This is a genomic window from Afipia sp. DC4300-2b1 (assembly GCF_049895725.1).
Lineage (GTDB): Bacteria > Pseudomonadota > Alphaproteobacteria > Rhizobiales > Xanthobacteraceae > Afipia > Afipia broomeae.
This window is the reverse complement of sequence record NZ_JAFCSX010000003.1, coordinates 734,729-791,518: the sequence shown is the minus strand read 5'-3', so window position 1 is coordinate 791,518 and position 56,790 is coordinate 734,729. Positions and strand designations below refer to the sequence as shown.

Below are 56,790 nucleotides of genomic sequence, written 5' to 3'. Positions count from 1 at the left end.
GATGTACCTTCAGAATAATAAAGCACTGCGATGTCCTTGTCGCCACTGGGGACCTAGATTCTGCCGAAACTGGAACGATTCCAGATCGATCGGGCCTTCAGAATCTCACATTCGTGAACAGCCGCACGCCGAGGCCGGGCTGTAAGACCTCGGCTTTCTTGAACGAAATATGGTTCCGAATCTGCTCGTTAAGCAGGTTGTCGCCGGCCAGGCCGATGGTGAGTTCGCGCGGCCCGCTGTCGGTCCTGTTGAACGTATGCGTGTAGCTCACCTCTGCCTTGAGCAGATTGTAACCGCCGGTGGGCGTCTCGTTGAGGCCCACGTCGTTTTGCGCGAAGGCGTGCAGCAGCCCGACCCGTGTGTACCATTCGGCGTTGCGCCACCACACGCCGCCGCCAGCTCGCATCGGTGCGATACGCGGCACGTTGGTTCCGTCGGCGAAAGTCGCCCGCACGATGTCGGACTGCCCGTCGACTCCGAACATGCCGTCGCCGAGCGGTGTGACGTCAAGCTGGGCAGCGATTTCGGCGCCTCGGAAGGTCGCATCGCGCTGACCGTAGGCGACCTGCGTCAGCGGGCCGGTGGCGCCGCAGGTGGCAAAGGTGTCGGTGCAGAAATTTCCGGTGACCTGCTTGAAGATGAAGTCCTTGTAGAAGGTGTAGTAGACGCTGGTCTCGAACCGCAATTGACCCTTGGCGCGCCTGAGGCCGATCTCGGCGGTCTGCGCGGTCTCGATCTTGAGATTGGGATTGCCGATCACGAACGTGCCCGATGCGCCATCGGATCCGCGCGAGAACAACTCGGGCGCCGCAGGCGCACGCTGAACGTATTGGGCATTCAGCGTCGCCACCATGTCCCATGGCAGGTTCTTCAGCAGGCCGACGCTGGTGCTTTTCGGCGTGAAGGTGCGCCGCGCAGGCTCCTCCGAAAACGTATTGGGCGGCGGCAGAAAGTCCGCCGGGAAGGTCGGCGCCAGCCCCTTGACGATATGGTTCTCGATGCGGCCCGCGCCCTGCATGCGCAGCGTGTCGGTGAGTTGAATCTGTTCGAACGCGAACACCGCCGCGGTGTTGGTATTCGTCTGCGCCAGCAGGCCGCCGAGACTGCCGTCGGTGCCGAGTTCGCGATGGCCGAACTGCGCGCCCCATGTTCCGGTCAATGCACCGATGGCGGTCGCGACCGCCGCATGGTCGAACTCGAAGCGGCCTTCGAGTTCGCGGTTCCTGATGATGTTTTTCAAGGCGTCGACGCCATTGGCGTCGAGGCCGAGTTCGTTGTGCTTGTAGTTGCTGGCGCCGAAGGTGAAACGAAACGCATCGATGCCGTCAGTCGGCGCGCGCCACTCGCCCTTGCTGGTCCATTTGGTCTGTTCCATGTCGATGCGCGAATTCTGCTGTGCATCGGCCACGCCGGGGATGTGGTAGAGACTGGTGATGTGCTGGATCGCGGTGCCGATATAGCCGCCATCGAACATGTAGGAGCCGCCGACCGATTGTCCCTCGGTGTTCAGCCGCGTGTTCGCCTGCACGCCGCCGGGAATCCGGTAATCGCCGGCGCGCCGGCCGTAAGCATCGGCATGGACCGCGACATTGCCGCCGCTGGCATCGAGGCTGACTGCGCCGTCGAGACCATTGTCTACAGATGACGCGCCGCCCTTGAAGCGCGCGCTGAAGCCATTCTCGACCGGCTTCTCCGGAATGCGGTTGTTGGTGGCGCTCACCACGCCGCCGATCGCCTGCGATCCGTAGCGTAGCGTCGCCGGTCCGCGGATCACCTCGACCTTGTCGGCGGCGAGCGGATCGACCGGAACGACGTGATCCTGACTGAAGTCGGATGCGTCCTGGGTGCCGATGCCGTTTTCCTGCACGCGCACGCGATAGTCGTCGAGACCGCGGATGTTCGGGCGGCTGGCGCCCGGCGCAAAGGTCGATGCCGAAACCCCCGGAAGACCGGACAGAAGATCGGCGAGCGAGGCGGCGTTGCTGCGCTGGATTTCGCGGCCGGTGATCGCGGTGGCCGACTGATAGGTGTTGTCGATGACATTGACCGGGCCGCGCTGGAGGCCGTCGGCAGACGTGTTGCCGGTGGGGGCCGGTGCGGAGACTGCGATTTCCGGCAGCACATGCTGGGCCTGACCTTGGCTGATATCGGCGGCTGTGACCGATACGCAGGCCATGCCCGCCGCGGAAACCAATGATTTCAAACGCATTTCACCCCACTCACCGCTGCTCGCAGGAAGTTGATAATGCAAGTGCGAATTATTCGCAACAAGAGATTTGCGATTGATTCTCAACAGCGCGTAACGCGGGATGGAAAGGGCAGACGGACTCCCGCAGCGCCGATGAATCCTCCGGCTCTAGGAAGTCAGTCCGTCCGGGTTAATGGGCTATTCGGCCGGTGCAGCGTCGCCGACGGGCACAGGTTTCGCTCCCGCACCGGCATTGGTGCGCTTCATCAGCGCGCGCTGACGGCGCTGCCGCAGCCAGACCAGAATGCCGGTGATGCCGAGCACAGTCGGCATGATGCCGCTCAGGAACACGACGAAACGCCAGACTTCGCCCGAATGGCTGCCTTCATGCAGCCAGCGAATCCAGGACGCGGTCCGGTCACCGGACAGCGGCTGGACGACACTCACCTCGCCGCTGCGATCGTTGATCATGATCGTCACCGGTTCGGCCTTGCCGTCCTCGTGCAGCCTGACGCGCCACGCGCCGGTTTGCGGATTCGGATAGAAGATCGCGTCGACAGCCGAGTTCGGCCGTGCGGCTGCGGTTGCGAAAATTTCGGCAGGAGAACGCGCGGTGTTGGCCATCACCTGGCCTCCCGGTCCGCCGCCGCGCTGCTGTTGCGGCGTCATTGGCGCCAACGACGACAGGAGTTCGCGTCCCTGTTGCGGCCACGCCAGATAAATTCCGGTCAACGAGATCAGCGCCAGCGGAAAGCAGATCCAGAAGCCGGTCATGTAATGGAGGTTCGAGGATGTCGCCGGGCTGCGCCGCCAGACGAAAGCGCGCGACCACTGGCCGTGCCGCGGCCACCACAGGTAAAGGCCGGTGAGCGCCAGCGTCAGCATCGCGACGCCGGTCCATCCGACAATGCTGCGTCCGTAGTCCGGGATCGTCAGGTTCTCGTGAAACACGTGCAGGAAGCCGAAGAACGTGTCGCGAAAGTTCACAATGCTGAGCACGTGCGCATCGTGACGGTCGATCGTCGCCGTCAGCCGCACCGGACGCTCGCCCTTCGCCGCGGGCCCGCGGAGCGCGATCGTCAGCGGCACCCGGTTGTCTTCGGGAAAGCTGATCGACATCGGCGTGAAGCCGTCGCCGGCAGCCTTGCGCGCATTTGCGATGGCGAGTGTCAGATCAGTCGGCTTCGATGGCGCCACCGCTCCGCTTGGCGTGCTCATGAACTCGCCGATGTCGTCGTGATAGACGAGCAGCGCGCCGGACAGCGCGACAGGCACCAGCAGAACGAACAGGCCAATGCCGAGCCACAGATGAATGTTGCGCCAGAGCCGCTTCAGGGATCCGCGCTGGTGTGTCGAAGTTGCTGTCGGCATTTAGACTGTTTCTAATTCAGTGAGTTTGGAGAGATTCTAAAAATACGTAACTGCAAGTGCGATGGTGCACTTCTGCGCTTGTTCTAGTCCCGCTGCGCGTCATGTTGCAATCGGCGAACGTATCTGAAGCGTCAGTTTGCAGATGTTCTAATTTCAAAGCCTTGCCCTGCAGGCCTGCATTTTTCAAAAGCTGGCTGGAAATCGCCGTTCGGATGAACGCGCGGCAAGTTGAGTGGTGGGGCAAGCGATGCGGAACAGGTTCAACAGGGTCATCAAACCGGTAAAAAAGCAGAAGCAGGACGTAGCGGTCTCCGCCGCGCCGCTCGCCGCCGCCGGATCGTCCGTATCGTCACCCTTCATCCGCGCTTCGGTGCGCAAACCCGGCCCCGCGATGTTTGGCCTCGCATCGGTGATGCTGGCGACCAATGCAATGGCGCAGGAAGCGCTCCCGACCATCGACGTGGAAACCGCTGGCAATGGCGGCGGCGGTGGTTATCAGGCGACCCAGTCGCAACTCTCGCGCATCCCGACCCCGCTGCGCGACACGCCGCAGACCATCAACGTGGTGCCGCAACAGGTCATGCAGGAGCAGCGCCAGACCACGATGGAAGACGCGCTGCGTACCGTTCCTGGCATTACGTTCGCCGCGGGTGAGGGCGGCCAGCAGGGCGACAGTCCGATCATCCGCGGCTTTGCTGCGCGCGGCGATCTTTTCCGTGACGGCATGCGCGATCCGGGCTGGTACACGCGCGATCTGTTCTCGGGCAATGCCGTCGAAGTGTACAAGGGACCGTCGGCGTTCGCGTTCGGCCGCGGCGCGACCGGCGGCGCCATCAACGTCGCGAGCAAGCTGCCGACGTTCGCTCCTGTTCCTTACATCGAAGGAACGGTCACCGGCACAACGGGTCCCGGCGTGCGTGCGGAAGTAGATGCCGCCGGCACCAAGGGCGAAGTCTCCGGCCGTATCGCGGCGCTGTATCAGGATGTGAACACCCCCACGCGCGACGATGTTTACACCCGGCGCTGGGGTGTCGCGCCGTCGATTTCGGCGAATGTCGACGACAAGACCAAGGTGACGCTGAGCTATATCTATCAGGGTGAAGAGGGCAGGCCGGACTACGGCTTCACTTTCTTGCCGACACCGGCCTACAGCGCAGCAACCGGAGTTCTGACGAACCCGGGTTATTACGGCAATGGGCAGGCGACACCGCCGATGCCGACCCCGCGCTCAACATGGTTCGGTGTCAGGGACGGCGCGTTGCGTGATATCACGCAGGTTGAAACCCATATCGCCACGATCAAGGTCGATCGCGAGATCACCGATCAGGTGAAGCTGTCCAACGCGACCCGATACATCGACAACGAGCGCTTTTCGCGCCCCACCGCGCTGCGTAACTTCGGCTTCGGTGCGAACGTTGTCGGCACCGGTGTTTGGGGGCCTCCAAACTTCCCGTTCAATGCCGATCCGAACAACATGACGATCGGGCGCGAACGCCGCGAGCGCCAGACCAATAATACTTATCTGGTCAATCAGACGGATCTCACGGCGAAGTTCGAGACATGGGGCGTCCGGCATACCCTCGCTGCGGGCATGGAGTTCACTAACGAGACCCGGTATCAAGGGCGCGTTGATCTGTGCGATCCGGCCAACGCCGCTTGCCGGGAAAACGTGATGAGCCCTTATCCGATCGGTTCTCCGACCGGCGGTGCGATCAAGACATATTTGCCGATCAATACGTCCGCAAACAATCAGGCTGTCTTCGTCAGCGATCAGGTGAAGTTTAACAAGTACTTTGAGGTGTTAGGCTCCATTCGCTACGACCGCTTCAGCACGACCTATGATGATTACAATCAGGCGCTGATTGCCAACCAGCATCTCGCGCGGGTCGATAATCTGGTGAGCTACCGCGTCGGCGCCGTGGGACATCCGACCCAGAATTCGAGCGTCTACATTGCTTACGGCAATGCCTACAATCCGTCGGCGGAGCTCGGCACGCTGACCAATGCAAGCGTGGCAGGTCTCGCGCCTGAACAGACCAAAACGATCGAGGTCGGTACCAAGATCGACGTGACCAAGGAACTGGGTGTGACCGGCTCGATCTTCCGGATCGAGAAAACCAATCTCCGCATTGTCGATCCGGTCAATACGACTGTCTCGGTTCTGGACGGCATCGCCCGCGTTGACGGTGTCGAACTTGGCGTGGTCGGCAAGCTGTCGGAACAGTGGAGTTTGTTCGCCGGTTACAGTTATCTTCAGTCAAGGATTCTGGACACCCGCGACCTCAGCATCCTCGGTCGCGAACTCCCGAATACGCCGCACCACAACCTGACCGTCTGGTCGACCTATGCGATCACGCCGGACTGGACCGTCGGTGGCGGCACGACTTACCAGTCTATGGCTTACGCAAGTCAGACCAACGTGAGCTATGTTCCGGACTACTGGAAGTTCGATGCGATGGTGGCGTACAAAGTCACGCCGAATTCGACATTGCAGCTCAACGTCTACAACATCACCGACAAGTTGTATTATTCGCAGTATTCCGGCGGCAACGTGGTGCCGGCTTCAGGACGCTCCGCCTCCCTGACCTATCGCTACCGGTTCGAGCCGCCGCCGGCGGCGACGCCGGTCGTCAAGTAAACGGTGAAGCCGTTATGCCCTGCTATGCGGCCGCCCCTTCCGGGCGGCCGTTTGGTTGTGATCGGCAGGTTTCTGCCAAGGGGCTTGGACGAAACGTGTTTCGGCGCTAACGAAGTCGCGTCAATGAAGGAGCCGACGCCATGATGCTGCACATCCCCAATGTGCTGACGCCCGAGCAGGTCGCGCGCTGCAAGGAGGTCATGACCAAAGCCGCGTGGGTCGACGGCAACGTCACCGCCGGACATCAGTCGGGCAAGGTCAAGTTCAACCTGCAACTGCCTGAAGAGTCCGCGGAGGCGCGCGAGCTGGGCGACATGGTGCGCGGTGCACTGTCGCGCAATCCGCTGTTCATGTCGGCGGTGCTGCCGATGCAGATCTTCCCGCCGCTGTTCAACCGCTACGACGCCGGCATGACGTTCGGATCGCACATCGACAACGCGATCCGCACCCATCCGCAGCAGCCGATCCGCATCCGCACCGACGTCTCGACGACATTGTTCATTTCATCGCCCGAGGACTATGACGGCGGCGAGCTGGTGGTCGAAGACACTTACGGCAGCCACAGCGTCAAGCTGCCCGCGGGCGACGCCATCATCTATCCCGCAACCAGCGTCCATCATGTGACGCCCATCACGCGCGGCTCGCGCATTGCATCGTTCTTCTGGACCCAGAGCATGATCCGCGATGTCAGCCATCGCGCGATGCTGTTCGATCTCGACATGGCGATCATCCGGCTGAACCAGGACGTGCCGGATCATCCGTCGATTGTCTCACTGACGGGCTTCTATCACAACATGCTTCGGCAGTGGGCTGAGGTGTAGGGCGTAAGGTAATCCCGTTCGTCCCCGCGGAGGCGGGGACCCAGTTCTCGAAGAACTGGATCCCCGCTTTCGCGGGAATGAGCGGAGAGAGTTTCATAAAAGAAAAATCCCTACGCCGATTTCGCCTGTGCCGCGACGAAAGCGCGCCAGCCGCCGAACGAGGTGATGTCGCGCGCGCCTTCGGTCGCCGCGGCTTCGACCAGAAAGCCCTTTACACCAGAGCCGTCGGCGAGACGCACGGTGCCGATGGACAGCGGCGAAGGAATTGCGGCGACGAATGCGCCGAACGCCTTTGTCGGCAGTGCCCAGACCTCGACGGCAATGGCTGCCCCTGCGCCGGGTTCGACGCGCAGCATGCCGGGTTTCGGCGGCACGGTGCCTTTCAGCGCGTAGAGTTTGTAGTCGGGCGCGGTCGATGTCGCCTCGATCAGCCGCCCGCCGAGCGACAGCAGTTCATGATTGAGCGCCATGCCCGACAGATGCGCGCCGACCGCGACAATCGCCACCTCGTCGGTGCCGGGTTTTTTCGACACAGGCGCGAGCGGCGGTTGAGGGACACCCTTCGCACCAGTTTTGAGTTTTGTGTCGGCGTGGAACACGCGCCCGATGGTGGCGAGCTGCGCATCGTGTCCGGCGGGTGCGAGCAGGGTGATACCGAACGGAATGCCGTCCGCGCGCATCGCGGCAGGCACGGCGAGGCCGCACATGTCGAGCAGGTTGACGAAATTGGTGTAGGTGCCGTTGCGGCTGTTGAGTTCGATCGGATTGGCCAGCACCTGCTCGACCGTATAGGCGGTCGGCGCGGTCGGCAGCACCATCGCGTCGATGCTCTCGAATGTGGTGCGGCTGATCTGCCGCATCGCTTCCAGCCTGTAGAGCGCAGCAAACGTGTCGGCGGCGGTGATCTTCTCGCCCTTCAGCGTAATCTCGCGGGTCACAGGATGCACGGCATCCTGATCTTTCGCGAGCAGGTCGCGGATCACCAGATAGCGCTCCGCCACCCACGGGCCTTCATAGAGCAGTTGCGCGGTCTCATAGAACGGCGCGAGGTCGAATTCGACCGGCACCGCGCCGAGCGCGATCAGCCGCGCCACGGCGGCGTCGTAACTTTTCTCCGAGACAGTGTCGCCGAAGAATTTTAACTGGCCCTTGCGCGGAATGCCGATCCGGATGCCGGGCGGAAAGTCCGTCACCGGCCCGACGAAGCGATCGCGCGAATAGGGATCGGCGGCGTCGTATCCGGCCATGACATTGAGTGCGATCATGGCGTCATCGACATTGAGCGAAAAGATCGAGACGCAGTCCAGCGTGCGGCAGGCCGGCAGCACGCCGGAGGTCGACATCAACCCGAGCGACGGCTTGAGGCCGACAATGTTGTTGAGCATCGCGGGCACACGGCCGGAGCCCGCGGTGTCGGTGCCGAGCGACAGCGGCACAAGGCCCGCCGACACGGCAACCGCAGAGCCTGAACTCGATCCGCCCGGCACGAGATCGCCGTTCACTGGATTCTTCGGAATGCCGTAAGGCGAGCGCACGCCGACAAGGCCTGTCGCGAACTGATCGAGATTGGTCTTGCCGATGACGATGGCGCCGGCCGCGCGCAGTCGCGCCACGGTGTTGGCGTCCTGCGTTGGCGTGTATGAGAACGCCGGACATGCGGCGGTGGTCGGAAGACCCGCGACGTCGATATTGTCCTTCACCGCGACCGGCACGCCGTACAGCGGCAAGGAAGTGTCGCCTTTCGCCGCAAGTGCTTCTGCCTCAGCGATGGCTTCGGCCTCGTTGCGCAGATTGATGAAAACCGCGGGATCACCATGATCGCGAATGCGCTGGAAGCTGCGCGCAACAGTCTTCGCAGGTGATGTTGTCCCCGCGCGATGCGCGGCGACGATCTCGGCAACAGTCTCGGTCACAAATCGCTTCCTGTCGTTATTCGTGGGAATTTCATTCAGCGGGTACGGCGGCAGTTTTCGGCATTGGCGCAGCCGCGCCAGAACGGACGTAAGCGAAAAAGCCCGCAGCCACCAGAGCATAGGCCAGCGCCACGCCCGGCGTCACGGCGATGCCCACCGCCGGGCCGTGCATGAAACCGAAGAAAGTCAGCACCGCGCCTGCGGCTGCAAAGGCGGAAGCCTTGATGAAATCGCGCTCGATCACGAACACCGCCATCGCGGCCAGCACGAGGCCCGAAAGAATCGAGCCTTCGCCGAGAATTTCGAGGCCGTGATAGAGCACGCCGGTGGCACCTAACTTCTCCATGCCGACAGCGGCGGCGCTGGTGCCAGCCGCCGTGAGCGCGCCGTCCACAAGGGTCTTGCCCCATGCGGCGAGATGCGGGGTCAGTGCCAGCACGATGGCCGGTGCGTGAGAAGCAGGCGTAGCCTGAAACGCCTGCGCGCCCACCAGCATGCCGATGTAAAGCAGGATCGGCAGGATCGCGACCACGGGCACGAGATTGAGCAGCAGCGAGATCACACCCAGCCACGCCAGCACGATCACCATCAGGCCGGTGGCGGCGGAATAGCCGATGCGCCCGCCCATCGCCTTCCAGCCGGGATGGCCGATATAGACTGCATTTATAAAGGGATTCCCCATCAGCGCGCCGATCAGGCTGACGACGCCGTCGGCGGTCAGCACGCGCGTGGTCGGATAGTGGTCGCCGGCGGCTTCGGCACTTTCCACATTGTCCATCGCCTCGACGAGGTCATAGACGCCGAACGGAATCGCGGTGACCAGAATAATGCCGATGAATTCGAAGCCGGAGAACACATGGCCGACGGCGGGGACCGGCAGCGAGAAGCCGATATTGCTGAAGGCCGCGCCGAGTTTCGCCAGACTCATGCCGCCGATGTTGAGGCCGAAAATGTTTGACCCCCACGCGATCACGGTGCCGACAAAAATCGCGACAAGGCCAGCCGGAATGTTCTTCGGATATTTCACGCCGCCGAACCAGCTTGCGAGGATCACGGCAAAGCATGTCAGGCCAATCGCCGGCGTCATGAACATCTCGAAGGCCGGGCGCATCGAGATGAAGGCGACGGAGACGCCGGCCAGCGTACCGAGCAGCGCGGCGCGCGGCGTAATGCGCTGGATCCATGGCGCGATGAAGCCGCCGAGCATCAGGATGAAGCTCTGGATGAAGACCCAGGTGAGGCCCGCTTCCCATGCCTTGATCGGATCGTTGGTCTTGAGCAGGATCGGCAGCATGATGACGAAGGTGACGATGAACATGTGCGGCACGCTGACGCCCGACGGCAGCGCGCAGACATCGTTCCGTCCGGTCTTTTGCGCGAGGCGATAGGCCAGCCAGGCGTAATAAACCGTGGAGAGACACATCATCAGACCGAGCGCGGGCAGGATGCGGCCGAACACCAGCGAGTCCGGCATCTTGAGCACAAAGCGCAGCAGCGCCGTCAGCGTCAGCATGTTGACAAGGATGTTGGTGCCGAAGCCGAAGAAGGCGTTCCAGTCGCCGGGCGCCCACAGGATCGTTTTGCCGGAAGTCGCCGTGTCTGATGTGCTCATCGCGCGCCCCTATGCAATCATTTTCGATGGTTCGGAATTCAGTGCTTTCAAAACCTCGGAAGACGAGCTGACCCAGCCGAAGATTCCGCCTTGCGCCTTGATCATGCGCAGGCCCATCTCGTGAAATTCCGGGAAGTAGGAGGCGCAGCAATCCGCCAGCACCACGCACCGATAGCCGCGGTCGTTGGCTTCGCGCACGGTGGTGTTGACGCAGACTTCGGTGGTGACGCCGCAGACCAGAAGATTGTCGATGCCGTGCTGCTTGAGAATTTCGCCAAGCTCGGTGGCGTAGAACGCACCCTTGCCCGGCTTGTCGATCACGATCTCGCCCTTGACCGGATAGAGCGGCGGCACGATGTCGTGGCCCGCTTCGCCGCGAATGAGAATGCGGCCCATCGGGCCGGGATCGCCGATCCGCAACGACGGCGCGCCGCGCTCGATCTTGGCGGGCGGCGCATCGGACAGATCGGGCAGATGCCCTTCGCGCGTGTGAATCACCAGAAGGCCCGCTCCGCGAAACGCGGCCAGTACGTCGCCGCAGGGTTTCACCGCGCGGGTGAGCTGCGAGACATCGTTGCCGAGCGTCTCGCCGAAGCCGCCGGGCTCGAGAAAATCCCGCTGCATATCGATGATCACGAGCGCGGTCTTCGCCCACGCCAGTTCGACGGGCGCGGGTTCGGCTGCGAGCAAATTTTTGGTCGGTGGCATTCGCATCGCCTTCGTTAATCGGCGTTAACGAAGCAAGCGGTGTGCCATTGTGTACAACACACGGCGGAAGCGCATGCGCGAGAGATTGCCAATGCAAAACAAGGGTTTGGTATCAGCAGCGAGGGGCCGGCCTTTGCCAGAAGCCGCGCCTCGAATCGGCCCTGAGACCAATTTTTAGGCGGCATGCTGCCGCAGCCGCAGAGCGCGGACGGCGATTGACACGCTCTAAACTATCTGCATTATATTGCATCAGTCGCCGAAGAGCGGCAGGAAGAACTGCATTATTATTCTAAAGCATGCAGTCCCCGAGGGAGGGAAGCCAATGCCTGCGTTCGCAGTACCTGCGGCGGAAGAGATGCCGGCTGGCGCGCTCCGGGCCCAGTCATGATGGCGGCGGCCGCCCATCGTCAGGCCAGTGCGCAGGCGCTGTTCGCCAATCCCAGTATCGTGGCCGAGCGAAAGGCCGATGGCAGCATCTGGCTGAAATCGGTGACGCCGTTGCAGCCGTTCGCGCGCTGTGTCGGCGACTGGCTCGAGCAGTGGGCGCGTGAGACGCCGGACACCGTATTTCTTGCGGAGCGCGGTAGTGCCGATGCGCCGTGGACCAGGCTGACCTATCGCGAAACGCTGCGGCGTGTGCGCGCCGCAGGCGCCTGGATTCTCGCGCAGGGCATGAGCGCGGAACGTCCGCTTGCGATCCTCTCCGATAATTCGGTGGACCATGCCGTGTTCATGCTGGCGGCGATGCATGTCGGCGTGCCTGCGGCGTCGGTGTCGCCAGCCTATTCGCTGGTGTCGAAGGACTTCGACAAGCTGAAGAGCATGATCGCGCTGCTCGATCCCGGCGCGATTTATGTGTCCAGTGCGAAGATGTTTGCGCCTGCGCTCAATGCCATCGCGCCGCTGCATACGGCGATCGTGGTCGCGGGCGATCCGGGCGGGTTCGACAACGCGATCGCGTTTTCATCTCTGACCGCCGCTGCGGAAACGCCGGATGTCGCGCGCGCCTTCGCCGCCGTCAGCCATGACACCATCGCAAAGTTTCTGTTCACCTCGGGTTCGACCGGAACGCCGAAGGCGGTGATCAACACCCAGCGCATGCTGACGTCCAATCAGGCTGCGAAAGCTCAGACCTGGCCGTTTCTCGGCGAGCCCGGTCTCACCACGCTCGACTGGCTGCCGTGGAGCCATACCTTCGGCGCCAATCACAATTTCAACTGCGTGCTGCGCAACGGCGGCACGCTGTATATCGACAGCGGCAAGCCGGCGCCCGGCCTGTTCGTATTGTCGCTGGCCAATCTGCGGGACGTGATACCGACGGTGTACTTCAACGTGCCGCGCGGCTACGACATGCTGATCGCGGCATTGCGCGAGGACGACGAGCTGCGCCGGCGCTTCTTCTCGCAGGTGACGCTGCTCTTCTATGCGGCGGCGGCGTTGCCGCAGAATCTGTGGGATGCGCTGGAGGCGCTGTCGGTCGCGACCGTCGGCCACGCGGTGCCGATGGTGTCGGCATGGGGTTCGACCGAGACCGCGCCGCTGGCCACCGATTGCCACTTTCAGGCGCAGCGCTCCGGCAATATCGGTGTCCCGATCCCGGGTACGGAAATCAAGCTGGTGCCGTCAGGCGAGAAGCTCGAGGCGCGGGTGCGCGGCCCGAACGTGACGCCGGGCTACTGGAAAGCGCCGGAGCAGACCGCGAAAGCGTTCGATGCCGACGGTTTTTACATGATGGGCGATGCGATGGTTTTCGCGGATGCCGCGCGACCCGAGCTCGGATTGTTTTTCGATGGCCGTGTCGCCGAGGACTTCAAGCTCACCTCCGGCACCTGGGTCAGCGTCGGTGCGCTGCGCATTGCGGGCATCGCCGCGCTGGCGCCGCTGGCGCAGGACATCGTGGTGGCCGGTCATAATCAGGATGAAGTTCGCTTCCTGGTGTTTCCGAACATCCCGGCCTGCCGCGCGCTGACGAAACTGCCGGACGCTGATGTTGCCGAAGTGCTGCGTTCGCCCGCCGTGCGCGAGGCGGTGGCGCAGGGGCTCGCACTCCTGAAGGGGAAGGGCGGCGGCTCGTCGAGCTTTGCGACGCGCGCGTTGCTGCTGGCGGATCTGCCGTCGGTCGATGGCGGCGAAATCACCGACAAGGGCTACATCAACCAGCGCGCGGTGTTGTCGCGCCGCGCCGCGGATCTCAAACGGCTCGACGACGATGGATGCGGCGACTGGATCGGATGTCCGGCCTGATGGGCACAAGGCCGATCTTGAAACCGGCGGGTCATGCGTGCTGCAATCGGATTCAACCATAAAAACGAACGAGAGGGAGACGCCAATGTCGAAAATCATGAAGGTAAGCCGCAGGACGCTGCTGTCCGGCGCGGCGGGAGCCGCGACGCTCGCCGTGACGCCGCGCCTGTTCAGTCCCGCGATCGCGCAGAACGCGCCGCTGAAAGTCGGCCTGATGCTGCCCTATACCGGCACATTCGCAAAGCTCGGCCAGTTCATCGATAACGGCTTCGAGCTTTACTATCAGCAGAAGGGCCTCAAGCTCGGCGGCCGCGAAGTGCAGTTCATCAAGGTGGACGACGAATCCAAGCCGGAAGCCGCGACCGACAACATGAACCGGCTGGTCGGGCGCGAGAAGGTCGATGTTGTGGTCGGCACCGTACATTCCGGCGTCGCCATGGCGATGGTGAAAGTGGCGCGCGACACCAAGACGATGCTCATCATCCCGAATGCAGGCGCGAATGACGCCACCGGTGCGCTGTGTGCGCCAAACGTGTTCCGTACCTCGTTCTCGAACTGGCAGTCGACCTATCCCGCCGGAAAGGTGATGTTCGATGCGGGCATCAAGAACGTCGTCACCATCACCTGGCGTTATACGGCCGGCGCGGAAATGATCAGCGCGTTCTCGGAGAACTTCACCAGGTCCGGCGGCAAGATCGTCGAGGATCTCACGCTGCCGTTCCCGGAAGTCGAATTCCAGGCGCTCATCACGCGTATCGCCACCTTGAAACCCGACGCGGTGTTCTCGTTCTTCGCCGGCGGCGGCGCGGTGAAGTTCGTCAAGGACTACGCAGCGGCGGGTCTGAACAAGACCATTCCGCTGTATGGTGCGGGCTTCCTCACCGACGGCACCATTCCAGCGCAGGGCGAGGCTGCCAACGGAATCAAGACCACGCTGCATTATGCCGACAATCTCGACAACCCGGCCAACCTCGCGTTCCTGAAGGCGTTCAAGGCCAAGACCGGCCTCGACGGCGACATCTATGCCGTGCAGGGCTACGACGCGGCGGCGCTGTTCGATATCGGCCTTAACGCCGTCGGCGGCGATGCCAAGGCGCAGGACAAGATGTTCGCAGCGATGGGTGCGGCGAAGATCGATTCACCGCGCGGTCCGCTCTCGTTCAACAAAGCGCACAACCCGATCCAGAACATCTATCTGCGAGAGGTGCGCAACGGCCGCAACGAACTGGTGTCGATCGCGCAGGCCGCCGTCGACGATCCGGCACGCGGCTGCAAGCTGGCGTGAGGTGATCTTCGATGCGGATCACCGAAAGGCGATCCGCGCACGATGTGTCATGGCCGGGCTTGACCCGGCCATCTATCTAAAGAAAAAAGTTCATCAGGGATGGATTGCCGGGTCAAGCCCGGCAATGACAACCCGTTATTGTTGAAGGCTACATGCCCCGATGACGATTATGCCGGGATTTAACAGATGGACCTCGTAACCCTCGGCGTTCAGCTTCTGAATGCCATTCAGTACGGGATGGTCCTGTTTCTGGTCGCCAGCGGACTGACGCTGGTGTTCGGCATTCTCGGCGTCATCAACCTCGCCCACGGCGCGTTCTACATGCTGGGCGCCTATCTGGCCTACTGGATCGCAGCCTATACCGGCAGCTTCTGGGTCGCCGTCGTGGCGGGTGTGGGCATCGCCTTCGTTGTCGGACTGCTGCTGGAAAATGTGTTCATCCGCAGGCTCTACGGCCGCGATCATCTGGCGCAGGTGCTGCTCTCGTTCGGCCTGATCCTTGTCATCGATGAAATCAGGCAACTGCTGTTCGGCAAGGATGTCCATTCGGTGCTGCCGCCGGAAGGACTGCGCGGCGCGATCCAGCTCACCGACAATCTCTCCTATCCGGTGTATCGCCTCGCGATCTGCGCATTCTGTCTCGTCGCGGCCGCGATCATCTATTTCGTCATCACACGCACCAGGATCGGCATGATCGTGCGCGCCGGCGCGGAGAACCGCGAGATGACGCGCACGCTCGGCATCAGCTTCGACACCGTGAACCGTTACGTGTTCGCGGTCGGCATCGCGCTGGCGGCCCTCGGCGGCATCATTGTCGCACCCATATCGACGGTCTATCCCGGCATGGGCGACAGCATGCTCATTCTCTCATTCGTTGTCGTGGTGCTCGGCGGCATCGGCTCGATTGGCGGCGCCGCGATCGGCGCGCTGCTGATCGGCCTTACCGACACGTTCGGAAAAGTGTTCTTCCCGAGCGTCTCGAGCGTGCTGATCTATGTGCTGATGGCGGCGGTGCTGCTGTGGCGTCCGAACGGCATTATCGGGCGGCGGGAAATCTAGCATGGGCACGCAACGCGATCCGCGCGTATGGCTGGTGCCCGGCGTGCTTCTGGCGCTGGCGATTGCGCTGCCGTTCGTCGCACCGACCTATTATGTGCAGTTCATCAGCAAGGCGCTGATCATGGGCATCCTGGCGATGTCGCTCAACCTCGTGGTTGGCTATGGCGGACTGGTGAGCCTGTGTCATGCGGCGTTCTTCGGCATTGCGGGCTATGTGCTGGCGCTGGCCTCGCCGAAATACGATCCGGCCTCGCTGTGGTGGACGCTGCCGCTTGCGGTGGCCGCATCCGCGGCCGCGGCCGCAGTGATCGGATCGCTGGCGCTGCGCACACGCGGCATCTACTTCATCATGGTGACGCTGGCGTTCGGCGAAATGCTGTTCTTCCTGTTTCATGATTCGAAATTCGCCGGCGGCTCCGACGGCGCCTTCATCTACAACAAGCCGTCGATGATGCTGGGCAATCTCACGCTGCTCGATCTTGAAAAGCCGCTGACCTACTACTTCGTCGTCCTTGCCGTGCTGGTGACGGTGATTGCGCTCCTGACCATAATCGTGCGCTCGCCGTTCGGTCATGCTTTGGCGGCGGCCCGCGATAACGAGCGCCGCGCCCGCGCGCTCGGCTTTCCGGTGTTTCGCGTGCGCCTGACCGCGTTCGTGATCTCGGGTGCAATAGCAGGCATCGCCGGATACTTCGCCGCCGCACAGTTCGGCTTTGTCGCGCCGCAGATGCTGGGCTGGCATCTTTCGGCCACGGTGCTGGTGATGGTGCTGATCGGCGGCCAGCGCTCGGTGGCGGGTCCGCTGGCCGGCGCGCTGGTGCTGATCGGGCTTGAGGAAGTTCTCAAGGCGACCACCGAACACTGGAAGCTCGCCGAAGGACTGATCGTCATTCTGATCGTATTGGTGCTGCCCAACGGCGTGCGCGATCTATTGAAGATGATCCTTCCTGCTTCAGATGCGCAATCTGGGGTGGAGTCATCAACCGTCATTGCGAGGAGCATCGCGACGAAGCAATCCAGCTCTTTACCGGGCGCTTCTGGATTGCTTCGCTCCGCTCGCAATGACGATGTGGTGGGAGGGCGTCATGGCTAGTCCCGACGTCGCGCTGCGGGCCGTCGGCCTGAAGAAACATTTCGGCGGTCTCACCGCCGTGTCCGATGTCTCGCTTGACGTTCACACCGGCGGGATCCACGCGGTGATCGGGCCGAACGGTGCGGGCAAATCGACGCTGATCAATCTGTTGTCCGGCGATCTGTCCGTCAGCGCCGGCGAGATCATGCTGGGTCAGGATGACATTACGCGCCTTGCGCCGGATCGCCGCGCCCGCGCGGGTCTGGGCCGCTCGTATCAGAAGACCACGATCTTTCCGCAGTTCACCGCGCATGAAAATGTTCGGTTGGCGGCTCAGGCTCATGCCGCGTCGCCGCTGAAAATGTTCGGCAATGTGTTTTCGGATGCGGACGTCAACCGCCGCACCCGCGACGCGCTGGAGCAGGCGGGGCTTGCATCGCGCGCGCAGATGACAGCGACCCATCTCAGCCACGGCGAGCAGCGGCAGCTTGAAATCGCCATGGTGCTGGCGACGCAGCCGCGCATCGTCCTGCTCGATGAGCCGCTCGCGGGCATGGGGCAGTCGGAAGCGCGCAAGGTGGTCGATCTGATCGCGTCGCTGAAGAAAGGCCGCGCGGTGCTGGTGGTCGAGCATGACATGGATGCGGTGTTCGAACTGGCGGATCGCCTGACGGTGATGGCCGACGGCCATGTGATCGCCAGCGGCCTGCCGCAGGATGTCCGCACCGATCCGGCGGTGCGGCTTGCCTATCTCGGCGTTGAGGAGGACGCCGCATGAGCGCGTTGCTCGATGTCCAGAAACTCGAAGCATTTTACGGCGCGGGCCAGGTGCTGCACGGCATCGGGTTGTCGATTGCGCGCGGCGAACAGGTGGCGCTGCTCGGCCGCAACGGCATGGGCAAGACCACGCTGCTGCGTTCGCTGATGGGTCTCGTCGCGGACCGGCGCGGGCAGATCACGCTCAACGGCCGCGACATCATGCGGGCCGCGCCCGAGACAATCGCGCGCGCGGGTGTGGCGCTGGTGCCGGAGGGGCGCGGCGTGTTCGGCTCGCTGTCGGTGGTGGAGAATCTCGTAATGGCCGCGCGCCCCGGCGTCGACGGCCGCAAGGTGTGGACGCTGGAAAAAATCTATGAGCTGTTTCCGCGTCTGCATGCGCGGCGCACCAACGGCGGGCATCAACTGTCCGGCGGCGAGCAGCAGATGCTGACCATCGGACGCGCGCTGATGACCAATCCCGATCTGATCCTGATCGATGAGGCGACCGAAGGCCTCGCGCCGCTGGTGGCGAAGGATATCTGGAAGACGCTTGGCGTCATTCGCAGCGAAGGCGTTGCGACGGTCGTGGTCGACAAGGATTTCCGCGCGCTGTCGCGGATCGCCGACCGCATGGTGATGCTGTCGAAGGGGACGGTGGTGTTCGACGGCACGCCGGCGGCGCTGGCGGCGAAGCAGGACCTGCTGGAGCAGCATCTGGGGGTTTAGGACCGTCATTGCGAGGAGCGCTTGCGACGAGGCAATCCATCTTCGAAAGCTAAGGGTGGATTGCTTTGCTACGCTCGCAATGACGAAGCTAAGTGACTGTCACCAGTCCCTTATCGCTCGCCGCGACAATATCCCGCTCCAGCGGCTGCGGCCATTGCACAACAAGTTCTCCAATCAGATCGCCGAGGCCATCTTCATCGAATGCGTCATAGAACACCGGCGTGTGCGCACGCGCGATGAACGCGTGCAGCAAATGCGCGGCGTCGTAATCATAGACGATGTCGGTGGGCACGATGCCCTCGCGCCGCATCAGGAAGCGGCGGAAGCCGGTCAGCCGCGCGCGACCATCATCCAGCGCAGCGAACGACAGCACCAGCGAGCCGTGCGGAACGCGCGGGCCGTCCTGCATCCGGTCGAGCATCGGCAGCGCGTTGGCGTCAATCACGTCGGCAAGGGTGCGGAAGTCGCTCGACATGTCGTCGATGTGCAGCGTGTTGCGGATCGCAACCATGTTCGCCGCGTCGAGGCCGCGGGCGCCGAGCAGATCCGCCAGTGTTTGTGCCGCCGCCGTTGCGACGGTCACAGGTGATGCGAGGCCGAGAACGCCGCTCATTGCGCGGCGACGGCGCGCGGCGCGAAGGTGATCGGTTCCTTGGCCAGCAGCGGCGCAACGGTGTCGGCGAGGCGCTTTGCGGCCTCCTCGACATCGAGCCCTGCGGTGTCGATCTGCGCCGACGCGCGCGCATAGAGCGGCTCGCGGCTGAGAAGGATGGTGCGCAGTTCCTGCATCGCGGAGCGATCGTCCGCCATCGGCCGCAGATCGCCCTGCTTGCGCACGCGCCCCATATGCTCTTCCGGCTTGGCCTTCAGCCAGATCGTATAGAACGACGACAGCACCAGATCGAACGTGACCGGCTCGGAGACAATGCCGCCGCCGGTCGCCAGCACGATCAGTTCCTTGCGTGCGAGCAGTTGCGCCAGCGCCGCCTGCTCCATGCGGCGGAAACCTTCCTGGCCGTAGAGCGCGATGATCTCGGCGACCGAGAGGCCGTTCTGCTTCTCGATCTCCTTGTTCAGTTCGACAAAGGTCCAGCCGATTTTCTTCGCCAGCATTTTGCCGAGCGTCGATTTACCCGCGCCGCGCAATCCGATCAGCGCGATGCCGGCGAAGGTGTTGCCGCGCGCCGCGCCGTTGCCGGACAGGGCTTCCTTGGCCTGCGCGATCTGCTGCGGCGTCGCCGTTCGCATCAGATCGCGGATCACCAGCCAGTCAGGCGTTGTGTCCGCGGTCGGGATCAGGTCCTCGACATGCGCGCCCATCGCCGCGGAGACCCGGCGCAGCAGCACGATGGAGACGTTGCCCTTGCCGCTTTCGAGCTGCGCGATGTAGCGCTCTGAAATCCCCGACACTTTGGCCAGCGTCTTCCGCGACATGCCGCGCAACGCGCGCATGGTGCGGACACGCTGTCCAAGCTGCTCAAGGAACTGGTTTTCCGGCTCTACCTGCGGGGTCATCTCGGTTTCGACTCGTGGCACACCTGAAACATAATGCCGGAAAAGGTTGACAGCAAGCTCAGGCGGTGACTTTATATGAATTATAATTCTAAAAACTGATCCAAGGGAGAGCGTCGTGCGGGTGAAGGGTGGACTGGGCACCGGCCCAGCGTCGAAGTCATGAGCGATTCAGGCGGCGGATACAATGCCGTGACCTACCTGCTCGACCGCAACGTCGACGCAGGGCGCGGGGCCAAGGTCGTCTTCAAGGACCCGGTGTCCGAGATCACCTATGGCCAGTTGCAGGCGCAGACGCGCCGGCTCGCCAATCTCCTGAAGCGGCTCGGCGTGCGGCGGGAAGAGCGCGTCGCGATGATGATGCTCGACACCATCGACTTCCCGGTCGTGTTCCTGGGCAGCATCCGCGCGGGCATCGTGCCGGTCCCGCTCAACACGCTGCTGACGTCCGAACAGTATGCCTACGTGCTGGCGGATTGCCGCGCGCGCGTGCTGTTCATTTCGGAAGCGTTGCTGCCGGTGGTGAAGGATGTGCTCGGCCGCATGCCGGATCTGCAGCATGTCGTGGTGTCGGGTGCGAACGCCAACGGGCATCTGCTGCTCAAGGATGAACTCGCGAAGGAAAGCGATCAGTTCGCCACCGCCGCGACCCATCCGGATGAGCCCGCCTTCTGGCTCTATTCGTCAGGCTCGACCGGCATGCCGAAGGGCGTGCGTCATCTGCACTCCAATCTGGAGGCGACAGCCGAAACCTACGCCAAGCAGGTGCTCGGCATCCGCGAGGACGATGTCGGCCTGTCGGCGGCAAAACTGTTCTTTGCCTACGGCCTCGGCAATGCGCTGACATTCCCGATGTCGGTCGGTGCGACGACGATTCTCAATCCGGAACGTCCGACGCCGCAGGTGATGTTCGAACTGATCCGCAAGCACGATCCCAGCATCTTCTTCGGCGTGCCGACGCTGTTCGCGGCCATGCTCAACGACGAGGCCTTCAAGAGCGAGCCGCGCACCAGACGTCTGCGTGTGTGCACCTCGGCGGGCGAAGCGCTGCCCGAACTGGTGGGCCAGAGCTGGAAGGATCGCTTCGGTGTCGACATTCTCGATGGTGTCGGCTCCACCGAACTGCTGCACATCTTCCTGTCCAACGCGCCGGGCGACATCAAGTACGGCACCTCGGGCAAGCCGGTGCCGGGCTATGCGGTGCGTCTTGTGAACGATGCAGGCGCGGATGTTGCGGACGGCGAGGTCGGCGAGATGATCGTCAATGCGCCTTCGGCGGGCGAAGGCTACTGGAACCAGCGCAGCAAGAGCCGGCAGACGTTTGAAGGCGGCTGGACCCGCACCGGCGACAAGTACACCCGCGATGCGGACGGGCGTTACACCTACTGCGGCCGCTCCGACGACATGTTCAAGGTCTCCGGCATCTGGGTCTCGCCATTCGAGGTGGAGAGCGCGCTCATCACGCATCCCTCGGTGGCGGAAGCCGCCGTGGTGCCCGCTGAAGATTCCGAAGGGCTTTTGAAGCCGAAGGCATTCGTTGTGCTGAAGCAGGGTGCATCGGTCAGCGATCTCAACGGCGCACTGAAAGAGCACGTCAAGCAGAAGATCGGCCCGTGGAAGTATCCGCGCTGGATCGAGGTGGTGGAGTCGTTGCCGAAAACCGCGACCGGAAAGATCCAGCGCTTCAAGCTGCGGGCCGGCGCGAAGCCCTAGCCGTCATTGCGAGCGGAGCGAAGCAATCCACTCTTAAGAAAAGAAAACTGGATTGCTTCGTCGCAAGTGCTCCTCGCAATGACGAACTGAAGTGGAACGACGAGGAAAAACCAATGACCATCCTCCAACCCTCCGGCACACTCACCATCGGCGACGCGCAACTCGAGTATCGCATGATCGGTCCGGCGCCGGACAAGGCGCCGACCATCGTGATGCTGCATGAAGGCCTCGGCTCGGTCGGGCTGTGGGGCGACTTTCCCGAAAAGCTGCAGGCTGCGACCGGCGTGGGCGTGTTCGTCTATTCGCGCGGCGGTTACGGCAACTCGTCACCGGCAAAACTGCCGCGCAAGCCGGATTACATGCACGTTGAAGCGCTCGATGTGCTGCCGAAGCTGCTCGACGCCATCGGTTTCCGCCGCGGCCTGTTGCTCGGCCACTCCGATGGCGCGTCTATCGCGACGATCTATGCCGGCGGCATTCAGGATCATCGCGTGCGTGGTCTTGTGCTGATCGCGCCGCATTTTGTTGTCGAGGATATTTCGATCGAGTCGATCGCGAAGATTAAAGAGACATATGCGACGACGGACCTGCGCACGAAACTCGCGCGCTGGCACAAGGATGTCGATAACGCCTTTCGCGGCTGGAACGACGCCTGGCTCGATCCCGCCTTCCGCGACTGGGACATTTCAGAGTCGCTCGCCTATGTGCGCGTTCCCATCGAGATCATCCAGGGAGCGGACGACCAGTACGGCACGTTGCGGCAGATCGAGATTGCGCAGGCCGAGTGCTATTGCCCGGTCGATACCACCATCATTTCCGACGCTGGCCATTCCCCGCATCGAGAGGCGCCCGATGCGGCGCTGAAGGCGGCGGCGGATTTCGCCAACCGGCTGCTGTCCATCCATGGCGAGGGCGCCGTGGGCCGGGCTGCCTGACATGCAAAAAAGTGCATGTTAAATGCAATATAAAGCTGGACGCGTCCTTTGACCTGCACTATTGTGCATTATAATTCAGATTTCATCCGGATCGAGAGACAGTCATGGCCGCGGAAGACCGAAAACTCGCCAACAGCGCGACCTTCATCGATTTCCAGACCGAGCCGTCGAAGTACCGGCACTGGAAACTGGATGTGGCGGGCGATGTTGCCACCCTGACCATGGATGTCGACGAGAACGGCGGCCTGTTCGAGGGCTACCTGCTCAAGCTGAATTCCTACGACCTCGGCGTCGACATTGAACTCGCCGACGCCGTGCAGCGGCTGCGCTTCGAGCACCCGGAAGTGAAGGTGGTGCTGCTGCGCTCGGGCAAGAACCGCGTGTTCTGCGCCGGCGCCAACATCCGCATGCTCGCGGGTTCGACCCACGCGCACAAGGTGAACTTCTGCAAGTTCACCAACGAGACCCGTAACGGCATCGAGGATTCGTCGGAGAATTCCGGCCAGCGCTTCATCTGCGTGGTGAACGGCACCGCCGCCGGCGGAGGCTATGAACTCGCGCTCGCCGCCGACCACATCATCATGGCGGACGACGGTTCGGCTGCCGTCGCGCTTCCCGAAGTGCCGCTGCTTGCGGTGCTGCCGGGCACCGGCGGGCTCACCCGCGTTGTCGACAAGCGCAAGGTCCGGCGCGATCACGCCGACTTCTTCTGCACCATCGAGGAAGGCATCAAGGGCAAGCGCGCCGTGCAGTGGCGGCTGGTGGACGAGATCGTCTCCAACTCCAAACTGGAAGCGAAGGTCGCGGAGCGCGCCAAGGAATTTGCGGACAAATCCAAACGCAACGGCGAAGGGCAGGGCATCGCGCTGACGCCGCTGAAGCGCAGCTTGACCGAAGATGGCATCCGATATGGTTTCGTCAGCGTCGATCTCAATCGCGCGGGACGCATCGCCACCATCACCATCAAGGCCCCCGAAAACGATCCGCCCGCCGATGTCGCGAGCATGACGGCGCAGGGCGCGGACTTCTGGCCGCTGCAGGTGGCGCGTGAGCTCGACGACGCCATTCTGCATCTGCGCATCAACGAGCTTGAAATCGCGATGCTGGTGTTCAAGTCGGTCGGCGAACGCTCTCGTGTGCGGGCCTATGATGCGTTCCTCGAAGCCAACAGGGCCAACTGGCTGGTCAATGAGATCCGTCATTACTGGAAACGCGTGCTCAAGCGCATCGATGTCACCTCGCGCACGCTGGTGACGCTGGTCGAGCCAGGCTCCTGCTTCGTCGGCACGCTGGCGGAACTCGTGTTCGCATCCGACCGCTCCTACATGCTGATCGGCGAGAAGCAGGGCGACAACCGCGCGCCCGCGGAGATCATTCTCTCGCCCGCGAACTTCGGTCCCTATCCGATGAGCCACGGCCTGACCCGGCTGGAGTCGCGCTTTCAGGCCGATCCGTCCGACGTCGAGACGGCGAAAGCCAAAATCGGCGAGGCGCTCGATGCCGAGACGGCGGAAGAACTTGGCCTTGTCACCTTCGCGCTCGATGACATCGACTGGGACGATGAAGTGCGCGTGTTCCTTGAAGAGCGCACGTCGTTCTCGCCTGACAGTCTTACCGGCATGGAAGCGAACCTGCGCTTCGTCGGGCCCGAGACCATGGAATCGAAAATCTTTTCGCGGCTCACGGCGTGGCAGAACTGGATCTTCCAGCGGCCGAATGCGGTGGGTGAAAACGGCGCACTGCAACGCTACGGCACCGGCGAGCGCGCGCAGTTCGACATGACGAGGGTTTAGAGAAGGCGTCATCCTGAGGTGCGAGCACTTGCGAGCCTCGAAGGATGAGCGCCGAAACAACAATTGACCCGTCACCCTTCGAGGCTCGCGCGCAAGAGGCGCTCGCACCTCAGGATGACGGAAGAGACAACAACAAGATGCGCGGCACGATGAAATCAAGGAGCACGCCATGAACATCATGAACGTCGACTACACCACCAAGATTCCGAACAACGTCAATCTCGCCGAAGACCGTCAGGTGCTGAAAGCGCTGGAGGGCTGGCATCCGGGATATCTGGACTGGTGGAACGACATGGGCCCGGATGGCTTCCAGGAATCGCTGGTGTATCTGCGCACCGCGATCAGCGTCGACCCGAAAGGCTGGGCCAAGTTCGATTACGTCCGCATGCCGGAATATCGCTGGGGCGTCCTGCTTGCGCCGCAGGACGAGCAGCGCCTGGTGAATTTCGGTCAGCACAAGGGCGAGAAGGCCTGGCAGGAAGTGCCCGGCGAGTATCGCGCGATGCTGCGCCGCCTCGTCGTGATTCAGGGCGACACCGAGCCGGCCTCGGTCGAGCAGCAGCGCCATCTGGGTAAGACCGCGCCGTCGCTTTACGACATGCGCAACCTGTTTCAGGTCAACGTGGAAGAAGGCCGCCATCTCTGGGCAATGGTCTATCTCTTGCAGAAGTATTTCGGCCGCGACGGACGCGAGGAAGCCGACGATCTTTTGCGCCGCCGTTCCGGCGATGAGGACGCGCCGCGGATGTTAGGAGCCTTCAATGAAGCGACGCCGGACTGGCTGTCGTTCTTCATGTTCACTTTCTTCACCGACCGCGACGGCAAGATGCAGCTTGAGAGCTTGGCGCAGTCCGGTTTCGATCCGCTGTCGCGCACCTGCCGCTTCATGCTGACGGAAGAAGCCCATCACATGTTCGTCGGCGAGACCGGCGTCAGCCGCGTGCTTCAACGCACCTGCGAGGCGATGAAGGCTGCCGGTATCGAAGACCCGAATGAGATCGAGCCGGTCCGCGCGCTCGGCGTCATCGACCTGCCGACCATGCAGAAAAAAATGAACCTGCATTATTCGCTGTCGCTCGATCTGTTCGGATCGGAGGTCTCGACCAACGCCGCGAATTTCTACAATGCGGGCCTCAAGGGCCGCTTCCAGGAGACCAAGATCGACGACGATCATCGCCTGACCAATGACATCTACCAGGTGCTCAAAATGGTCGACGGCAAGATCACGCTGGTGGACGAGCCCGCGCTCACCGCACTCAACATGCGCCTGCGCGACGATTACACCGAAGACTGCGCCAAGGGCGTCGAGCGCTGGAACAAGGTGATCGAGAAGGCGGGCGTGAATTTCCGCCTTGAGCTGCCGCACACCGCGTTCCACCGCCAGATCGGTGAATTCGCCAATGTGCAGGCGACGCCGAAGGGCATCATTGTTTCCGATGCCGAGTGGGCGAAGGTTCGCGACGACTATCTGCCCTCGGCTGCGGACGGCGATTTCATTTCCTCGCTGATGGAGCCGGTGTCCGAACCCGGCAAGTTCGCGAACTGGATCGCGCCTCCCAAGGTCGGCATCGACAACAAGCCGGGCGATTTCGAATACGTGAAGATCGCGGCGTGAGACTCTTCCCCTCTCCCCTTGTGGGAGAGGGGGCCCGAGCAAAGCGAGGGCGGGTGAGGGGTTCTTTTAACATCGTAACCCCTCACCCGGCTCAGTTTCGCTCCGCTCAACTTCGCCACCCTCTCCCACAAGGGGAGAGGGGAAGAAAGTCGAAGATCAACCATGAATACTCCAGTCACCGACCTCATCAAGCAACACCTCATCGACCCCGAGATCTGCATTCGCTGCAACACCTGCGAAGAGACATGTCCGGTCGATGCGGTGACGCATGACGGCAACAATTATGTTGTCGATGCGAGCATCTGCAATCACTGCATGGATTGTATTTCGCCGTGTCCCACCGGCTCGATCGACAACTGGCGTGTGGTGACGAGGGCCTATTCCCTTGAGGAGCAATTCTCGTGGGAGGAATTGCCGAAGCAGGAAGAGGTCGCCGCTGTCGCTTCGGGTGAGGGCGGCGCGGTCGAGGCGCTCGAGGATGAAGTCTCGAAGCTGCTGGAAGAAGCCCGCAAGGGCCTCGGCGGCAAGCCGGTCGCGCCGCATTCCGCCAGCAAGCCGACGGTCAATCTCTACAACCGCGGCAAGCCGGCGACGGCGACGGTCACCGGAAATTTCCGTCTCACCGATGCCAATGCCGATTCCGATGTGCGTCACATCATCCTGGATTTCGGCGATCAGCCGTTCCCGGTGCTGGAAGGCCAGAGCATCGGCATCGTCGCGCCCGGCACCGACGAGAACGGCAAGCCGCATGTCGCGCGCCTTTATTCCGTGGCAAGTCCGCGCGGCGGCGAGAAGCCCAACACCAACAATCTCGCGCTCACAGTGAAGCGCGAGGACAACGGCGTCTGCTCGAACTATCTGTGCGATCTGCCGCGCGGCGCGAAGCTTGAGGTCACCGGTCCGTTCGGCGCGACCTTCCTGATGCCGGACGATCCTGCCGCGAACATCATCATGATCTGCACCGGCACGGGTTCGGCGCCGTTCCGCGGCTTTACCGAGCGCCGCCGCCGCGCGATGCCGGATGCGGCAGGGCGTCTGCTGCTGTTCTTCGGTGCACGCCGGCCGGAGGAACTGCCGTATTTCGGGCCGTTGCAGAAGGTGCCGGAAAAGCTGCTCGGCAAATACTTCTGCTATTCACGGGTGCCGGATCAGCCGCGTGTCTATGTGCAGGATCGGATTCGCAGCGAGATGGCGCAGATCGCCGCGCTGCTGCGTGACGACAAGACCCATGTCTACATCTGCGGATTGAAAGGCATGGAGAGCGGCGTCGATGAAGCTTTCGCCGATGCCTGCCGCGCGGCGTCGATCGATTGGTCGGCCCTCAAACCGAAGATGCGCGAAAGCGGCCGTTACCACGTCGAGACGTACTGAAAGCTCGCCAGCCTCGGTTATTCGTCATTGCGAGCGAAGCGAGGCAATCCATCCTTAAAGAAGAAAAGCTGGATTGCTTCGTCGCTAGCGCTCCTCGCAATGACGATGGGCGAAGCATAGTTTCGCCGGCGTGATTTTACTCCCCCGCAACCGGCAGGCTGAGATTGGCGTAGACGATGCCGCCATCGACCGCGATCGAATTGCCGACCACGTAATCGCCGGCGCGCGAGGCCAGATAGATCGCGATGCCGGCCATGTCTTCCGGACGGCCGATGCGCTTCGACGGAATCGCCTTGGCAACGCTGTCGCCATGATCGCGCGCCGCGGTGTTCATGTCGGACTCGAACGCGCCGGGGCAGATCGCGGTGACATTGATGTTGTCATGGATGAGCTTTGCGGCCATGCGGCGCGTCAGATGGATCACCGCCGCCTTGCTCGCCTGATAGGAATAGGTTTCGAGCGGATTGACCGACAGGCCGTCGATCGAGGCGATGTTGATGACCTTGCCGGGCTTCTCCTTCGTGGCGGCCGCACGCAGCGGCTTCGCCAGCGCTTTGGTGAGGAAGAACAGCGACTTGACGTTGAGGTTCATCACCTTGTCCCAGCCGTTCTCCGGAAACTCGTCGAACGGTGCGCCCCAGGCGGCGCCCGCATTGTTCACGAGGATGTCGAGCTTCGGCTCGCGCTTCATGATTTCTTCGGCGAGCTTGTTGCAGCCTTCGACCGTCGACATGTCGATGGGAAGCGCGATGCACTGGCCGTCATAGGCAGCGGTCAGTTCCTTTGCGGTTTCTTCGCAGGGCCCCGCCTTGCGCGCGGTGATGTAGACCTTCGACGCGCCATAGGCGAGAAAGCCGCCCGCGATCATCTTGCCGATGCCGCGCGAACCGCCGGTGACGAGGGCGACACGGCCATTGAGCGAAAACATATCCTTGAACATGATGCCTCCTGTTGCTTTGGCAGCGATATAGCGCCAGCAACGAAGCCCAAGTCAAGGAATGGCGGAATTGCAGAACGTGTTTGAAACGCAATTGCCGTCACCCTGAGGTGCTCCATGCGTCGCATGGAGCCTCGACGGGCGGCGGCATTATTCTGAGCGGTCATCCTCGAGGCTCGCAAGCGCTCGCACCTCAGGATGACGATTTCAGAGGTGTTTCACCTACGCCGCGTCCACGCGGCGGAAGCCGTTCCATATCGCGGTCGCGGCGCCTGACGTCAGCACCGACAGGAAGCGCGTGGTCTGGTAGTTGCCGTTCAGCGAAATGCGCGGCAACGCCGTGAGGTGTCCGGCGTTTTCGGCGAAGATCATGCCGGGACGCGTTGTGACAGCGGTTGCGAAGCCTAGCTCCTTCGCCATCGCGAACTCGCGCGCGGCCGCCGCGGCCTTGTCTCCATAAGGATAGGCGAAATGCCGCGCGGGCTTTTGCAGATGGTCCTCGATTCGCGCGCGGCTCTCTCGCATCTCGCGCAATGCGCCCGCTTCGGTTTCGCGGGCGAGATTGCAATGACTGACGGTGTGCGCGCCGATGCCGACCAGCGGATCGGCGGAAAATGTCTTCAGTTCATCCCACGACATGCACAGCTCGCGCGCGATGGCTGAATCGTCCACGCCGTGCCGCGCGCACAGCGCGCTGACCTCGCGCTGCACCTCGGCGTCGCTTCCGAGCGAGCGCAGCCAGTCGTGGGTCTGGTTGAAAGCGTCCTGCTTGGCGGCGTGGTCATGCGCATCGAGCCGCAGCACCGCACCGCCCCGAACGATCTCTATGATTTCAGCGCGGGCGACGACGCGCTCCAGCGCTTCCCACCACAATCTGCCGGTGCCTTCGGCGAAATCGCTGGCGACATAGACCGTGAACGGCGCGTTGTGGTCGCGCATCACGGGGAGCGCATGGTCGCGGTTGTTGCGATAGCCGTCATCGAAAGTGAAGCAGGCGAAGCGGCGCGCGAAATCACGCTCAACCATCCGGCGATGCGCTTCATCCATCGACACGATATCGACATCGAGCGCGCGGACATGGGCCAGCACCTCGCGCAGGAAGTCGGGCGTGATTTCCAGATGCCGGTTGGGCTGGAACATGTTGTCGCGCGCCGGGCGAACATGATGCAGCATGAAGATGGTGCCGACGCCCGCCAGGATCGGCCGCAGCACATGGTGCGCGCCGGTGAAATACAGCGCGTCGAGGCCGGCGCGAATGACGTTGTGGCGAAGCTGCTTCATGGCGGCGGGCTCGGGCCGATGATTTCAGGAATCCGGCCCCAAGATTTGGCAGAAACCGTTGAACAAACGGTTATGCGGGTGCTCAAAACAGCCTCCGGCGGGCCCGGAACGGGCCTTCTGCATCCGGCCCGGTTCGGCGGTCATTTCCCGTTTGACACCCTGCCATGGGTTTGTTTTGTCTCCATTCCGTCAGGTGAAGGTCCGGGATGAACCGAATATCCAGTTGGGCAAGAAAATGGTGGCCGGGGTTGATTCCCTTGGGGTTCCTTTGGATCGGCGCGATCTGGACGAATACCTCGCCTCTTGAGACCGATATCGCGTCGCGGGCGACCGCCGCGCTCAAGGACACCATCCTCGACAAGACCCGCATTTCCGTGTCCGGCCGCGATGTCTCGCTGTCGGCGGACGCGTTCTCGGAAGAAGGGCGTCGCAGCGCGGCCTCGCAGGTCGAGGCTGTCGCCGGGGTGCGGCTGCTCGACGACGACACCCGCCTGATCCGCGAAGCCAAGCCGTTCGAATGGTCGATCGAGCGCGACGTGGTCAGGATCACGCTCGGTGGGAATGCGCCGTTGCCCGCGAGCAAGGCACGGCTGGCGGACGCCGCGCGCGCCGCGGCCGCGGGTAGCGAGGTATCGGACCGGATGGATCTGGCGCGGGGCGCGCCGCCGCGGTTCGACGCCGCGGCATTGCTGCTGGTCGAACAGATCGGCAAGCTCAAGGACGGCAAGATCACCCTCAGCGACACCGCCGTCAGCCTGACCGGCATGGCGCGCGAAATCGGCAACCGCGAGGCGATCCTGGCGGCGCTGAAAAATCTGCCCGAAGGCTATTCGGTGAAGGAGAACGCCATCAAGGCGCCGCCTTATATCTTCCGCGCCAACAAGGACCCGGTCGCAAATACCGTCACGCTCGAAGGGTATGTGCCTGACAACAACGTTCATGCTGCCATTGTCGCGGCGGTCGGCCGCAAGTTCTTCGCCGAAAAGCTGGTTGATAATCTGAAGGCGAGCGCCGGTGCGCCGCAGGGCTTCCAGAACGCGGCGGTAGCCGCGCTCGGCGCGCTGTCGCGGGTTTCGACCGGCTCGCTGACGATCTCGGATCGTGAGGTGAAACTGTCCGGTGATGCGCTCTACGCGGTCGCGGCGGATCAGATTCGCGGCGGCATCGGCGGCGAGTTGCCGCAGGGCTGGGCCGTAAAGGCGGATGTCTCGGTCAAGCCGGTGGCCAGCGCTGTTGATCCGACCGTCTGCCAGCAACTGTTTTTTGAACTGCTGGGCAAGGCGAAGATCAGGTTCGAGTCCGGCCGCGCCACCATCGACAAGGATTCCATGGGGCTGCTCGACAAGCTCATCGAGACCGCCCTGCGCTGTCCGACCGCCAACATCGAGGTGGCCGGCCACACGGACAGCGACGGCGACAACACCTCCAATATGGCGTTGTCCGAAAAGCGCGCGCAGGCGGTGTCGGAGTATCTGATCAAGGCTGGACTGCCGCCGGACCGGTTGAAGGCCGTGGGCTACGGCAGTTCGCAGCCGGTTGCCGCCAACGATACCGACGACGGCAAGGCCAAGAACCGGCGCATCGATTTCGTGGTGAAATGAGCATGATTTATCTTGCGATGTTCAACTGGGGTTGGGTGCTGGCGTCAGCCGTGGTCGGCCTTGCAATGGGATGGATCGCGGTGGTCCATCGCGGGCGCGGCTGGTCCACGATGACGCTGCGCAAGGTCGCGGTGCTGGTCGCGGCGCTCGTCCTGGCGTCGGTGTTTCATCTGGCGCCGGGCCGGGCCGGATACTGGCTCGACCTCGGTCTCGTCATGTTCGCCGCTTACGTTCTCGGTTGCGCGGTCGGCTCGTGGCTCCGCAGTCTTGTGGTCGCGCGGCACACCGCCGCAGGCTGAAGCAAGATGGCAGGCGGCCTGACACGGCATTTCCGGATGTTCGGCCATTACAATGCGTGGGCCAATGCGCGGCTCTACGAGGCCGCCGGTCGTCTCGGCGACGCCGACTACCGGGCCGATCGCGGCGCCTTCTTCAAGTCGGTCCACGGCACGCTGAATCATCTGCTGGCAACGGATCGCATCTGGATGAAGCGGTTCACCGGCGAAGGCGATGCGCCGGACCGGCTCGACGCGATCCTGTTCGACACGTTCGATGCGCTTCGTGCAGCCCGGGCGGCGGAAGATGCCCGGATCGTGGCCTATGTGGACGGTCTGGATGACGCGCGCGTTGCGGGAACGATTTCCTATCGGCGCGTCTCGAGCCCCGAGCATTTCGTGCAGGAACTGGCTCCCGCGCTGGCGCACTGGTTCAACCACCAGACCCATCATCGCGGCCAGACTCATGCGCTTTTGACAGGGCTTGGACAGCCGGGTCCCGAACTGGACCTGCTGTTTTTTCAGCGCGAGCAGATCAAATCGGCGTCATCGCGCTGACATGGTGGCGACACCGTTGCGGTGCAATGGATGGCGGTAGTGTCTCAGTATTCTTAACGTGACTTATGGCTCGCAAATGGGCTCAAATTGACGATACCGGCTCTCGCGGTCGCCGCGCCGGTCTGCTAGGACAGCACGAGGGATAGTGCGCTTGATCGAATTTTGAGGTCTGGATGCTGGAGACACTGCGCGGGGCCATCGCGTACATGCGCGAGAAGCAAATCCTGCACAAGATTGGTGTTGCGATCAGCATCGCGATCATCGCGACCGCTTGCTACATCCTCTATCACATGCTCGAGGGTCTCGATGTCGACGACCTCTACGAGGCACTGCGCGGCACCGAAATCCGCACCATCGTGCTCGCCGGCCTCTGCGTCGCGGCCGGTTACTTCACGCTGACGTTCTACGACCTGTTCGCGCTGCGCGCGATCGGGCGCGATGAGGTGCCTTACCGGGTTGCCGCCTTTGCCGGGTTCACCAGCTATTCGATCGGCCACAATGTCGGGGCCAGCGTCTTTACCGGCGGCGTGGTGCGATATCGGGTCTATTCGGCGTGGGGCCTGTCGGCGGTCGATGTCGCCAAGGTTTGCTTTCTCGCCGGGCTGACGTTCTGGCTCGGCAATGCCGCCGTGCTCGGACTTGGCGTCGCCTATCATCCGGAAGCAGCCGCCTCCATCGACAAGCTGCCGGTCTGGCTCAACCGCGTCGCGGCCATCGGTATCCTGCTTGCCCTGTGTGCGTATGTCATCTGGGTCTGGATGAAGCCGCGCGAAGTCGGCCGCGGAAGCTGGAGCGTCTTTCTTCCCGGCGGGCCGTTGACGCTGCTGCAGATCGTGATCGGGATCGTCGATCTCGGGTTCTGTGCGCTGGCGATGTACATTCTGGTGCCGGATGAACCTCATGTCGGGTTCATCGTGGTCGCGGTGATCTTCGTCTCGGCGACGCTGCTCGGTTTCGCCAGCCATTCGCCGGGCGGCCTCGGCGTATTCGATGCCGCGATGCTGGTGGGTCTGTTTCAGTTCGACCGGGAAGAGCTTCTGGCCGGCATGCTGCTGTTCCGGGTGCTTTATTATCTCGTCCCGTTCATTATTTCTGTCATCTTGCTCTCGCTTCGAGAGCTTATTGTCGGTCTTCGGGCGAAGCGAGTCTCAGCGGCCCTGAAAAGGCTAGACGACGCCGCGAAGTCTCCGTCGGCCAAGGGGCCGCCTCAGGGATCGCGGTCACCGGTCTCGTAGGGCGGGCTGGCGTCAGCTCGTACGAGAGCGAAACAGGTACGGCGCATGACGATGACGTCTCCAAATTCCGGTTTTGCTCCGTGGTCGGATCGGCTGCGGCGGTCGGCGATCATTCTGATCGCGACGGCGCTTGGCCTCGCGGCTTCGGTGATGTTCGGCGGCCTGACGCTGCCGCAGGCCGGACTGGTGTTTGTGGTGATCGGGGGTGCAGCGCTTGTGCCATGGCATCTGCATCAATCCGTTCCGGCGAACGAAGACTTGATCGGCGCGCGGCCCGCGGAAACGCCGGTGGTGCAGGCGCTGGTCGGCGGGATGCCCGATGCAGCCGTGCTGCTCGACCGCGCCGGGCGCGTGCTGCATTTCAACACCGCCGCCGCGCAACTGGCGCCTGCTTTGCGCAAGAACGAACTGGCGCTGTTCGCGCTGCGCTCTCCCGAGATCATCGCGGCGCTGCGCGAAGCCATCGCCACCCGTCAGCCGCAGCGCGCCAGCTATGTGGATCGCGTTCCGATCGACCGCTGGATGGAATTGATCGTGACGCCGCTGCTGTTGCCGACGGCATTCGGCGGCAGCGAATATTGCATTCTGATGACATTCCAGGATCAGACGCCGCTGCGCCGGGTCGAGGAAATGCGCGCCGACTTCGTCGCCAATGCGAGCCACGAATTGCGCACGCCGCTCGCAGCGCTGTCGGGATTCATCGATACGTTGCAGGGACCGGCGCGCGAGGACGCCAAGGCGCGCGAACGGTTTCTCGGCATCATGCACGCGCAGGCGACGCGCATGGCGCGGCTGATCGACGATCTTCTGTCTCTGTCGCGGGTCGAGCTCAGCGCGCATGTGCGGCCCGAAAAGCTGGTCGACGTGGTGCCGCTGGTGCGTCAGGTGGTCGATGGGCTGGAGCCGCTGGCGAGCGAGCGTCAGGTTGTCATCGATGTCGAACTTCCTCATGAGCCGGTTGTCGTCGCCGGTGACAACGAGGAATTGCTGCGCCTGCTGGAAAACCTGATCGAGAACGGTCTCAAATACGGCGCATCCGGCGGACGCGTCGTGGTGTCGCTGACCGAACCTGCGCCCCATGACATCGGTGAAATTCGCCTCGCGGTGCGCGACTTTGGTCCTGGTATCGCGCCGGAGCATTTGCCGCGCCTGACCGAGCGGTTCTACCGCGTCGATGTCGGCGACAGCCGCGCGCAGGGCGGCACCGGACTGGGCCTGTCGCTGGTCAAGCACATCCTCAACCGTCATCGCGGGCGGCTCCTGATCGAGAGCGTTCCCGGTCACGGCGCGACGTTCACCGCATGTTTTCCGACGACGAAGACTCCTGCGGGCGACAAGATTGCAGCGAAAGAGTAAGGGCGATTTCAGTCCGGCGCATTTTCGCCGCACGATCACAAAGCCGCCTTTTGCGGCAAGGTTCGCCGCCACTTCGCAACAAAAAAGCCTCATCGGATCGATGAGGCTTTTTCGCTATTTATGAAAGGATTTCGGCTTACTTCGTGCTCGGCCGCGAGGTGCGGCGGCGATCGGAGGCCGGCTGATAGGCAACGCGTGAGTGATGCGCGCAGTATGGCAGGCTGGTCAGCGACTTGCCGCCGCAGAAGAAGAAATCCGGGCTGCCCGGATCGCCGACAGGCCAGTGGCAAGTGTTCTCGTTGAGCTCCAGCAGGCTGAGGCGCTGGCTCATCGGCACCACGTTGTCATAGGCGATCGGATCCGGCTCGGCTTCGACCTCAAAGGCGTGGGCCAGCGCGGTGTTACCGCGCGACACGGGACGGCTGATCCGCATCATATGCTGCGCCGGACGCACCTTGCGCTGCCGGGGCGCCGCGGAAGACGGGCTCTTGGCCCGGCCGGAGAGACCCAGCCGGTGCACCTTGCCGATCACGGCATTGCGGGTGATGTTTCCGAGCTCGGCAGCGATCTGGCTTGCCGAAAGCCCGGCTTCCCAAAGCTTTTTCAACTGTTCAACGCGATCGTCGGTCCAGCTTATTACCGTCATCGCACTCTTCCTTTTGATATCGCGCCGGCCATTTTCGACGCGGCGTCGCGATTGCAAACCGTCCAAAATCCCTGTCGGCAGAATCCCTTAGCCTTCGCCGGTTGCATGAAAAGCGACCGGGCGTTTACGCCGTACCGAAGACAATCGAGGATCAGAACCGCCGCACGAGATGTCGTACCCAACGTCAGGGATGCTACAATATGGCGTGACTCACGCGCAAGAGTCGGGCATGCCGCGTCCACATGTTCCAGCCAAAAATCAAATAAATTCGATCTTTATGCGATGCTGCAAATCGCGGCTTTCTTGACCGCGCAGGCAGTTTCAACGCTGGAACAGGTGCAAAAACGCCGGAATATGCTTCAGTTGCAGCAACAAACGGGCTGCCCCTGCGGCCCGCAGAAGGGCCCGCGTGGATTGACACAACAGGGTCCACCAATAGAATAACCGCCACGTGCCGCCTTTTTCGGGCGGCACGTTTCGTTTCCGGGGCAGGCAACTGAGCGACGAGCGCTGATGCGGTCGCGCCGCGGCTGACCCCTCACCATCGATCAGGTCGCCATGAGCCAAAGTGTCAAACCGCATCTCGACTCTCACATGTTGCCGGTTTTTGCCCGCGCCGACGTCGCTTTCGAGCGCGGCGAGGGGCCATGGCTGATCGCGACCAATGGCGACCGCTATCTCGACTTCACCAGTGGTGTGGCGGTGAATGCGCTCGGTCATGCGCATCCGCACCTGGTCGCTGCCGTGCAGGAACAGGCCGCGAAGCTGTGGCACGTCTCGAACCTTTTCACGATTCCGGAAGGTGAGCGGCTGGCGACGCGGCTTTGCGACGCTAGCTTTGCCGACGTGGCATTCTTCTGCAATTCCGGCGCGGAGGCGATGGAAGCGTGCATCAAGATGGCGCGCAAGTTTCAGGCGGTGAACGGCCATCCGGAGCGGTATCGGCTGATCACGTTTGAAGGTGCATTTCACGGCCGCACGCTTGCGACGCTCGCGGCCGGCGGGCAGCAGAAATATCTCGAAGGTTTCGGGCCGCGGGTCGAAGGTTTCGATCAGGTGCCGCTCGGCGATCTTGAGGCCGTGAAGAAGGCAATCGGTCCCGAGACGGCGGGTATCATCATCGAGCCATGGCAGGGCGAAGGCGGCGTGCGCGCGGCCGACCCTTCTTTCTTCCGCGCGCTGCGGCAGCTTTGCGACGACAACAAGCTCGTTCTGGTATTCGACGAAGTGCAGACCGGCATGGGTCGTACGGGCAGCCTCTTCGCTTACGAGAAGACCGGCGTTGAACCCGATATCATGGCGCTGGCAAAGGCGCTTGGCGGCGGCTTTCCGATCGGTGCGTGTCTGGCCACGGCGGCCGCCGCTGCGGGCATGACCCCGGGCACCCACGGCTCGACGTTCGGCGGCAACCTGCTTGCAGTGGCCGCAGCCAACGCGGTGCTCGATGTGATGCTGGCGCCGAAGTTTTTTGAGAATGTGCAGCGTTCGTCGCTGTTGCTGAAGCAGAAACTGGCGTCGATCATCGACCGCTATCCCGATGTGGTCGATGAAGTCCGCGGCGATGGCCTGCTGATCGGCCTGAAAGCGGTTGTGCCTGCCGGTGATCTCGTCGCAGCGCTTCGCAGCGAAAAGCTGCTCACCGTCGGCGCCGGCGAGAACGTCGTGCGATTGCTGCCGCCGCTGATCGTCACCGAGGCTGAGATCGAGGATGCGGTGTCACGTGTCGAGCGTGCTTGCGCCAAGCTGACGCGAACGCCCGCGCGGCGCGAGGCGGTGTGATGAGCAACTCTCCCCGACATTTCCTCGACCTGTTCGACGTGCCGACCAGGGACTTGCGGACGATCCTCGACGCCAGCATGGCGATGAAGAAGAAGCGCAAGGCCGGGGACATTTCCGACAGGCCGCTGGACGGCAAGACGCTTGCGATGATCTTCGACAAGCCGTCGACGCGTACCCGTGTGTCGTTCGATGTCGGCATGCGCCAGCTCGGCGGCGAAGCCATCATGCTGACCGGCGCTGAGATGCAGCTCGGACGCGGTGAAACCATCGCCGATACCGCGCGCGTGCTGTCGCGCTTCGTCGATGCGATCATGATCCGCATTCTCAACCACGAGGCGCTGGCCGAACTCGCGGCGCACGCAACCGTGCCCGTGATCAACGGTCTGACCCGGCGGTCGCATCCCTGTCAGGTGATGGCCGACGTGATGACCTTCGAGGAGCATCTCGGCCCGATCAAGGGACGCACGGTGGCTTGGACCGGCGACGACAACAACGTGCTGGCGTCGTGGGCGCATGCCGCGGAGCGGTTTGGATTCAACCTTCGTGTTGCGACGCCGCCGGAGCTGGCGCCCAACAAGCTGCTGAAGGACTGGATCAAGGCGGCAGACGCGCCGGTCGTGCTCGGCACCAAACCCGAGGAAATGGTGCGCGGCGCCGATTGCGTGGTCACCGACACCTGGGTCTCGATGGGCGACAAGGAAGGCGAGCATCGCCATAACGTGCTGAGGCCCTATCAGGTCAATGAGAAGCTGATGTCGCTGGCCAACCCCGGCGCCATCTTCATGCACTGCCTGCCGGCACATCGCGGCGAGGAAGTCACCGATGAAGTGATCGACGGCCCGCAGTCGGTGGTGTTCGACGAGGCGGAAAATCGTCTGCACGCGCAAAAGGGCATTCTGGCCTGGTGCCTGTACGCGATCGGCTAGGCCTGATCACAAAACGGATTGTCGAAGGGTCGTGCTCCGCGCGAAATAGCCCTTGTTCGCGGCGTTCCGGCGGTTTCTCCGCTGGCTTGTGTTCCCGATCCACTCCCTTTTTTGCGGAACAAGGCACCCTATATTGTGCGGACACCTCGCTTGATCCATCATTGCCCTGGGGCCGGAAGTCAGACCGTCATGGTTTGTGCTTTTCGCTGCGGCAATTCGTTTCCTTGAAAAGAATGCGTCCGACATGACTCTCGAAAGCCAAATCCGTGCTCCCTCCGCAACGCCGGTGGATGATGCTGTGCTGCCCTTTGAAGTCAGCGCGCTGGATGTGCGCGGCCGGTTGGCGAAGATGGGCCCGACGCTCGACGAGATTTTGACCAAGCACGACTATCCGGCTCCGGTCGGCAAGCTGCTTGGCGAAGCCATCGTGCTCACAACACTGCTCGCTTCGACGCTCAAGTTCGATGGCCGCTTTATTTTGCAGACCAAGACCGATGGTCCTGTGTCGATGATCGTCGTTGATTTTCAGGCGCCGAACCGGCTGCGTGCCTATGCGCGTTTCGATGCAAGCAGGCTGAAGTCCGGCCAGGACTCCGCGGCGCTGCTCGGCCACGGGCATCTTGCCATGACCATCGATCAGGGTGCCGAGATGAGCCGCTATCAGGGCCTCGTTGCGCTGGAAGGCGGCAATCTGGAAGACGCCGCGCATGAATATTTCCTCCGTTCGGAGCAGATTCCGACGCGGGTGCGGCTCGCGGTCGGTGAGGAATTCCGCAGTGGTGATGGTCCGAAACACCGGTGGCGCGGCGGCGGCATGCTGATGCAGTTCCTGCCCAAGGCGCCCGAGCGCGCGCGTCAGCCCGACCTGCATCCCGGCGACGCCCCCGAGGGCGCGGTCAAGCATGACCTGCCGGAAGACGATGCGTGGGCCGAGAGCCGGTCGCTGTTTGGCACCATCGAGGATGTCGAACTGATTGATCCCGATCTGTCGGGCGAGCGTTTGCTGTTCCGGCTTTTTCACGAGCGCGGAGTCCGGGTGTTTCCGACGCAGGAAGTGCGCGCGCAGTGCTCTTGCTCGCGCGATGCCGTGGCCGGAATGTTGAAAAGCTTCACCCCGCAGGATCGCGCCGACATGGTCGAAAACGGCAAGGTGGTCGTGACCTGCGAGTTCTGCAGTTCGGTATATGAGTTCACGCCGGATGAAGCGGGCGTCGAGCCGGTGTCCAATCAGGGGGCGGCTGACTAGAGGCTGGGCCGGTCTCGCGGCTGCCCGCCGTTGGCGTATGGATGTTCTAGTTCAGCGTCCGCTTGTAGCTCGGACTGTCCAGCGAGAACGCCGGGATGTCGATATCGAACGGCTCGCCGTTTTCGGTTACCATCTGATAGCTGCCGGTCATGAATCCGGATGGTGTCTGAAGCGGCACCCCGCTGGTGTACTCGAACCGTTCACCCGGCTCGAGTACCGGCTGTTCTCCGACCACACCCTCGCCGTTGACTTCCTGGCTGCGGCCGGCGCCATCGGTAATGATCCAGTGACGCCTCTTGAGCTGGACGGTTTCGCTCCCCGAATTGACGATGGCGATCGTGTAAGCCCAGAAAAAACGGCCGTCTTCAGCCGACGAGCGTTCGGGCAGGAAGCTCGGCTCGACGATGACTTCAATCTGGCGGGTCACGGCGCGATACATGGTGTCCGTCCACATTCGGTCACAGAATAGCAGACCTCTCATCCCTTGCGTAGGCACCAATAATTGATGCTTGCGGCGGCCTGTCCAGGATACGACATCGTACCGATCTTTGTTTCAACAACGTTGCCATCCAGCATTCTTCCGGGCGCCGGTCCAATGGAATGCTTGCAATTTGCGGGCCGGTTTGATCTTCCGTAGGATCATGACAAGCGCCTGCCACTTCGAATGGAACCGGATGAAACGGACTTGACCGGATGACGCTCGTGACCACCGAGATGACCGATCAGGCTGTTGCGAAAGCGCCTGCTGCAAAGGCCGTGGCGCTTCCGGTTGCCGCGGGCGAACGCGAACTGCGCCTCGATCTCTTTCGAGGTATGGCGCTGTGGCTGATCTTCATCGACCATCTTCCGCCGAACATTCTGACCTGGTTCACCATCCGCAACTACGGCTTCAGTGACGCCACCGAGATCTTTATTTTCATATCGGGGTACACGGCGGCGTTCGTGTACAGCCGCGCGATGCTTGATCGCGGCTTCGTAGTGGCGAGTGCGCGCATCTTCAAGCGCGTCTGGCAAATCTACGTGGCGCACGTTTTCCTGTTTACGATCTATCTCGCAGAGATCTCCTACATCGCGACGCGGTTCGAGAACCCGCTCTACGCGGAAGAAATGGGCATTCTGGATTTCCTCAAGCAGCCCGACGTCACGATCGTTCAGGCGTTGTTGCTGAAATTCCGGCCCGTCAATATGGACGTGCTGCCGCTTTACATCGTGCTCATGATTTTCCTGCCGGGAATCATATGGCTGATGCAGCGCAAGGCGGATCTGGCGCTGTCACTCTCGGTCCTGCTCTATGCCCTGACCTGGCAATTCGACTGGTATCTTCCCGCTTATCCAAACGGCTTCTGGGCTTTCAATCCGTTCGCCTGGCAGTTGCTGTTCGTATTCGGGGCCTGGTGCGCGCTCGGTGGCGCAAAGCGCATGGCGCGCATTCTGTCCTCGCGCATTACGCTCTGGCTCTGCATTGGCTATCTTGTGTTTGCGTTCTGCGTCACGCTGACCTGGCACGTTCCGCAGCTCAATGTTTTCATGCCGCGCTGGCTGGAAAGCTGGATGTATCCGATCAACAAGACCGATCTCGATGTTCTCCGCTTTGTGCATTTTCTGGCGCTGGCGGCGATTACGGTCCGCGTGCTTCCGAAGGATTGGCCGGGTCTGAGATCGCCGTGGCTTCGCCCGGTGATCCGGTGTGGTCAGCATTCTCTGGAGATATTCTGTCTCGGCGTCTTCCTCGCATTCGCGGGTCATTTTGTTCTGGCCGAAGTGTCCGGCGGAGCATGGATGCATTTCTTCGTCAGCGTCGCCGGGATTGTCATCATGTCAGCGGCCGCATGGCTATTTTCGTGGTACAAGAGCGAAATAGGCAAGGGCGACAAACGCGCAAAAAGCGCTGACGCCGATGCCGACCTCGCCGGAGGCGGGTCATGAGAGCGTTACTGGTTGCAGGTCTGTTCGCGTCTGTCCTGGTGGCTGCTCCGGCGCGCGCCGAGGACGGTCCCGGCTGTACTGTGCCCGCATATCTCCTGACGACGGAAAGCCCACTTCCGAAGGTCGCAAACGCGATCAAGACCAGGAAGCGTCTGGATGTCCTTGTGGTCGGCAGCGGCTCTTCAGCGCTACCTGGCTCTGACGGTGCGAACATGTCTTATCCGGCACGTTTGGAGTCCGCTTTGCGCGAAGCATTGGCTGGCGTCACCGTCAATGTCAGGACCGACCTGCGGCCCAAGAAAACAGCCGCGGAAGCCGCGCAGGGTTTTGGCCAGATGATCGACAAGCTGCCGGCGGATCAAAAGCCGGATCTGGTGATCTGGCAGACCGGCACGGTCGATGCGATACGCGCGGTTGATCCTGACGATTTCCGCGCCGCGTTGGATAGCGGGGTTGAGGCACTGCAGAAAGCAGGCCCCGATGTGCTCTTGATGAATCTCCAATACAACCCACGTATGGAGACGATGCTGTCGGTTGGTCCCTATATCGACACGATACGGGTCGTCGCACAGCAGCACGAAGTGCCGATATTCGACCGGTTTTCGATCATGCGTCACTGGAGCGATGCCGGCGATTTTGATCTTTTCGGTTCAGCCCACGGATATGGAATGGCGAAGCGTGTGCATGACTGTATCGGCCGGTCGCTGGCCGCGATGGTCGTGGAAGCGTCGCGCATTAATCCGGCTGAGCTCAGGATTCAACGTTGATGAATTTTTATGGTCGTTTGGCGATTGCCGTCATGGCAGGCGCTATGACGTGGGGATTACCCGCCGTCTCCCCTGTACGAGCCCAGGTGCCCGACGCGCCCCAGCAGAAGGGTCTCGGAACAAAAGCTATCGAAGCGGCGAAGACTGTGGCCAAGGGTGCCGGCGATATTCTCACACGCGTGCCGTGTCTGCCCGCCAAGGGATTGAAGGACGTTCCGGGTTCGCTGCCGCGCGTTGCGCGGCGGATCGCTGCGGGCGAGCCGGTGACCATCGTCGCTTTCGGCTCATCGACCACGGTCGGTTTCGGCACGTCAGCGGCCTACAATTATCCCAGCCGTCTTGCGGATCAGTTGCGCCGCAAGTTTCCGACCGCCGACATCAGTGTCATCAATCGCGGTATGGGCGGGCAGGATGCGCCCGAAATGATGAAGCGGTTCGATATCGCCGTTCTCGATGCGGACCCTGATCTCGTGATCTGGCAGCTCGGCACCAACGCCGTCGTCAAGGGCAACGCCAGCGATATCGCGGCGACGGCTGCGCTGGTGGAGGACGGCATCGCGCGCCTTCAGGCCAGGGGGATCGATGTCGTGCTGATCGATCCGCAATACGTTCCGGCGGTTGCCGAGAAAACCGAGAACGCGAGCCGGATGGTCAAACTGCTTGGCGATGTCGCCAAGCTCAAGAACATCTCGGTGTTTCCGCGCTTCGATGTCATGCGGCAATGGCACGAGGACGAAAAAATGCCGTTCGACAAGTTCGTGATCGGCGACGGCCTGCACATGAACGACTGGGGCTACGCGTGCTTCGCCCAGTTGCTCGGCGACACCATCATCAAGTCGGTCGGACAGGTGAAGGCCGGTGTCAACATTCCGGCGAACGTGATGAGCTTCCGGCCGATGTAAGGCCTAGATCGTCAGCCTGCCTTCGATGCACGTCAGCGTCTCGCCGCCGATCCAGATGTCGTGACCATCACGCGCGGCGTAAACGCGGCCCTCTCGTCCAAGCACGGTGCCCTGGCTTGCGACGTATGCAGCGGGCGCAAGTCCTGCGGACATCAGCCATTGCGCGAGACCGGCATTCAGGCTGCCCGTGACGGGGTCTTCGGTCGCGCGGTTGGATATGAATGCGCGAACCTCGAAGAAGGCGTCCTTGCCGTCGCGCAAAGGGTCCCATGGCGCGACCACGCCGAGCTTCAGGTTCCCAAGCGCCGGATAGTCCGGTTTCAGCGACAGGATTTCCGTGCGCGATGTCAGCATCACCGCCACCCAGCCGGGGCCGTTGTCGATCCACTGCGCCGCCTTAATGGCGTCCCGGCGAATTTGCAGGCCGCGCGCGATCTGATCGAGAATGTCGCTTTCGACATCGCCGGTCCGGCGCAGCGGAGGCGCGGCAAATGCCAGCCTGTTCCCATCGCGCCTGATTTTGATGAGGCCCGCACCGCATTCCTGAACGACATGCGCCTGCCCGGCAGTATTCCCGAGGCTCAACCAGACGTGACAACTGCCGAGCGTTGGATGGCCTGCGAACGGCAACTCGCCTGAGGGCGTGAAAATCCGCAGGCGATAATCGGCGTCTGCCGTCGTAGGCTTCAGGAGAAAGGTGGTTTCGCTCAGATTCGTCCAGTTCGCGAGCGAAGCCATGGCGTCGTCGGAAAGTCCGTCGGCGCCAATGACCACGGCAAGCGGATTACCCTTGAGCCGCTTGCCGGTGAAAACATCGACCTGCTGGAACGAAAATGTACTCATGGAATATCCAGCGCGCTTCTGTCTTAGGCTTTCTCCAGCGCCGCGTTCAGATCCTCGATCAGGTCGTCCTTGTGCTCCAGTCCCGCCGAGAAGCGGATGAAGCCTTCACTGATGCCAAGTTCGGCGCGCGCCTCCGGCGTCAGCCGCTGATGCGTCGTGGTCGCCGGATGGGTGACGATGCTTTTGGAATCGCCGAGGTTATTGGAAATCCGCGCCAGCTTCAGCGCGTTCAGCGTGCGGAACGCTGCGGCCTTGCCGCCCTTGACCTCGAAACCGATCAGGGTCGAACCCGCGCGCATCTGTTTCTTGACGATGGCGGCCTGCGGATGATCGGCGCGGCCCGGATAGATCAGCCGCGAGATCTTCGGATGTTTGGCCAACGCATCGGCGATCGCCGCTGCGCTTTCGGTTTGCGCCTTCACGCGAATGCTCAGCGTCTCAAGACCCTTCAGCAGCACCCATGCGTTGAATGGTGACATCGCAGGTCCGGTCTGGCGCAGGAACGTGTGGATGTGCTCCTGAATGAAAGCCTCCGACGACAGGATGATGCCGCCGAGACAGCGACCCTGGCCATCGATGTGCTTGGTCGCAGAATAGACCACGACGTCGGCGCCGAGCGTTAGCGGGCTTTGCCAGATCGGTGTGGCGAACACGTTGTCCACGATCAGCCGCGCGCCGCCGCGATGCGCGATCTCGGCGACAGCGCCGATGTCGACCACATCGAGGGTCGGATTGGTCGGGCTTTCGAGGAAGCACGTCTTGGTGTTCGGACGCATCGCCTTCTGCCACTGGTCGAGATCATGACCATCCACCAGCGTGGATTCGATGCCGTAGCGCGGCAGCAGATCTTCCACGACATAACGGCACGAACCGAACAGCGCTTTCGCTGCGACCACATGATCGCCGGCTTTGAGCGGAGCAAGGATCGCGGTGGTGACCGCCGCCATGCCGGTCGCGGTGGCGCGCGCGGCCTCGGCGCCTTCGAGTTCGATCATGCGCTGCTCGAACATCGATACGGTCGGATTCGAAAACCGTGAATACAGGAAGCCGGGGTCCGCGCCGGTGAAGCGCGCTTCGCACTGTTCGGCGGTGTCGTAGATGAAACCCTGCGTCAGGAACAGCGCTTCGGAGGTTTCGCCGTACTGCGAGCGCAGCGTGCCTGAATGCACGAGGCGGGTTTCCGGGCGATAATTGCGGGTCGGGGATGGCGGCTTGCTTGGGGAAGCATTGGCCGCGGGTGTTTTGGTCTCGGACATGTGCACTCCATCGTGGCCACCTCGCGATGGACACAAAAAAACCGGCCTGGAAAATCTTTCCACAAGCCGGGATCACACTGTCCCCGGCCTGTTTAGCGAGTTATTTAACGTGGCTGCAAGCCGGCCGGCTCAAATGACCACGGGATAAGTCCTAGGCTTAATCCCGCATGCTCTTTCCGTCAAGCACCCCATCGGATAACCGATAAAATGCTTGTTTTGCTGGATCAGCCGATAGCCGAGGATTACCCCGTGGCCTTCACACTTGCCCCCGACGCGACAGGAATTCTGCCTGACCGCATGATCGCGGCGATGGCCGATGCAGGCCTGATCCTGCCCGAATATCCCTTCGTCGAAAGCCAGATCCAGCCGGCCAGTCTCGACCTGCGCCTGGGCAATGTCGCCTACCGGGTTCGCGCGAGCTTTCTGCCCGGTCCTGATATTCGGGTGGCGGACCGTATCGAAGAGTTGAAGCTGCACGAGATCGATCTGTCCGATGGCGCGGTGCTGGAAACCAACTGCGTCTACATCGTGCCGCTCTTGGAAAGCCTCGCGCTTCCGCCGAACATTCAGGCCGCCGCGAATCCGAAAAGCTCCACGGGCCGGCTCGACGTTTTCACCCGCGTGATCGCCGACGGCACGCGGCGCTTCGACATGATCGCGCCCGGCTATCATGGCCCGCTCTATGCGGAGATCAGCCCCAAGACATTCCCGGTCTTGTTGCGCGAAGGATCGCGGCTGTCGCAGATTCGTTTCCGCACGGGCCATCCTCTGCTCGATGGCGATGAACTGGAGGCGCTGCATGACGCCGAGCGTCTGGTCGACAGCGACGAAGCCGATCTCGCCGGCGGTGTGGCCTTAAGCGTTGATCTGTCCGGTGAAGGCTCGGATGGTTTTGTCGGCTATCGCGCCAAACGCCATACCGGCGTGGTCGATGTCGACCGCCGTGCCGGATACACCGTGGGTGAGTTCTGGGAGCCGATCCGCGCGCGGCCGGATCGCAGCCTGATCCTCGATCCCGGCGAGTTCTATATTCTCGCCTCGAAGGAGGCGGTGCAGGTGCCGCCGGATTTCGCCGCCGAGATGGTGCCGTTCGATCCGCTGGTCGGCGAATTCCGCGTCCACTATGCGGGCTTCTTCGATCCCGGCTTCGGTTATGCAGGCGCAGGCGGGCAGGGCTCGCGCGCGGTGCTGGAAGTGCGCTCGCGCGAAGTGCCGTTCATTCTCGAGCACGGCCAGATCGTCGGTCGCCTTGTGTACGAGAAGATGCTGTCGCGCCCCGATGCGCTGTATGGCCAGCGCATCGCATCGAATTATCAGGGGCAGGGCCTGAAGCTCTCGAAGCATTTCCGGACCTAGCGGTCGGGTTCCGCTCTGCGAATTACGTCCCCTCGCGGCACATTTCACCCATGCCGCCATTGGCTTCCGGCCAGCTTGCCGCGGGCATCCAAATACCGGATCATTCCTGAAAACAACGGGAGCGATCCCGGCAGGGATGAAAACGCCATGGTTGCAGCCGCAAAAACTCCGCCCGCTCAGACATCAGCTTCGACATCCGGGTTCGGTCTGATCGCGCCCGACACGTCGGGCATGAATTTCTATCGCGCCGATCCGATCCTCGCCGATCTGCTGCGCATCCATCTTCCCGGCGCGCTGTTTCAGCACATCGAGCCGCATCTGGACCGGCTTGGCTCGCTCGCCGGTGGTTATCTCGATGAATGCGCGCGTCTCGCCGACAAGCATGGCCCGGTGCTGCATCAGCGCGATCGCTTCGGCAACGACCGGCAATGGATCGAGTATCATCCGGCTTATCGCGAACTCGAACGCGCAGCCTATGGCGAATTCGGCATCCACGCGATGTCGCATCGCAAGGGCATTCTCGGCTGGGCCGACACTTATCCAGCCGTCGCCAAGCACGCCTTCACGTTTCTGTTCAATCAGGCCGAGTTCGGGCTTGGGTGTCCGATCAATGTCACCGACGGCGCGGCGCGTCTGTTGTCGCGGTTCGGCGACGGCGCGCTGAAAGCCAAGTATCTCGACGGCCTCACGCAAACCGACATGTCAAAGCTGACCCAGGGCGGCCAGTTCATGACCGAGAAGGAGGGCGGTTCGGACGTCGGCAAGCTGACCACCAGAGCGGTGCAGGACGGCGGTCACTGGCGGCTCTACGGCGAAAAATGGTTCTGCTCGAACGCCGATGCAAAGATGGTGATGCTGCTGGCGCGGCCGGAAGGCGCGGTCGGCGGCACCCAGGGCGTCGGCCTGTTTCTCATGCCGCGTGAACTCGACGATGGTTCGCCCAACCACTACCGCATCGTCCGCCTCAAGGACAAACTCGGCACCCGCTCGATGGCGTCGGGCGAGATCAAGCTTGAAGGTGCGATTGCTTACGCTGTCGGCCGTCTCGATCGCGGCTTCGTGCAGATGGCCGAGATGGTCAACTGGTCGCGTCTGTCCAACGGCGTCAAGTCGGCGGCATTGATGCGGCGCGCGCACCATGATGCGAATACGGTTGCCAACAACCGCGTGGTGTTTGGCCGTCGCATTATCGATATGCCGCTGGCGCGCCGGCAGTTGATGAAAATCATGCTCGCAACCGAGCAGGCGGTGTCGATGAGCTTCGTCACGGCCGATGCATTGGATCGCGCCGAAGCCGGCAGTCAGGACGCCGCGGCATTGCTGCGCGTGCTGACGCCGACGCTAAAGTATCGCGCCACGCGCGATGCTCGAAAGGTTTGCGGCGAGGCAATGGAGATGCGCGGCGGCATCGGTTACATCGAAGAGTTCGCGACGCCGCGGCTATTGCGCGACGCGCATCTCGGTTCGATCTGGGAAGGAACCGGTAACATCGTTGCGCTCGATACGCTCAAGCGTGCGGTCGGCCGTCACGGAGCAGAAGCTGCGCTGGGAGCCGATCTGCATTCGCGGATCGACGATTCGCCCGGCGTTCCGCAGGTCTGGCGCGACCGGCTTCATCACCTGACGGACAGGGCGATCGGCTTTGCCCGCGAGGTGGCCGGGCGTTCGGAGAACGAAGCCGAAGCGCGCCGTGCCACCAGCACGCTTTATCATGTCGCCGGCGCTGTCACGTTCGCCTGGGAGGGCAGCCGGATTCACGCCATGCGCGGCGACGCCCGCCGGCTGTTGCTGTCGCGTCTCGTTGTCGATCACCGCCTGACGGCGCAGGACCCGTTTGCCGTTCTCTCGAACGGACGCGATGAGGCAATCGCCGACCGGCTGCTCGGTGATCGGCCATTGGCGATGGCCGATGCCGCGCAGATCATCAGTGCGGCTTAGTTCGCTGGTTTTCAGGGTGTGTAGGCGCCATGCGCGAAGCGCGTTGTGCCCTGCAAATTTGATGCTATGGATTTTTTGACAGGGCGGCGCTCTCTCAAAACAAGAAGATTTCCGCTCGGGAGACGATATGTCCGAACTTGGGGCCGCTGAAATTCCTGTCGTGCAGACGGACGAAAAACCGCCGCTGCCTGCTGTCAAAGGCCCCGTTAAAAACCCGCTGCTCGATGGGCCGATCCTCTCCACGCTGTTGAAACTGGCTGCTCCCAATGTGGTCGCGCTGACCGCCGGAACCTGCGTCGCGATCGCTGAGACATCCTATATCGGCCGCTTGGGCGTCGAACCCCTGGCGGCGATGGCGCTGGTGTTCCCGTTTGTCATTCTGATGATGACCATGTCTGGCGGCGCGATGGGCGGCGGCGTCGCATCCGCCATTGCGCGCGCGCTGGGCGCCAACGATGCCGAGCGCGCATCCGCGCTTGCCGTGCACGCGCTGATGATCGGTATTTGTTTCGGCCTGACCTTCATGATCGGGATGCTGACCTTCGGGCCGTATCTGTTTGCCGCGCTCGGCGGCAGGGGCCGTGTTCTGAGCGAGGCCATCGGTTACTCGCAGATTTTCTTCGGCGGCGCCGTGCTGCCATGGATCATGAATACGCTGGCGGCGCTGCTGCGGGGAACCGGCAACATGAAGCTGCCGTCGGCGATCATTCTCAACTCGGCGTTCTTTCAGGTTCTGTTCGGCGGCGTGCTTGGTCTTGGCCTGGGGCCGGTGCCGCAGTTCGGTATGCGCGGCGTTGCCGCCGGCACGCTGATGGCGTTTTCGATCGGTGTCGGCATCATGGCGTGGTATCTGCTGTCAGGCCGCAGCCGCGTGAAACTGAATTTCAGTGGCTTCCGGTTTCAGCGCACGATGTTCTACGACATCCTGCAGGTCGGAGCGATTTCCTGTTTCTCGCCCCTGCAGATTGTGCTGACGGTGACGATCTTCACGCACCTGCTGGCGAATTTCGGGACCGAGGTTCTCGCGGGTTACGGCATCGGCGCACGGCTGGAATTCATGCTGACGTCGCTGGCGTTCGCTGTGGGGATCGCCTCGGTGCCGATGATCGGCATGGCGATCGGAGCCGGCCGCATCGCCCGGGCGCGGCGGATTGCATGGACGGCCGGCGGTGTGTCGTTTGTGGCCGTCGGCTTCTTTGGCGGGTTCTTCGCTCTCAACCCGGACATTTGGGTGAACATCTTTACTGACAATGCCGCCGTTCGGGCTGCGAGCCATGAATATCTTTCGATCGTCGGGCCGTTTCTCGCTTTCGTGGGCCTTGCGATTTCGCTTTATTTCTCTTCGCAGGGCGCTGCGCGCGTGATCGGGCCGGTGCTCGCACAGACCGCGCGGCTTGCATTCGTCATGGCGGGCGGCTGGTGGCTGACGTCACATGGTGCAGTCAGCACGAATTTCTTCTGGCTGGCGGCTGTGTCCATGATTCTGCTGGGTATCCTCGCCGCCGCCGCAGTTCGTTTCACGAACTGGGGAGAGAGAGGGGCGGCTATCAAGGCTGAATGAGAGCCGTCACGCGAGCACGGTCGGACGTGCGAGCGAGGCGCGGGCGAACTTCTTCGCGTTGGCGGGTTTGCCGAACAGATAGCCCTGGGCCAGGTCGAATCCCATCTCGTGGATCGCGACCAGATCGGACCGGGTCTCCACGCCCTTGGCGACGGTGCGCGCGCCGTGCCGGTCCGCAAGTTCGAGGATGCGGCGGCAGACGGTCTGCTTGAGGCGGTTATCCGCAGAGCCGGTGACGAATTCCCGATCGACCTTGATTTCGACGAACGGAAAACTCTTCAGCTCCGTGAGCAGCGGCCAGTCGGTCCCGAGATCATCGATCGAGATTGCGATGTTGTGAAATCGCAGGCGCTTGGCGACATCGATCGCCAGATCGAGATTCCGGATGATCTCGAAGCCTTTGACCTCCACGATCAAGCCTCCGAACGCGGGATGGTCCGGAATCTGGCGGCAGAGATGGCTGACCAGCGCCGGGTCTTCGAGAAAGCTGATCGGCAGATTGATGGAGATGTCGACGGGGCCGTGCTGATCCACGAAATAATGCCAGTCCTCCAGCGCGCGGCTGACGACAAATTCGGACAGCCCCTTGAACTGCGGGTCTCGAGCGTCAGGGATAAAGGATGCCGGAGGCACCACGCCCCATGATGGGTGACGCATGCGGATCAGCGCCTCCGCGCCGCGGGGGGCGAGCGTATGCACGTCGATTTTCTGCTGGTACCACAATTCCAGCCAGCCGGCCTTCAGCGCTTCCGCGACGTCGACAGGCGGACTCGGCGGGGCTTGTTGCGGAAGCAGCGTGACCACACTGGCCCTCAGGCCGTCCGCGCTGAACGGTGTGGCAAGCGGCGGCAGCATCGCAATCTGAAGTTCTTCCCCGAGTTGGCGCAGCGCGCTCACGACGATCGACTCCTTTGGGCCGATCAGCAGCACCTGGCCGTCGAATTTCCTGTCGACGATGATTTTCAGGATCTGCCCGGCCTGAACGCCATCATTCGGTATTCCGAGCAGAATGAGATCGGGCGCGTGCAGGTCCAGCAGCAAGGGCAACTCGTCGGCGTTCGCGCACTCGGATGCAACGAAGCCCAGCTCTTCAAGAGCCTCCGCAAGAAACGTGCGGATATGTCTCTTCGCGTCGACGATGCAAACGCGCGGCGTCACCTTGCGCTGGCCGAATGTCGCGACCGTGTCCAATTCCGCGGGCTTGAAACCCCTCATGCGTCACCTCCGTGTCCCCAGAGACGGAAGTCTTAGCGTCATGGAGTGGTCGCAAATGTGGAATTGTTGAATCATCCACTCGTATAATTCGGTAAGGTTAAAGGCGCGAGAAAGATTCAAATTTGTGCGGCATTTTCCGAAAATCCGGTCGCATCCAATGTTGTTGGTGCGAATTGATCATACCGCAGTCAGAGAATGCAGCATGATCATCATGAAGAGCGCCTGGTGTCATCGTTGGCGACACATCCGGCCGGATAACTAGCCGTTTTCGAATCGTTTCTTTATCGCTGCGATCGACAAGTCCATTTGTCCGCTGATGTATGGCGCGATTTCGTTCGGCAGCACGTCCACGGTCCAGACAAATTTGCTGCGCCTGTCGCCATCTTCGTGAATCTGCACCGAGGCGCTGTGTTGCCTGATCCTTTCGCTGGCGATGGCGTAGACGAGACGCCGTTTCGCGTCGTCGCAATCGACAAGAATCTCGCGTGCGTTCGTGCCGTTTGAAAACGTCACGAGCCGGGAGTCGCCGTCCATGACGGCGTTGGTAACGAAGCCGGGCGCGAGCCGGGTGTGGACTGCTCCGAAGTCGCGCACTGCGTCCCAGACATCATGCGCGGATGATGCAATCGCAAACTCTTTCTGGATCGATGCCATGTTTTCCTCCGTGCCGGTCGGGGATCACGTGCACACGGCCTCGACATTGTTTCCGTCGGGGTCGATCAGAAATGCGGCGTAGTAGGTGGGGCTATAGTCCGCGCGCGGACCTGCGCCGCCATTGTCGCGGCCGCCGGCCTTCAGTCCCGCGGAGTGAAACGCCTTGATGGCGTCGTGGGTCGCGGCACGGAATGCGACATGTGCGCCAGACCCTTCGCGGTCTCTCGACAGATGCAGCCAGAGTGCCGGCGTATCCTTCGGTCCAAATCCGGCACCGCTTTCGTCGCGCGAGCAGAGAACATGGCCGAGCGGTGCGAGCGCGGCGGTGTAGAATTTGATGCTGGCGTCGAGGTTTCTGACTTTTAGTCCGATATGGTCGTACATGATGATCTCCCTGTGATGGAGATCACCCTACGGCAGCGGCCTTGAGCCGTTCTTGGAAAATCTTGCGGTCGCCGCGCGCCGCATCGCGGAACCGCCGCGGAGAAACGCCAGCGGCCCGATGGAAGGTGCGCACAAAGTTCGACAGGTCGCCGAATCCCACATCGAAGGCGATCGATGTGATCGACCGCGCATCGTCGGCCAGCAGCCTTGCCGCATGGCGCAGCCGCGCGCGCACCAGATACTGATGCGGCGTCACCCCGAGCACATTCGAGAACATCCGCAGGAAATGAAAAGAGCTGACGCCGGCAGCCTTGGCAGTCGTCTCCAGATCCACGGCCCGGCCGGCATGGGCATCGATCCACAGTGCACTCTCGACAGCGCGGCGGCGGTCGCGCGCGGTGGCCGGCGATGCCTTCTGGGCCTTTCCGGACGTTGCTTCGACAAAACGGTTCACAAACAGAATCGCGGCCTCATCGATCCCGATGTCGCTGTCGCCGCGTCCGGTCGCCTGCGCCAGTTCTCCATAGACCATGAGTTCAGGTGTCGGCGGCACGCAGCCGATCTGCAAGGCATCTGTCCGGACGCCCATGTCATCGGCGAGTGCAGGCGAGAGCTGGAACGAGAGGCATTCATCGCCGCAAACGTGATGAGGATGCGAGCAGGTATATTCGTCGCCGGCATGACCCAGCATCACCGCCCCGGCGACCAGTTCGTGGGAACGGCCACGGGTGTCATAGCCGAAGCTGCCCTTGCGGACATAGGAGAGCGAATGGCGCGTGTGCTGTTCGAGGAACGGCTTATCGTCCGGCCCCATGGTGCACCGGTAATCGAACACGGACAGCGCCGCACTCTCAAACAGGGTGATCTTCATAGCGGGACGTTAGCCCCGGCGTCGTTGCGGGGCAATCGACAGGCCGGGGTCGAACAGCATCGGCGCATCCTCGGCGTCGCGGGTCGAAACGCGGGCGCGTTCGATGGCAAGCATGCGGAACTTGGTAGTCACGCCTCCATTGGCGGAAAACCCGCCGGTCTTGCCGCCCGCCGCCAGCACGCGGTGGCAGGGGATCACGATGGGCAGGGGATTTTCGCCGAGCGCCTTGCCCACCGCGCGCGACAGCAGCTTGTCGCCGAGGCGCGTGGCGATATCGCCATAGGTCAGCGTTTCGCCGGGGGCGATGGTTTGCGCGATGTCGTAGACGCGCCGGTTGAAGGCGGGCAGGCGATCAGTATCGAGGGCGATGAAGGACAGGTCCGTCGCTTCGCCGCTGAGTAGCTCCACCATGGCATCGCAGGCGCGCTGCACATCCGCCGGTGGCGCCATTTCCTGTGCGCCAGGTGCTTTCTGAAGCAGGCGTGCACGGGTTCTGGCATCGTCGGCTTCAGGGAGTTGCACGCCCAAAAGACCGCGATCGCCCCAGGCGACGCCGCAGCGCCCGATCGCCGTGTCGAACAATGCAAAACCAGCCGTCATGTCGCGTTCCAGTGTTTCATAGCCGCATCCCGAAACTTGGAGAATCTTGCGCTTTTCGGTCCCGTTCGCCACCCGAATCCTGCGATGCCAGCCATCTTGCGGCTTGCCGCCGGGTGTGGCTAAGGTTGGAACCGCGCGGGCGTAGTTCAATGGTAGAACGGCAGCTTCCCAAGCTGCATACGAGGGTTCGATTCCCTTCGCCCGCTCCAGCTTCGTAAGGGTTCTTCCGCAAACTGCAATCCATCGGGCTGGGCGGCCATGACGTCATCGAAATCCATCAGTGTCGCGGGCGCCGGCGGCATCGGCTGCTTCGTCGGGGGGGTGCTGCGCGCCGGCGGGCACCCGGTCTCGCTTTTGGCGCGCCCGCGCCTGATCGAGGACATCGCCCGGCATGGGCTGAAGGTCACGAGCTTTGAAGGTATCGAGCATCGCCTGACGCCGGCCGAGATCAAACTGTCCGACGATCCCGCAGCGATTTTTGCGGGCGCGGATATCATCCTTGTCACGGTCAAGAGCGACGACACCCCGGAGATCGCGGATCTGATCGCGCGGCATGCCGCGAAGAATGCCGTGATCGTCAGCCTTCAGAACGGCACCGGCAATGTCTCGGTGCTGCGCGATGCACTGCCGGATCACGATGTGCTGGCGGGGATGGTGCCGTTCAATGTTCTGTCCCTTGGCGAGGGTCATTTTCATCGCGCCACCTCCGGAGACATCCTGCTGGAGAAGGACGATCCGGATATCGCAAAATTGCTGTCACGGCCGGAACTTGTTTTCCGCAGTGTGGATGACATCGAGGGCGTGCAATGGGGCAAGCTGCTGATCAATCTGAACAACGCACTCAATGCGCTGTCTGGTCTTCCGCTTCGCGATCAGCTTGCGCAGCGCTCCTGGCGGACGCTGTTCGCCGACCAGATACGTGAGGCATTGGCGGTGATTAAGGCTGAAGGCATCGCTCCGCTGTCGACAACGCCGCTGCCGGCGTCCTTCACGCCGTTCATTCTGAAACTGCCCGATGCGCTGTTTACGCGGATCGCGGCATCGATGGTGAAGATCGACCCGAAGGCGCGCTCGTCGATGTGGGAAGACCTGCAGCGCGGGCGCCGCACAGAGATAGATCACCTGCAGGGCCTGATCGTCAGGCTTGCCGAGCGCCATGGTCTGAAGGCGCCGCTGTCTGCGCGAATTGTCGCACTGATCAGAAACGCTGAGGAAGCGGGCAAGGGCTCACCGGGCCTGACCCCGGAGCAGGTCCGGGCTGTTGGTCAGGGCTGATTTTCCAGCCGGACGGGCTGGCGGGGCGGCGGCGACAGAGTTACGTTATCTGGGTTGATGCAAGCGCCGGGTTAGCCCGCAACTGTCTTGCCCGCGAGCCCGGTTTACAGGCCTTGCTCGGAAGAGCGGTGAGGTCGTGGTCGCGGCATAAGCCGCGCAATCATGGCGGACCAATCTGCGACACAGGCTTCCACGGCTGGAGGCTCTCATGCATGCGGACACAATCAATCTGAAATCACATCGTCTTGTTGCCAGCGACAGGGTCGAAGGAACGCGCGTCTTCAACGCCGACGGCAGAAAAATAGGAAGCATCAAACGATTGATGATCGACAAGACCAGCGGCAACGTCGCCTACGCGGTCCTGTGCTTCGGCGGCTTTCTCGGAGTCGGCGAAGACTATCGCCCGCTTCCGTGGGCGAGCATGAAGTACAACCCCGCGATCGAAGGCTACGAACTTCTGACCTTGATGACTGAAGAGGAACTGGCGAAAGCGCCGTCCTTCGGAACCGACAAGGAATTCGATTGGGGCAACCGTGTCCGCGAAGTCGATGCTTACTGGATCGGCTTCTGACACGCGTTGCGAAAGCGATTGCTCCGCAGCTCCCTGAAACGCCCGTGGTTTCAGGGAGGCGTCAGGCTGGCACGATGTCCGGTTTGTTGCCGGGCTGACTACACGATTGCCTTGGCTGCCGCGCGCCCGGCATTGCGTCCCGAGAAAAGGCAGCCGCCGAGGAATGTGCCTTCAAGTGCGCGATAGCCGTGCACGCCGCCGCCGCCGAAGCCCGCCGCTTCGCCCACGGCGTACAGTCCCTGGATGATCTGGCCGTCATTGCCGAACACGCGTGAGTCGAGATCGGTCTCGAAGCCGCCGAGCGTCTTGCGCGTCAGGATGTTGAGTTTCACCGCGATCAGCGGCCCGAAAGCCGGATCGAGAATCTTGTGCGGTTTGGCGGTCCGGATCAGTTTGTCGCCGAGATAGCGCCGCGCATTATGGATGCCCATGACCTGGGTGTCCTTGACGTAAGGATTGTCGATCTCGCGGTCGCGCGCTTCGATCTGCTGACGGATCGACGTTATGTCGAGCAGGTTTGCGGTTCCAAGCTTGTTCATGGCCGCAACAAGATCATCGAGATTGTCACGGACGATGAAGTCGGCGCCTTTCGCCTTGAAGGCTTCGACGGGGTCGGGTGCGCCCTTGTTAAAGGCGCGGCGAAGGGTCATGCGCCAGCTCTTGCCGGTGAGATCCGGATTTTGCTCCGAGCCTGACAGCGCGAACTCTTTCTTGATGATGGCTTGCGTCAGAATGAACCACGAATACTCGTGGCCTGTCTTCATAATATACTCGAGTTGGCCGAGCGTATCGTAACCGGGATACAGCGGCGAGGGCAGACGCTTGCCGGTTGCATCGAACCACATCGACGACGGTCCAGGCAGAATGCGAATGCCATGACCTGGCCAGATCGGGTTCCAGTTGTGAACGCCTTCAACGTAGTGCCACATGCGGTCGCGGTTGATGAGGCGTGCGCCTGCAGCTTCGGTAATGCCGATCATGCGGCCGTCGACGTGAGCCGGAACACCGCTCACCATGTGCTTCGGCGGCGTGCCGAGACGTTTCGGCCAGTTCTCGCGCACGAGATCATGATTGCCGCCGATGCCGCCGGAGGCGACGATCACGGCCTGCGCGCGGAACGAGAAATCGCCGGTCTCGGTACGCGACGAACTGACGCCGCGTGGTTCCGGCGACGGCTCGAGTGTCCTGCCGCTGACGCCGGTGGCTGCGCCGCCGGTCATGTCGAGAGCATCGACGCGATGACGGAACTTGAAAATGATGCGGCCGGTTTTGGCGTGCTCGCGCGCGCGCCGCTCGAACGGTTCCACCACACCGGGACCGGTGCCCCAGCTCACATGAAAGCGCGGCACCGAGTTACCGTGGCCCATGGCGTCATAGCCGCCGCGCTCGGCCCAGCCGACCACGGGAAAAATGCGGTGGCCCATCGCCTGAAGCCAGCCGCGCTTCTCGCCGGCTGCGAAGGCGACATAGGCTTCCGCCCATTTTCGCGGCCAGTG

At 62.4% G+C, this 56,790-nt stretch carries 48 protein-coding genes, 1 tRNA gene and 1 riboswitch (1 of these 50 running past the window's edge); of the genes, 30 read left to right on the top strand and 19 right to left on the bottom strand.

Annotation, left to right across the window (positions count from 1 at the left end; translation table 11 throughout):
- Positions 1-97 precede the first annotated feature (97 nt).
- Together ACP7AL_RS16220 and ACP7AL_RS16215 are read right to left on the bottom strand one after the other, a co-directional pair.
- Positions 98-2,209 (bottom strand): TonB-dependent receptor, encoded by a 2,112-nt coding sequence (locus ACP7AL_RS16220; RefSeq protein WP_425992817.1) that lies wholly within the window; start codon positions 2,207-2,209, stop codon positions 98-100.
- Between the two features lie 177 nt (positions 2,210-2,386).
- Positions 2,387-3,559 carry a PepSY-associated TM helix domain-containing protein gene (locus tag ACP7AL_RS16215; RefSeq protein ID WP_425992815.1) on the bottom strand — a complete coding sequence of 391 codons (1,173 nt, stop codon included), beginning with the start codon at positions 3,557-3,559 and terminating at the stop codon, positions 2,387-2,389.
- Positions 3,560-3,806: 247 nt separating this feature from the next.
- Between ACP7AL_RS16215 and ACP7AL_RS16210 the strand changes: the two genes are divergently transcribed.
- Positions 3,807-6,197: a TonB-dependent receptor gene (locus tag ACP7AL_RS16210; RefSeq protein ID WP_425992813.1), complete on the top strand. Its 2,391-nt coding sequence runs from the start codon at positions 3,807-3,809 to the stop codon at positions 6,195-6,197.
- A gap of 140 nt (positions 6,198-6,337) precedes the next feature.
- Positions 6,338-7,018: a Fe2+-dependent dioxygenase gene (locus ACP7AL_RS16205; protein WP_425992811.1), complete on the top strand. Its 681-nt coding sequence runs from the start codon at positions 6,338-6,340 to the stop codon at positions 7,016-7,018.
- A gap of 110 nt (positions 7,019-7,128) precedes the next feature.
- On the opposite strand, the gene atzF is transcribed toward ACP7AL_RS16205, so the two are convergent.
- The 3 genes from atzF to ACP7AL_RS16190 are packed head-to-tail and all read right to left on the bottom strand — an operon-like array spanning position 7,129 to position 11,251.
- Positions 7,129-8,931, bottom strand: coding sequence for an allophanate hydrolase (gene atzF / locus ACP7AL_RS16200; RefSeq protein WP_425992809.1), 1,803 nt, complete (start codon positions 8,929-8,931; stop codon positions 7,129-7,131).
- 31 nt (positions 8,932-8,962) lie between these two features.
- Entirely contained in the window at positions 8,963-10,543 is a 1,581-nt protein-coding gene (locus ACP7AL_RS16195) for a regulator (RefSeq protein WP_425992807.1), read from the bottom strand.
- A gap of 9 nt (positions 10,544-10,552) precedes the next feature.
- Complete coding sequence (locus ACP7AL_RS16190) at positions 10,553-11,251, bottom strand: cysteine hydrolase family protein (RefSeq protein WP_425992805.1); 699 nt, start codon at positions 11,249-11,251, stop codon at positions 10,553-10,555.
- 384 nt (positions 11,252-11,635) lie between these two features.
- On the opposite strand from ACP7AL_RS16190, the gene ACP7AL_RS16185 reads away from it, so the two are divergent.
- The 6 genes from ACP7AL_RS16185 (at position 11,636) to ACP7AL_RS16160 (ending at position 18,396) form a co-directional block, all read left to right on the top strand.
- The gene (locus ACP7AL_RS16185) at positions 11,636-13,495 is read left to right on the top strand and encodes a feruloyl-CoA synthase (RefSeq protein WP_425992803.1); all 1,860 of its coding nucleotides are present in this window, start codon (positions 11,636-11,638) and stop codon (positions 13,493-13,495) included.
- An 85-nt stretch (positions 13,496-13,580) separates the two neighbouring features.
- Entirely contained in the window at positions 13,581-14,780 is a 1,200-nt protein-coding gene (locus tag ACP7AL_RS16180; protein ID WP_425992801.1) for an ABC transporter substrate-binding protein, read from the top strand.
- 186 nt (positions 14,781-14,966) lie between these two features.
- Positions 14,967-15,839 (top strand): branched-chain amino acid ABC transporter permease, encoded by an 873-nt coding sequence (locus ACP7AL_RS16175; RefSeq protein ID WP_425992799.1) that lies wholly within the window; start codon positions 14,967-14,969, stop codon positions 15,837-15,839.
- A 1-nt stretch (position 15,840) separates the two neighbouring features.
- Complete coding sequence (locus ACP7AL_RS16170; protein ID WP_425992797.1) at positions 15,841-16,932, top strand: branched-chain amino acid ABC transporter permease; 1,092 nt, start codon at positions 15,841-15,843, stop codon at positions 16,930-16,932.
- Positions 16,925-17,689 (top strand): ABC transporter ATP-binding protein, encoded by a 765-nt coding sequence (locus ACP7AL_RS16165; RefSeq protein WP_425992795.1) that lies wholly within the window; start codon positions 16,925-16,927, stop codon positions 17,687-17,689. Before ACP7AL_RS16170 ends, ACP7AL_RS16165 begins: the two co-directional genes overlap by 8 nt.
- Positions 17,686-18,396 (top strand): ABC transporter ATP-binding protein, encoded by a 711-nt coding sequence (locus tag ACP7AL_RS16160; RefSeq protein ID WP_425992793.1) that lies wholly within the window; start codon positions 17,686-17,688, stop codon positions 18,394-18,396. The genes ACP7AL_RS16165 and ACP7AL_RS16160 overlap by 4 nt, the downstream gene beginning before the upstream one ends.
- A gap of 88 nt (positions 18,397-18,484) precedes the next feature.
- On the opposite strand, the gene ACP7AL_RS16155 is transcribed toward ACP7AL_RS16160, so the two are convergent.
- On the bottom strand, positions 18,485-19,009 hold the full coding sequence (locus tag ACP7AL_RS16155) for a hypothetical protein (RefSeq protein WP_425992791.1): 525 nt from the start codon (positions 19,007-19,009) through the stop codon (positions 18,485-18,487).
- Positions 19,006-19,911: a helix-turn-helix transcriptional regulator gene (locus tag ACP7AL_RS16150; protein WP_425992789.1), complete on the bottom strand. Its 906-nt coding sequence runs from the start codon at positions 19,909-19,911 to the stop codon at positions 19,006-19,008. Before ACP7AL_RS16150 ends, ACP7AL_RS16155 begins: the two co-directional genes overlap by 4 nt.
- 159 nt (positions 19,912-20,070) lie before the next feature.
- On the opposite strand from ACP7AL_RS16150, the gene ACP7AL_RS16145 reads away from it, so the two are divergent.
- The 5 genes from ACP7AL_RS16145 to boxA all read left to right on the top strand — a co-directional run bounded on the left by ACP7AL_RS16145 (position 20,071) and on the right by boxA (position 27,335).
- The gene (locus tag ACP7AL_RS16145; RefSeq protein WP_425992787.1) at positions 20,071-21,621 is read left to right on the top strand and encodes a benzoate-CoA ligase family protein; all 1,551 of its coding nucleotides are present in this window, start codon (positions 20,071-20,073) and stop codon (positions 21,619-21,621) included.
- A 113-nt stretch (positions 21,622-21,734) separates the two neighbouring features.
- Positions 21,735-22,556 (top strand): alpha/beta fold hydrolase, encoded by an 822-nt coding sequence (locus ACP7AL_RS16140; protein ID WP_425992785.1) that lies wholly within the window; start codon positions 21,735-21,737, stop codon positions 22,554-22,556.
- 104 nt (positions 22,557-22,660) lie between these two features.
- Positions 22,661-24,349 (top strand): 2,3-epoxybenzoyl-CoA dihydrolase, encoded by a 1,689-nt coding sequence (gene boxC / locus ACP7AL_RS16135; RefSeq protein WP_425992783.1) that lies wholly within the window; start codon positions 22,661-22,663, stop codon positions 24,347-24,349.
- Positions 24,350-24,518: 169 nt separating this feature from the next.
- Positions 24,519-25,964, top strand: coding sequence for a benzoyl-CoA 2,3-epoxidase subunit BoxB (gene boxB, locus ACP7AL_RS16130; protein WP_425992781.1), 1,446 nt, complete (start codon positions 24,519-24,521; stop codon positions 25,962-25,964).
- A 162-nt stretch (positions 25,965-26,126) separates the two neighbouring features.
- A complete protein-coding gene (gene boxA, locus ACP7AL_RS16125) occupies positions 26,127-27,335 on the top strand; it encodes a benzoyl-CoA 2,3-epoxidase subunit BoxA (protein ID WP_425992779.1) in 1,209 nt (402 codons plus the stop codon).
- 136 nt (positions 27,336-27,471) lie between these two features.
- Here the strand turns inward: boxA and ACP7AL_RS16120 are convergent, their stop codons facing one another.
- Together ACP7AL_RS16120 and ACP7AL_RS16115 are read right to left on the bottom strand one after the other, a co-directional pair.
- Positions 27,472-28,275 (bottom strand): SDR family NAD(P)-dependent oxidoreductase, encoded by an 804-nt coding sequence (locus ACP7AL_RS16120; protein ID WP_425992777.1) that lies wholly within the window; start codon positions 28,273-28,275, stop codon positions 27,472-27,474.
- Between the two features lie 219 nt (positions 28,276-28,494).
- Entirely contained in the window at positions 28,495-29,553 is a 1,059-nt protein-coding gene (locus tag ACP7AL_RS16115; protein ID WP_425992775.1) for a polysaccharide deacetylase family protein, read from the bottom strand.
- A 206-nt stretch (positions 29,554-29,759) separates the two neighbouring features.
- Between ACP7AL_RS16115 and ACP7AL_RS16110 the strand changes: the two genes are divergently transcribed.
- The 5 genes from ACP7AL_RS16110 (at position 29,760) to ACP7AL_RS16090 (ending at position 34,578) form a co-directional block, all read left to right on the top strand.
- Positions 29,760-31,154 carry an OmpA family protein gene (locus tag ACP7AL_RS16110; protein ID WP_425992773.1) on the top strand — a complete coding sequence of 465 codons (1,395 nt, stop codon included), beginning with the start codon at positions 29,760-29,762 and terminating at the stop codon, positions 31,152-31,154.
- A 2-nt stretch (positions 31,155-31,156) separates the two neighbouring features.
- A complete protein-coding gene (locus tag ACP7AL_RS16105; protein WP_425992771.1) occupies positions 31,157-31,453 on the top strand; it encodes a hypothetical protein in 297 nt (98 codons plus the stop codon).
- 6 nt (positions 31,454-31,459) lie between these two features.
- A complete protein-coding gene (locus tag ACP7AL_RS16100; RefSeq protein ID WP_034459533.1) occupies positions 31,460-31,987 on the top strand; it encodes a DinB family protein in 528 nt (175 codons plus the stop codon).
- A gap of 173 nt (positions 31,988-32,160) precedes the next feature.
- Positions 32,161-33,222 carry a lysylphosphatidylglycerol synthase domain-containing protein gene (locus ACP7AL_RS16095; protein WP_006022986.1) on the top strand — a complete coding sequence of 354 codons (1,062 nt, stop codon included), beginning with the start codon at positions 32,161-32,163 and terminating at the stop codon, positions 33,220-33,222.
- 45 nt (positions 33,223-33,267) lie between these two features.
- Entirely contained in the window at positions 33,268-34,578 is a 1,311-nt protein-coding gene (locus tag ACP7AL_RS16090; protein ID WP_425992768.1) for an ATP-binding protein, read from the top strand.
- A 136-nt stretch (positions 34,579-34,714) separates the two neighbouring features.
- Here the strand turns inward: ACP7AL_RS16090 and ACP7AL_RS16085 are convergent, their stop codons facing one another.
- Positions 34,715-35,224, bottom strand: coding sequence for a GcrA family cell cycle regulator (locus ACP7AL_RS16085; RefSeq protein WP_006022984.1), 510 nt, complete (start codon positions 35,222-35,224; stop codon positions 34,715-34,717).
- A gap of 558 nt (positions 35,225-35,782) precedes the next feature.
- Here ACP7AL_RS16085 and ACP7AL_RS16080 point away from each other — a divergent pair.
- The 3 genes from ACP7AL_RS16080 (at position 35,783) to ACP7AL_RS16070 (ending at position 39,175) form a co-directional block, all read left to right on the top strand.
- Complete coding sequence (locus tag ACP7AL_RS16080; RefSeq protein ID WP_425992765.1) at positions 35,783-37,003, top strand: aspartate aminotransferase family protein; 1,221 nt, start codon at positions 35,783-35,785, stop codon at positions 37,001-37,003.
- Positions 37,003-37,929: an ornithine carbamoyltransferase gene (gene argF / locus ACP7AL_RS16075; RefSeq protein WP_425992763.1), complete on the top strand. Its 927-nt coding sequence runs from the start codon at positions 37,003-37,005 to the stop codon at positions 37,927-37,929. Before ACP7AL_RS16080 ends, argF begins: the two co-directional genes overlap by 1 nt.
- 244 nt (positions 37,930-38,173) lie before the next feature.
- On the top strand, positions 38,174-39,175 hold the full coding sequence (locus tag ACP7AL_RS16070) for an Hsp33 family molecular chaperone (RefSeq protein ID WP_425992761.1): 1,002 nt from the start codon (positions 38,174-38,176) through the stop codon (positions 39,173-39,175).
- Between the two features lie 46 nt (positions 39,176-39,221).
- On the opposite strand, the gene apaG is transcribed toward ACP7AL_RS16070, so the two are convergent.
- On the bottom strand, positions 39,222-39,614 hold the full coding sequence (apaG, locus tag ACP7AL_RS16065; protein WP_006022980.1) for a Co2+/Mg2+ efflux protein ApaG: 393 nt from the start codon (positions 39,612-39,614) through the stop codon (positions 39,222-39,224).
- 254 nt (positions 39,615-39,868) lie between these two features.
- Between apaG and ACP7AL_RS16060 the strand changes: the two genes are divergently transcribed.
- The 3 genes from ACP7AL_RS16060 to ACP7AL_RS16050 are packed head-to-tail and all read left to right on the top strand — an operon-like array spanning position 39,869 to position 42,770.
- Positions 39,869-41,101, top strand: a complete 1,233-nt coding sequence (locus tag ACP7AL_RS16060; protein ID WP_425992759.1) for an OpgC domain-containing protein — start codon at positions 39,869-39,871, stop codon at positions 41,099-41,101.
- Positions 41,098-41,868 carry an SGNH/GDSL hydrolase family protein gene (locus ACP7AL_RS16055; RefSeq protein ID WP_425992756.1) on the top strand — a complete coding sequence of 257 codons (771 nt, stop codon included), beginning with the start codon at positions 41,098-41,100 and terminating at the stop codon, positions 41,866-41,868. Before ACP7AL_RS16060 ends, ACP7AL_RS16055 begins: the two co-directional genes overlap by 4 nt.
- 44 nt (positions 41,869-41,912) lie before the next feature.
- Complete coding sequence (locus tag ACP7AL_RS16050; RefSeq protein ID WP_425993001.1) at positions 41,913-42,770, top strand: SGNH/GDSL hydrolase family protein; 858 nt, start codon at positions 41,913-41,915, stop codon at positions 42,768-42,770.
- A 3-nt stretch (positions 42,771-42,773) separates the two neighbouring features.
- On the opposite strand, the gene ACP7AL_RS16045 is transcribed toward ACP7AL_RS16050, so the two are convergent.
- Together ACP7AL_RS16045 and ACP7AL_RS16040 are read right to left on the bottom strand one after the other, a co-directional pair.
- The gene (locus ACP7AL_RS16045; RefSeq protein WP_425992754.1) at positions 42,774-43,613 is read right to left on the bottom strand and encodes a PhzF family phenazine biosynthesis protein; all 840 of its coding nucleotides are present in this window, start codon (positions 43,611-43,613) and stop codon (positions 42,774-42,776) included.
- 23 nt (positions 43,614-43,636) lie between these two features.
- Positions 43,637-44,869: an O-succinylhomoserine sulfhydrylase gene (locus tag ACP7AL_RS16040; protein WP_425992752.1), complete on the bottom strand. Its 1,233-nt coding sequence runs from the start codon at positions 44,867-44,869 to the stop codon at positions 43,637-43,639.
- A 71-nt stretch (positions 44,870-44,940) separates the two neighbouring features.
- Positions 44,941-45,020, bottom strand: a riboswitch (SAM riboswitch).
- Between the two features lie 56 nt (positions 45,021-45,076).
- Here ACP7AL_RS16040 and ACP7AL_RS16035 point away from each other — a divergent pair.
- The 3 genes from ACP7AL_RS16035 (at position 45,077) to ACP7AL_RS16025 (ending at position 49,724) form a co-directional block, all read left to right on the top strand.
- Positions 45,077-46,225 carry a 2'-deoxycytidine 5'-triphosphate deaminase gene (locus tag ACP7AL_RS16035; RefSeq protein ID WP_425992750.1) on the top strand — a complete coding sequence of 383 codons (1,149 nt, stop codon included), beginning with the start codon at positions 45,077-45,079 and terminating at the stop codon, positions 46,223-46,225.
- Positions 46,226-46,372: 147 nt separating this feature from the next.
- Entirely contained in the window at positions 46,373-48,163 is a 1,791-nt protein-coding gene (locus ACP7AL_RS16030) for an acyl-CoA dehydrogenase family protein (RefSeq protein ID WP_425992748.1), read from the top strand.
- A gap of 127 nt (positions 48,164-48,290) precedes the next feature.
- Complete coding sequence (locus tag ACP7AL_RS16025) at positions 48,291-49,724, top strand: MATE family efflux transporter (protein ID WP_425992746.1); 1,434 nt, start codon at positions 48,291-48,293, stop codon at positions 49,722-49,724.
- 6 nt (positions 49,725-49,730) lie between these two features.
- On the opposite strand, the gene ACP7AL_RS16020 is transcribed toward ACP7AL_RS16025, so the two are convergent.
- The 5 genes from ACP7AL_RS16020 to ACP7AL_RS16000 all read right to left on the bottom strand — a co-directional run bounded on the left by ACP7AL_RS16020 (position 49,731) and on the right by ACP7AL_RS16000 (position 53,448).
- Positions 49,731-50,939 carry an EAL domain-containing protein gene (locus tag ACP7AL_RS16020; RefSeq protein ID WP_425992744.1) on the bottom strand — a complete coding sequence of 403 codons (1,209 nt, stop codon included), beginning with the start codon at positions 50,937-50,939 and terminating at the stop codon, positions 49,731-49,733.
- 258 nt (positions 50,940-51,197) lie between these two features.
- Positions 51,198-51,593: an SRPBCC family protein gene (locus tag ACP7AL_RS16015; protein WP_425992742.1), complete on the bottom strand. Its 396-nt coding sequence runs from the start codon at positions 51,591-51,593 to the stop codon at positions 51,198-51,200.
- Between the two features lie 24 nt (positions 51,594-51,617).
- Positions 51,618-51,977, bottom strand: a complete 360-nt coding sequence (locus ACP7AL_RS16010) for a VOC family protein (RefSeq protein ID WP_425992740.1) — start codon at positions 51,975-51,977, stop codon at positions 51,618-51,620.
- 22 nt (positions 51,978-51,999) lie between these two features.
- A complete protein-coding gene (locus tag ACP7AL_RS16005; RefSeq protein WP_425992738.1) occupies positions 52,000-52,848 on the bottom strand; it encodes a helix-turn-helix transcriptional regulator in 849 nt (282 codons plus the stop codon).
- Positions 52,849-52,857: 9 nt separating this feature from the next.
- On the bottom strand, positions 52,858-53,448 hold the full coding sequence (locus ACP7AL_RS16000) for a methylated-DNA--[protein]-cysteine S-methyltransferase (RefSeq protein ID WP_425992736.1): 591 nt from the start codon (positions 53,446-53,448) through the stop codon (positions 52,858-52,860).
- Positions 53,449-53,583: 135 nt separating this feature from the next.
- Between ACP7AL_RS16000 and ACP7AL_RS15995 the strand changes: the two genes are divergently transcribed.
- The 3 genes from ACP7AL_RS15995 to ACP7AL_RS15985 all read left to right on the top strand — a co-directional run bounded on the left by ACP7AL_RS15995 (position 53,584) and on the right by ACP7AL_RS15985 (position 55,294).
- Positions 53,584-53,657: transfer RNA gene (locus ACP7AL_RS15995), tRNA-Gly, on the top strand.
- Between the two features lie 49 nt (positions 53,658-53,706).
- The gene (locus ACP7AL_RS15990) at positions 53,707-54,723 is read left to right on the top strand and encodes a 2-dehydropantoate 2-reductase (protein WP_425992734.1); all 1,017 of its coding nucleotides are present in this window, start codon (positions 53,707-53,709) and stop codon (positions 54,721-54,723) included.
- Between the two features lie 208 nt (positions 54,724-54,931).
- A complete protein-coding gene (locus ACP7AL_RS15985; RefSeq protein WP_006022964.1) occupies positions 54,932-55,294 on the top strand; it encodes a PRC-barrel domain-containing protein in 363 nt (120 codons plus the stop codon).
- Positions 55,295-55,392: 98 nt separating this feature from the next.
- Here the strand turns inward: ACP7AL_RS15985 and ACP7AL_RS15980 are convergent, their stop codons facing one another.
- On the bottom strand, positions 55,393-56,790 hold the 3' portion of the coding sequence (locus ACP7AL_RS15980; protein WP_425992730.1) for an FAD-binding dehydrogenase. Its footprint extends 261 nt past the window's final position; the window shows 1,398 of its 1,659 coding nt (coding positions 262-1,659); its start codon lies off the right edge, out of view; the stop codon is at positions 55,393-55,395.

Excerpts from the sequence above, each read along its gene's own strand:
- ACP7AL_RS16220 (WP_425992817.1), bottom strand. The coding sequence starts at position 2,209 with ATGCGTTTGAAATCATTGGTTTCCGCGGCGGGCATGGCCTGCGTATCG.
- ACP7AL_RS16215 (WP_425992815.1), bottom strand. The coding sequence starts at position 3,559 with ATGCCGACAGCAACTTCGACACACCAGCGCGGATCCCTGAAGCGGCTC.
- ACP7AL_RS16210 (WP_425992813.1), top strand. The coding sequence starts at position 3,807 with ATGCGGAACAGGTTCAACAGGGTCATCAAACCGGTAAAAAAGCAGAAG.
- ACP7AL_RS16205 (WP_425992811.1), top strand. The coding sequence starts at position 6,338 with ATGATGCTGCACATCCCCAATGTGCTGACGCCCGAGCAGGTCGCGCGC.
- ACP7AL_RS16195 (WP_425992807.1), bottom strand. The coding sequence starts at position 10,543 with ATGAGCACATCAGACACGGCGACTTCCGGCAAAACGATCCTGTGGGCG.
- ACP7AL_RS16190 (WP_425992805.1), bottom strand. The coding sequence starts at position 11,251 with ATGCCACCGACCAAAAATTTGCTCGCAGCCGAACCCGCGCCCGTCGAA.
- ACP7AL_RS16185 (WP_425992803.1), top strand. The coding sequence starts at position 11,636 with ATGATGGCGGCGGCCGCCCATCGTCAGGCCAGTGCGCAGGCGCTGTTC.
- ACP7AL_RS16180 (WP_425992801.1), top strand. The coding sequence starts at position 13,581 with ATGTCGAAAATCATGAAGGTAAGCCGCAGGACGCTGCTGTCCGGCGCG.
- ACP7AL_RS16175 (WP_425992799.1), top strand. The coding sequence starts at position 14,967 with ATGGACCTCGTAACCCTCGGCGTTCAGCTTCTGAATGCCATTCAGTAC.
- ACP7AL_RS16170 (WP_425992797.1), top strand. The coding sequence starts at position 15,841 with ATGGGCACGCAACGCGATCCGCGCGTATGGCTGGTGCCCGGCGTGCTT.
- ACP7AL_RS16165 (WP_425992795.1), top strand. The coding sequence starts at position 16,925 with ATGGCTAGTCCCGACGTCGCGCTGCGGGCCGTCGGCCTGAAGAAACAT.
- ACP7AL_RS16160 (WP_425992793.1), top strand. The coding sequence starts at position 17,686 with ATGAGCGCGTTGCTCGATGTCCAGAAACTCGAAGCATTTTACGGCGCG.
- ACP7AL_RS16155 (WP_425992791.1), bottom strand. The coding sequence starts at position 19,009 with ATGAGCGGCGTTCTCGGCCTCGCATCACCTGTGACCGTCGCAACGGCG.
- ACP7AL_RS16150 (WP_425992789.1), bottom strand. The coding sequence starts at position 19,911 with ATGACCCCGCAGGTAGAGCCGGAAAACCAGTTCCTTGAGCAGCTTGGA.
- ACP7AL_RS16145 (WP_425992787.1), top strand. The coding sequence starts at position 20,071 with ATGAGCGATTCAGGCGGCGGATACAATGCCGTGACCTACCTGCTCGAC.
- ACP7AL_RS16140 (WP_425992785.1), top strand. The coding sequence starts at position 21,735 with ATGACCATCCTCCAACCCTCCGGCACACTCACCATCGGCGACGCGCAA.
- boxC (WP_425992783.1), top strand. The coding sequence starts at position 22,661 with ATGGCCGCGGAAGACCGAAAACTCGCCAACAGCGCGACCTTCATCGAT.
- boxB (WP_425992781.1), top strand. The coding sequence starts at position 24,519 with ATGAACATCATGAACGTCGACTACACCACCAAGATTCCGAACAACGTC.
- boxA (WP_425992779.1), top strand. The coding sequence starts at position 26,127 with ATGAATACTCCAGTCACCGACCTCATCAAGCAACACCTCATCGACCCC.
- ACP7AL_RS16120 (WP_425992777.1), bottom strand. The coding sequence starts at position 28,275 with ATGTTCAAGGATATGTTTTCGCTCAATGGCCGTGTCGCCCTCGTCACC.
- ACP7AL_RS16115 (WP_425992775.1), bottom strand. The coding sequence starts at position 29,553 with ATGAAGCAGCTTCGCCACAACGTCATTCGCGCCGGCCTCGACGCGCTG.
- ACP7AL_RS16110 (WP_425992773.1), top strand. The coding sequence starts at position 29,760 with ATGAACCGAATATCCAGTTGGGCAAGAAAATGGTGGCCGGGGTTGATT.
- ACP7AL_RS16105 (WP_425992771.1), top strand. The coding sequence starts at position 31,157 with ATGATTTATCTTGCGATGTTCAACTGGGGTTGGGTGCTGGCGTCAGCC.
- ACP7AL_RS16100 (WP_034459533.1), top strand. The coding sequence starts at position 31,460 with ATGGCAGGCGGCCTGACACGGCATTTCCGGATGTTCGGCCATTACAAT.
- ACP7AL_RS16095 (WP_006022986.1), top strand. The coding sequence starts at position 32,161 with ATGCTGGAGACACTGCGCGGGGCCATCGCGTACATGCGCGAGAAGCAA.
- ACP7AL_RS16090 (WP_425992768.1), top strand. The coding sequence starts at position 33,268 with ATGACGATGACGTCTCCAAATTCCGGTTTTGCTCCGTGGTCGGATCGG.
- ACP7AL_RS16085 (WP_006022984.1), bottom strand. The coding sequence starts at position 35,224 with ATGACGGTAATAAGCTGGACCGACGATCGCGTTGAACAGTTGAAAAAG.
- ACP7AL_RS16080 (WP_425992765.1), top strand. The coding sequence starts at position 35,783 with ATGAGCCAAAGTGTCAAACCGCATCTCGACTCTCACATGTTGCCGGTT.
- argF (WP_425992763.1), top strand. The coding sequence starts at position 37,003 with ATGAGCAACTCTCCCCGACATTTCCTCGACCTGTTCGACGTGCCGACC.
- ACP7AL_RS16070 (WP_425992761.1), top strand. The coding sequence starts at position 38,174 with ATGACTCTCGAAAGCCAAATCCGTGCTCCCTCCGCAACGCCGGTGGAT.
- apaG (WP_006022980.1), bottom strand. The coding sequence starts at position 39,614 with ATGTATCGCGCCGTGACCCGCCAGATTGAAGTCATCGTCGAGCCGAGC.
- ACP7AL_RS16060 (WP_425992759.1), top strand. The coding sequence starts at position 39,869 with ATGACGCTCGTGACCACCGAGATGACCGATCAGGCTGTTGCGAAAGCG.
- ACP7AL_RS16055 (WP_425992756.1), top strand. The coding sequence starts at position 41,098 with ATGAGAGCGTTACTGGTTGCAGGTCTGTTCGCGTCTGTCCTGGTGGCT.
- ACP7AL_RS16050 (WP_425993001.1), top strand. The coding sequence starts at position 41,913 with ATGACGTGGGGATTACCCGCCGTCTCCCCTGTACGAGCCCAGGTGCCC.
- ACP7AL_RS16045 (WP_425992754.1), bottom strand. The coding sequence starts at position 43,613 with ATGAGTACATTTTCGTTCCAGCAGGTCGATGTTTTCACCGGCAAGCGG.
- ACP7AL_RS16040 (WP_425992752.1), bottom strand. The coding sequence starts at position 44,869 with ATGTCCGAGACCAAAACACCCGCGGCCAATGCTTCCCCAAGCAAGCCG.
- ACP7AL_RS16035 (WP_425992750.1), top strand. The coding sequence starts at position 45,077 with ATGCTTGTTTTGCTGGATCAGCCGATAGCCGAGGATTACCCCGTGGCC.
- ACP7AL_RS16030 (WP_425992748.1), top strand. The coding sequence starts at position 46,373 with ATGGTTGCAGCCGCAAAAACTCCGCCCGCTCAGACATCAGCTTCGACA.
- ACP7AL_RS16025 (WP_425992746.1), top strand. The coding sequence starts at position 48,291 with ATGTCCGAACTTGGGGCCGCTGAAATTCCTGTCGTGCAGACGGACGAA.
- ACP7AL_RS16020 (WP_425992744.1), bottom strand. The coding sequence starts at position 50,939 with ATGAGGGGTTTCAAGCCCGCGGAATTGGACACGGTCGCGACATTCGGC.
- ACP7AL_RS16015 (WP_425992742.1), bottom strand. The coding sequence starts at position 51,593 with ATGGCATCGATCCAGAAAGAGTTTGCGATTGCATCATCCGCGCATGAT.
- ACP7AL_RS16010 (WP_425992740.1), bottom strand. The coding sequence starts at position 51,977 with ATGTACGACCATATCGGACTAAAAGTCAGAAACCTCGACGCCAGCATC.
- ACP7AL_RS16005 (WP_425992738.1), bottom strand. The coding sequence starts at position 52,848 with ATGAAGATCACCCTGTTTGAGAGTGCGGCGCTGTCCGTGTTCGATTAC.
- ACP7AL_RS16000 (WP_425992736.1), bottom strand. The coding sequence starts at position 53,448 with ATGACGGCTGGTTTTGCATTGTTCGACACGGCGATCGGGCGCTGCGGC.
- ACP7AL_RS15990 (WP_425992734.1), top strand. The coding sequence starts at position 53,707 with ATGACGTCATCGAAATCCATCAGTGTCGCGGGCGCCGGCGGCATCGGC.
- ACP7AL_RS15985 (WP_006022964.1), top strand. The coding sequence starts at position 54,932 with ATGCATGCGGACACAATCAATCTGAAATCACATCGTCTTGTTGCCAGC.